56 protein-coding genes (1 of these 56 running past the window's edge) are annotated in these 56,033 nt (G+C 69.1%); 30 read left to right on the top strand and 26 right to left on the bottom strand.

Annotation, left to right across the window (positions count from 1 at the left end; translation table 11 throughout):
* On the top strand, positions 1–370 hold the final stretch of the coding sequence (locus tag BR31_RS0122030; protein ID WP_027502877.1) for a lipid-transfer protein. 800 nt of this gene lie to the left of the window's left edge; the window shows 370 of its 1,170 coding nt (coding positions 801–1,170); its start codon lies off the left edge, out of view; it ends in the stop codon at positions 368–370.
* A gap of 33 nt (positions 371–403) precedes the next feature.
* Here the strand turns inward: BR31_RS0122030 and BR31_RS29695 are convergent, their stop codons facing one another.
* Positions 404–1,021: a TetR/AcrR family transcriptional regulator gene (locus BR31_RS29695; RefSeq protein ID WP_037177744.1), complete on the bottom strand. Its 618-nt coding sequence runs from the start codon at positions 1,019–1,021 to the stop codon at positions 404–406.
* A gap of 55 nt (positions 1,022–1,076) precedes the next feature.
* On the opposite strand from BR31_RS29695, the gene zapE reads away from it, so the two are divergent.
* The gene (gene zapE / locus BR31_RS0122020; protein ID WP_081830631.1) at positions 1,077–2,033 is read left to right on the top strand and encodes a cell division protein ZapE; all 957 of its coding nucleotides are present in this window, start codon (positions 1,077–1,079) and stop codon (positions 2,031–2,033) included.
* Position 2,034: 1 nt separating this feature from the next.
* Here zapE and BR31_RS0122015 read toward each other — a convergent pair whose 3' ends face one another.
* Positions 2,035–2,961 carry a bile acid:sodium symporter family protein gene (locus tag BR31_RS0122015; protein ID WP_027502875.1) on the bottom strand — a complete coding sequence of 309 codons (927 nt, stop codon included), beginning with the start codon at positions 2,959–2,961 and terminating at the stop codon, positions 2,035–2,037.
* A gap of 216 nt (positions 2,962–3,177) precedes the next feature.
* Here BR31_RS0122015 and BR31_RS0122010 point away from each other — a divergent pair, with 216 nt between their 5' ends.
* The 9 genes from BR31_RS0122010 to BR31_RS0121970 all read left to right on the top strand — a co-directional run bounded on the left by BR31_RS0122010 (position 3,178) and on the right by BR31_RS0121970 (position 12,197).
* A complete protein-coding gene (locus BR31_RS0122010) occupies positions 3,178–3,921 on the top strand; it encodes an SCO6745 family protein (protein WP_027502874.1) in 744 nt (247 codons plus the stop codon).
* A gap of 63 nt (positions 3,922–3,984) precedes the next feature.
* The gene (locus BR31_RS0122005; RefSeq protein WP_156042583.1) at positions 3,985–4,908 is read left to right on the top strand and encodes a DUF4129 domain-containing protein; all 924 of its coding nucleotides are present in this window, start codon (positions 3,985–3,987) and stop codon (positions 4,906–4,908) included.
* On the top strand, positions 4,890–5,375 hold the full coding sequence (locus BR31_RS0122000; protein WP_027502872.1) for a hypothetical protein: 486 nt from the start codon (positions 4,890–4,892) through the stop codon (positions 5,373–5,375). Before BR31_RS0122005 ends, BR31_RS0122000 begins: the two co-directional genes overlap by 19 nt.
* On the top strand, positions 5,372–6,331 hold the full coding sequence (locus BR31_RS0121995) for an AAA family ATPase (RefSeq protein WP_027502871.1): 960 nt from the start codon (positions 5,372–5,374) through the stop codon (positions 6,329–6,331). Before BR31_RS0122000 ends, BR31_RS0121995 begins: the two co-directional genes overlap by 4 nt.
* Entirely contained in the window at positions 6,328–7,569 is a 1,242-nt protein-coding gene (locus BR31_RS0121990; RefSeq protein WP_037177741.1) for a DUF58 domain-containing protein, read from the top strand. Before BR31_RS0121995 ends, BR31_RS0121990 begins: the two co-directional genes overlap by 4 nt.
* Positions 7,566–8,051 (top strand): hypothetical protein, encoded by a 486-nt coding sequence (locus tag BR31_RS29690; RefSeq protein ID WP_051637641.1) that lies wholly within the window; start codon positions 7,566–7,568, stop codon positions 8,049–8,051. Before BR31_RS0121990 ends, BR31_RS29690 begins: the two co-directional genes overlap by 4 nt.
* A gap of 124 nt (positions 8,052–8,175) precedes the next feature.
* Positions 8,176–8,940: a hypothetical protein gene (locus BR31_RS0121980; protein ID WP_051637643.1), complete on the top strand. Its 765-nt coding sequence runs from the start codon at positions 8,176–8,178 to the stop codon at positions 8,938–8,940.
* 66 nt (positions 8,941–9,006) lie between these two features.
* Positions 9,007–10,635: an acyl-CoA dehydrogenase family protein gene (locus BR31_RS0121975; RefSeq protein WP_027502868.1), complete on the top strand. Its 1,629-nt coding sequence runs from the start codon at positions 9,007–9,009 to the stop codon at positions 10,633–10,635.
* Positions 10,636–10,682: 47 nt separating this feature from the next.
* A complete protein-coding gene (locus BR31_RS0121970) occupies positions 10,683–12,197 on the top strand; it encodes an acyl-CoA synthetase (RefSeq protein WP_027502867.1) in 1,515 nt (504 codons plus the stop codon).
* A 175-nt stretch (positions 12,198–12,372) separates the two neighbouring features.
* Here BR31_RS0121970 and BR31_RS0121965 read toward each other — a convergent pair whose 3' ends face one another.
* The 3 genes from BR31_RS0121965 to kstD all read right to left on the bottom strand — a co-directional run bounded on the left by BR31_RS0121965 (position 12,373) and on the right by kstD (position 16,869).
* Complete coding sequence (locus BR31_RS0121965; RefSeq protein WP_027502866.1) at positions 12,373–14,151, bottom strand: cholesterol oxidase substrate-binding domain-containing protein; 1,779 nt, start codon at positions 14,149–14,151, stop codon at positions 12,373–12,375.
* 108 nt (positions 14,152–14,259) lie between these two features.
* A complete protein-coding gene (locus BR31_RS0121960; protein WP_027502865.1) occupies positions 14,260–15,120 on the bottom strand; it encodes a MaoC/PaaZ C-terminal domain-containing protein in 861 nt (286 codons plus the stop codon).
* 12 nt (positions 15,121–15,132) lie between these two features.
* Positions 15,133–16,869 carry a 3-oxosteroid 1-dehydrogenase gene (gene kstD / locus BR31_RS29685; RefSeq protein WP_231496659.1) on the bottom strand — a complete coding sequence of 579 codons (1,737 nt, stop codon included), beginning with the start codon at positions 16,867–16,869 and terminating at the stop codon, positions 15,133–15,135.
* Between the two features lie 126 nt (positions 16,870–16,995).
* On the opposite strand from kstD, the gene BR31_RS0121950 reads away from it, so the two are divergent.
* The 4 genes from BR31_RS0121950 to dmpG are packed head-to-tail and all read left to right on the top strand — an operon-like array spanning position 16,996 to position 21,377.
* Complete coding sequence (locus BR31_RS0121950) at positions 16,996–18,591, top strand: FAD-binding protein (RefSeq protein WP_027502864.1); 1,596 nt, start codon at positions 16,996–16,998, stop codon at positions 18,589–18,591.
* 30 nt (positions 18,592–18,621) lie between these two features.
* Positions 18,622–19,407, top strand: coding sequence for a 2-keto-4-pentenoate hydratase (locus BR31_RS0121945; protein WP_027502863.1), 786 nt, complete (start codon positions 18,622–18,624; stop codon positions 19,405–19,407).
* Between the two features lie 9 nt (positions 19,408–19,416).
* Positions 19,417–20,319, top strand: coding sequence for an acetaldehyde dehydrogenase (acetylating) (locus tag BR31_RS0121940; protein ID WP_027502862.1), 903 nt, complete (start codon positions 19,417–19,419; stop codon positions 20,317–20,319).
* 5 nt (positions 20,320–20,324) lie between these two features.
* Entirely contained in the window at positions 20,325–21,377 is a 1,053-nt protein-coding gene (dmpG, locus tag BR31_RS0121935) for a 4-hydroxy-2-oxovalerate aldolase (RefSeq protein WP_037177737.1), read from the top strand.
* 63 nt (positions 21,378–21,440) lie between these two features.
* On the opposite strand, the gene BR31_RS0121930 is transcribed toward dmpG, so the two are convergent.
* Both BR31_RS0121930 and BR31_RS0121925 read right to left on the bottom strand, forming a co-directional pair.
* Positions 21,441–21,773 (bottom strand): hypothetical protein, encoded by a 333-nt coding sequence (locus tag BR31_RS0121930; RefSeq protein ID WP_027502860.1) that lies wholly within the window; start codon positions 21,771–21,773, stop codon positions 21,441–21,443.
* Position 21,774: 1 nt separating this feature from the next.
* Positions 21,775–22,956, bottom strand: a complete 1,182-nt coding sequence (locus BR31_RS0121925) for a 3-ketosteroid-9-alpha-monooxygenase, oxygenase component (RefSeq protein ID WP_027502859.1) — start codon at positions 22,954–22,956, stop codon at positions 21,775–21,777.
* Positions 22,957–23,156: 200 nt separating this feature from the next.
* Here BR31_RS0121925 and hsaA point away from each other — a divergent pair, with 200 nt between their 5' ends.
* The 5 genes from hsaA (at position 23,157) to BR31_RS0121900 (ending at position 27,853) form a co-directional block, all read left to right on the top strand.
* Positions 23,157–24,332 (top strand): 3-hydroxy-9,10-secoandrosta-1,3,5(10)-triene-9,17-dione monooxygenase oxygenase subunit, encoded by a 1,176-nt coding sequence (gene hsaA, locus BR31_RS0121920; protein WP_027502858.1) that lies wholly within the window; start codon positions 23,157–23,159, stop codon positions 24,330–24,332.
* Positions 24,333–24,340: 8 nt separating this feature from the next.
* Entirely contained in the window at positions 24,341–25,222 is an 882-nt protein-coding gene (gene hsaD / locus BR31_RS0121915; protein ID WP_027502857.1) for a 4,5:9,10-diseco-3-hydroxy-5,9,17-trioxoandrosta-1(10),2-diene-4-oate hydrolase, read from the top strand.
* Positions 25,222–26,121, top strand: a complete 900-nt coding sequence (gene hsaC, locus BR31_RS0121910) for an iron-dependent extradiol dioxygenase HsaC (RefSeq protein WP_027502856.1) — start codon at positions 25,222–25,224, stop codon at positions 26,119–26,121. Before hsaD ends, hsaC begins: the two co-directional genes overlap by 1 nt.
* Complete coding sequence (hsaB, locus tag BR31_RS0121905) at positions 26,121–26,702, top strand: 3-hydroxy-9,10-secoandrosta-1,3,5(10)-triene-9,17-dione monooxygenase reductase subunit (RefSeq protein ID WP_027502855.1); 582 nt, start codon at positions 26,121–26,123, stop codon at positions 26,700–26,702. The genes hsaC and hsaB overlap by 1 nt, the downstream gene beginning before the upstream one ends.
* Positions 26,703–26,881: 179 nt before the next feature.
* Positions 26,882–27,853: a hypothetical protein gene (locus BR31_RS0121900; protein ID WP_197023686.1), complete on the top strand. Its 972-nt coding sequence runs from the start codon at positions 26,882–26,884 to the stop codon at positions 27,851–27,853.
* A gap of 70 nt (positions 27,854–27,923) precedes the next feature.
* Here the strand turns inward: BR31_RS0121900 and BR31_RS0121895 are convergent, their stop codons facing one another.
* Entirely contained in the window at positions 27,924–29,981 is a 2,058-nt protein-coding gene (locus tag BR31_RS0121895; protein ID WP_037177733.1) for a neutral/alkaline ceramidase, read from the bottom strand.
* A gap of 151 nt (positions 29,982–30,132) precedes the next feature.
* Positions 30,133–30,639, bottom strand: coding sequence for a MarR family winged helix-turn-helix transcriptional regulator (locus BR31_RS0121890; protein ID WP_027502852.1), 507 nt, complete (start codon positions 30,637–30,639; stop codon positions 30,133–30,135).
* A gap of 157 nt (positions 30,640–30,796) precedes the next feature.
* On the opposite strand from BR31_RS0121890, the gene BR31_RS0121885 reads away from it, so the two are divergent.
* Positions 30,797–32,014, top strand: coding sequence for an MFS transporter (locus BR31_RS0121885; RefSeq protein WP_037177730.1), 1,218 nt, complete (start codon positions 30,797–30,799; stop codon positions 32,012–32,014).
* A gap of 32 nt (positions 32,015–32,046) precedes the next feature.
* Here the strand turns inward: BR31_RS0121885 and BR31_RS0121880 are convergent, their stop codons facing one another.
* Together BR31_RS0121880 and BR31_RS0121875 are read right to left on the bottom strand one after the other, a co-directional pair.
* Positions 32,047–32,742, bottom strand: a complete 696-nt coding sequence (locus BR31_RS0121880) for an acetoacetate decarboxylase family protein (RefSeq protein ID WP_037177758.1) — start codon at positions 32,740–32,742, stop codon at positions 32,047–32,049.
* Between the two features lie 47 nt (positions 32,743–32,789).
* Positions 32,790–33,635: an SDR family oxidoreductase gene (locus tag BR31_RS0121875; RefSeq protein ID WP_037177727.1), complete on the bottom strand. Its 846-nt coding sequence runs from the start codon at positions 33,633–33,635 to the stop codon at positions 32,790–32,792.
* A gap of 135 nt (positions 33,636–33,770) precedes the next feature.
* Here BR31_RS0121875 and BR31_RS0121870 point away from each other — a divergent pair, with 135 nt between their 5' ends.
* Entirely contained in the window at positions 33,771–34,943 is a 1,173-nt protein-coding gene (locus BR31_RS0121870; protein WP_027502848.1) for a cytochrome P450, read from the top strand.
* A 19-nt stretch (positions 34,944–34,962) separates the two neighbouring features.
* Here the strand turns inward: BR31_RS0121870 and BR31_RS0121865 are convergent, their stop codons facing one another.
* The 6 genes from BR31_RS0121865 to BR31_RS0121840 form a co-directional block, all read right to left on the bottom strand.
* Positions 34,963–35,469 (bottom strand): nuclear transport factor 2 family protein, encoded by a 507-nt coding sequence (locus tag BR31_RS0121865; RefSeq protein ID WP_027502847.1) that lies wholly within the window; start codon positions 35,467–35,469, stop codon positions 34,963–34,965.
* A gap of 115 nt (positions 35,470–35,584) precedes the next feature.
* Positions 35,585–36,715, bottom strand: coding sequence for an acyl-CoA dehydrogenase family protein (locus BR31_RS0121860; RefSeq protein WP_027502846.1), 1,131 nt, complete (start codon positions 36,713–36,715; stop codon positions 35,585–35,587).
* Positions 36,712–37,668 carry an acyl-CoA dehydrogenase family protein gene (locus tag BR31_RS0121855; protein ID WP_027502845.1) on the bottom strand — a complete coding sequence of 319 codons (957 nt, stop codon included), beginning with the start codon at positions 37,666–37,668 and terminating at the stop codon, positions 36,712–36,714. The genes BR31_RS0121860 and BR31_RS0121855 overlap by 4 nt, the downstream gene beginning before the upstream one ends.
* Complete coding sequence (locus tag BR31_RS0121850) at positions 37,665–38,828, bottom strand: acyl-CoA dehydrogenase family protein (protein ID WP_027502844.1); 1,164 nt, start codon at positions 38,826–38,828, stop codon at positions 37,665–37,667. The genes BR31_RS0121855 and BR31_RS0121850 overlap by 4 nt, the downstream gene beginning before the upstream one ends.
* Complete coding sequence (locus BR31_RS0121845) at positions 38,828–39,682, bottom strand: enoyl-CoA hydratase (RefSeq protein ID WP_027502843.1); 855 nt, start codon at positions 39,680–39,682, stop codon at positions 38,828–38,830. Before BR31_RS0121845 ends, BR31_RS0121850 begins: the two co-directional genes overlap by 1 nt.
* A complete protein-coding gene (locus BR31_RS0121840) occupies positions 39,679–41,232 on the bottom strand; it encodes a FadD3 family acyl-CoA ligase (RefSeq protein WP_027502842.1) in 1,554 nt (517 codons plus the stop codon). The genes BR31_RS0121845 and BR31_RS0121840 overlap by 4 nt, the downstream gene beginning before the upstream one ends.
* 45 nt (positions 41,233–41,277) lie before the next feature.
* Here BR31_RS0121840 and BR31_RS0121835 point away from each other — a divergent pair, with 45 nt between their 5' ends.
* From BR31_RS0121835 to BR31_RS29680, 3 genes are all read left to right on the top strand, one after another.
* A complete protein-coding gene (locus BR31_RS0121835; RefSeq protein WP_051637639.1) occupies positions 41,278–42,483 on the top strand; it encodes an acyl-CoA dehydrogenase family protein in 1,206 nt (401 codons plus the stop codon).
* The gene (locus tag BR31_RS0121830; protein ID WP_027502840.1) at positions 42,480–43,289 is read left to right on the top strand and encodes an SDR family oxidoreductase; all 810 of its coding nucleotides are present in this window, start codon (positions 42,480–42,482) and stop codon (positions 43,287–43,289) included. Before BR31_RS0121835 ends, BR31_RS0121830 begins: the two co-directional genes overlap by 4 nt.
* Positions 43,290–43,428: 139 nt before the next feature.
* A complete protein-coding gene (locus tag BR31_RS29680) occupies positions 43,429–44,490 on the top strand; it encodes a type IV toxin-antitoxin system AbiEi family antitoxin domain-containing protein (protein WP_442970237.1) in 1,062 nt (353 codons plus the stop codon).
* Here BR31_RS29680 and BR31_RS0121820 read toward each other — a convergent pair.
* Positions 44,487–45,245 carry an SDR family NAD(P)-dependent oxidoreductase gene (locus BR31_RS0121820; protein WP_231496656.1) on the bottom strand — a complete coding sequence of 253 codons (759 nt, stop codon included), beginning with the start codon at positions 45,243–45,245 and terminating at the stop codon, positions 44,487–44,489. The genes BR31_RS29680 and BR31_RS0121820 overlap by 4 nt on opposite strands.
* Before the next feature lie 41 nt (positions 45,246–45,286).
* Between BR31_RS0121820 and BR31_RS0121815 the strand changes: the two genes are divergently transcribed.
* Both BR31_RS0121815 and BR31_RS0121810 read left to right on the top strand, forming a co-directional pair.
* The gene (locus BR31_RS0121815) at positions 45,287–45,919 is read left to right on the top strand and encodes a TetR/AcrR family transcriptional regulator (protein ID WP_027502838.1); all 633 of its coding nucleotides are present in this window, start codon (positions 45,287–45,289) and stop codon (positions 45,917–45,919) included.
* A 9-nt stretch (positions 45,920–45,928) separates the two neighbouring features.
* A complete protein-coding gene (locus tag BR31_RS0121810) occupies positions 45,929–47,080 on the top strand; it encodes an acetyl-CoA C-acetyltransferase (RefSeq protein ID WP_027502837.1) in 1,152 nt (383 codons plus the stop codon).
* Between the two features lie 93 nt (positions 47,081–47,173).
* Here the strand turns inward: BR31_RS0121810 and BR31_RS0121805 are convergent, their stop codons facing one another.
* On the bottom strand, positions 47,174–47,794 hold the full coding sequence (locus BR31_RS0121805; RefSeq protein ID WP_197023685.1) for a TetR/AcrR family transcriptional regulator: 621 nt from the start codon (positions 47,792–47,794) through the stop codon (positions 47,174–47,176).
* A 105-nt stretch (positions 47,795–47,899) separates the two neighbouring features.
* Here BR31_RS0121805 and BR31_RS0121800 point away from each other — a divergent pair, with 105 nt between their 5' ends.
* Positions 47,900–48,178, top strand: a complete 279-nt coding sequence (locus BR31_RS0121800) for a DUF2277 domain-containing protein (RefSeq protein WP_027502835.1) — start codon at positions 47,900–47,902, stop codon at positions 48,176–48,178.
* Between the two features lie 71 nt (positions 48,179–48,249).
* On the opposite strand, the gene BR31_RS0121795 is transcribed toward BR31_RS0121800, so the two are convergent.
* The 4 genes from BR31_RS0121795 to echA20 are packed head-to-tail and all read right to left on the bottom strand — an operon-like array spanning position 48,250 to position 51,723.
* A complete protein-coding gene (locus tag BR31_RS0121795; RefSeq protein WP_027502834.1) occupies positions 48,250–49,314 on the bottom strand; it encodes an NAD(P)H-dependent flavin oxidoreductase in 1,065 nt (354 codons plus the stop codon).
* A complete protein-coding gene (gene ipdB, locus BR31_RS0121790) occupies positions 49,311–50,069 on the bottom strand; it encodes a cholesterol ring-cleaving hydrolase subunit IpdB (protein WP_027502833.1) in 759 nt (252 codons plus the stop codon). The genes BR31_RS0121795 and ipdB overlap by 4 nt, the downstream gene beginning before the upstream one ends.
* On the bottom strand, positions 50,066–50,947 hold the full coding sequence (gene ipdA, locus BR31_RS0121785; RefSeq protein ID WP_027502832.1) for a cholesterol ring-cleaving hydrolase subunit IpdA: 882 nt from the start codon (positions 50,945–50,947) through the stop codon (positions 50,066–50,068). Before ipdA ends, ipdB begins: the two co-directional genes overlap by 4 nt.
* A gap of 14 nt (positions 50,948–50,961) precedes the next feature.
* Positions 50,962–51,723, bottom strand: a complete 762-nt coding sequence (gene echA20 / locus BR31_RS0121780; protein ID WP_027502831.1) for a (7aS)-7a-methyl-1,5-dioxo-2,3,5,6,7,7a-hexahydro-1H-indene-carboxyl-CoA hydrolase — start codon at positions 51,721–51,723, stop codon at positions 50,962–50,964.
* Positions 51,724–51,854: 131 nt separating this feature from the next.
* Between echA20 and BR31_RS0121775 the strand changes: the two genes are divergently transcribed.
* Together BR31_RS0121775 and BR31_RS0121770 are read left to right on the top strand one after the other, a co-directional pair.
* Entirely contained in the window at positions 51,855–52,634 is a 780-nt protein-coding gene (locus BR31_RS0121775) for an SDR family oxidoreductase (RefSeq protein WP_027502830.1), read from the top strand.
* Positions 52,631–53,545, top strand: a complete 915-nt coding sequence (locus BR31_RS0121770) for an SDR family oxidoreductase (protein WP_027502829.1) — start codon at positions 52,631–52,633, stop codon at positions 53,543–53,545. The genes BR31_RS0121775 and BR31_RS0121770 overlap by 4 nt, the downstream gene beginning before the upstream one ends.
* A 68-nt stretch (positions 53,546–53,613) precedes the next feature.
* Here BR31_RS0121770 and BR31_RS0121765 read toward each other — a convergent pair whose 3' ends face one another.
* The 3 genes from BR31_RS0121765 to BR31_RS0121755 all read right to left on the bottom strand — a co-directional run bounded on the left by BR31_RS0121765 (position 53,614) and on the right by BR31_RS0121755 (position 56,031).
* Positions 53,614–54,288, bottom strand: a complete 675-nt coding sequence (locus tag BR31_RS0121765) for a GNAT family N-acetyltransferase (protein WP_027502828.1) — start codon at positions 54,286–54,288, stop codon at positions 53,614–53,616.
* Positions 54,289–54,395: 107 nt separating this feature from the next.
* Positions 54,396–54,860: a nitroreductase family deazaflavin-dependent oxidoreductase gene (locus BR31_RS0121760; protein WP_027502827.1), complete on the bottom strand. Its 465-nt coding sequence runs from the start codon at positions 54,858–54,860 to the stop codon at positions 54,396–54,398.
* A 7-nt stretch (positions 54,861–54,867) separates the two neighbouring features.
* Positions 54,868–56,031, bottom strand: coding sequence for a steroid 3-ketoacyl-CoA thiolase (locus BR31_RS0121755; protein WP_027501314.1), 1,164 nt, complete (start codon positions 56,029–56,031; stop codon positions 54,868–54,870).
* Positions 56,032–56,033 lie beyond the last annotated feature (2 nt).

The raw sequence follows: 56,033 nt of genomic DNA, 5'->3' as shown, positions 1-56,033 counted from the left end.
GCCCGAGATGGGGCTGGTCGGCGATCAGCTGTGGGCCCAGTCGGGTCTGCGTCCGCAGGACATGCAGACCGCGGTGCTCTACGACCACTTCACCCCGTACGTGCTGATGCAGCTCGAGGAGCTCGGCTTCTGCGGCCGCGGCGAGGCCAAGGACTTCATCGCCGACGGCGCCATCGAGCTGGGCGGGCGGCTGCCGCTGAACACCCACGGTGGGCAGTTGGGTGAGGGCTACATCCACGGCATGAACGGCATCGCCGAGGGTGTCCGCCAGATCCGCGGTACCTCGGTGAACCAGGTTCCGGACGTGCAGAACGTCCTCGTGACGGCAGGCACCGGCGTGCCGACCTCGGGGCTGGTCCTCACGGCGTAAGCGCCTTCGGCGCCCGTGCGCGGTTGACGAGTGCTAGGACTCGTCAACCGCGCACGGGCGCGTCAGCGCCTTTGCGATCGGCGCAGCGAGCGCGGCGATGCTCTCGGCCGTGCCGGATTCCCGACCCTCGAGCGCCCTTGCGCCGACGGTCCGGTCGAAGACCAGGCCCTCCAGGAGGGCGATCAGGTCTGCCGCGTCCCGCTCCGGGTCGGCGGTGCCGAGCGTGCGGGTGAGCTCGACCGCACGCTCCCGGGAGAACAAGCTGACGGCAAGCGCGGCCTGGATCTGCTTGTCGTGCACCATCTCCAGCGTGAGTGCATAGCGCGCTCGGATGTCGCGGGCGCGCTCGGAGAGCAGCCCGTCGACGTAGGCGGCGATCCCGTTGGCGATCTCGGCGATACCTGCTCCTGTGTTCGGCGCCTGCGGTTCCTGCTGGGAATCGGCGAAGGCGCGTCGCGACCGGTCGGTGAGGTGGCCGACCGTCGCGACCAGCAGGTCGCGTTTGGTCCTGAAGTAGTAGGACGTCGATCCGGCGGGCAGCCCCAGATGGCGGTCGATCCCGCGATGGGTGAGTGCCCGGATGCCGTCCGTGGCGATGATGTCGAGCGCGGCATCGGCGATGCGCGCGCGCCGGTCTGTCGTTTCCGTCATTGATGTCGCTCCGATCACGTTGACCCATGAAACTCTACATTTGTAGAGTCGCGCTATGAAACCGATTCGAGTGGATGTGTTCGACCGGGCCGCGCACGACGCCGGATTCGTGCTCGACTCCGCGCAGCGGGCAGCCGCCGAGCGCCTGGCCGCGATGGACCCCGCGACCGGTCGCGGGATCTACCTGTGGGGCCCGGTCGGCAGGGGTAAGACCTGGCTGATGGACGTGTTCCGCGAGGGCCTCGGCGGCGTCCCGTCCCGGCGCGTGCACTTCCACGAGTTCTTCCGCCGGCTGCACGAGCTCGTGCACACCGACGGGATCGAACGCGCGATGGACCTGCTGCTCGGACGCTGCAAGGTCCTGTTCTTCGACGAGTTCCACGTGCACGACGTCGGCGACGGTGCGCTGTTGACGAGGCTGTTCGCAGTGCTGCGGAAGCGCCGGGTGACGCTGGTGGTGACCTCGAACTATCCGCCGGACGGGTTGATGCCGAACCCGCTGTTCCACGAGACGTTCGTGCCGACCATCGAGGTGCTCAAGGAACGGATGGAGATCGTCGAGGTGGCGGGCGCCGTCGACTACCGGGAGTCGGGGACCGCTGGGAGGCGATTCGGTGCGGGGCGGTACCTGTCGGACGCGGCCGGCTTGCAGTGGCCAGCGGCAGCCGATCGCGTGACGCTCCGCCCGACCACCCAGCCCATCACGGCGCTCTCGGCGGCGGGCGATCTCGTCTGGTTCGAGTTCGCCGACCTGTGCGAGCGGCCGACCTCGACGCTGGACTACCTGAGCCTGGCGGCGGCCTACCCGCGCTGGGTGCTCAGCGGTGTGCCCCGGATGGCCGACGCGAGTCCCGATGGGGTGCAGCGATTCTGCAATGTCGTCGACATCCTCCACGACCAGGACGCGGAGCTGACCCTGGTCGGCGCGGATTGGCGGGTGTCGGGACCCGAGCCGGTCGCGGGCGGGCTGGACCTGGCACGCACCCGCAGCAGATTGGCGCTGCTGGGGTGAGTTAGCCCGCGGCGGGGTCGAGGTCGCGATCGGTCGACGACCCCGAGGGCGCCGCGGGCCTCTGCTCGTCCCCGCGGCCGCGGGTGATCAGCCAGCCGAAGGCCGTCGCGACGGGGAACATGATGACGCCGTACACCGCCGCGGGGACCGCGATGCGGGTGCTGTCGAGCAGGCTGATCGCGATCGTGATCGCGAGCGTGCTGTTGTGGATGCCGATCTCCATCGAGCTGGCGATCGACTGCCTGCTGGCGATGCCCAGCCTCCGCGGCAGCACGTAACCGATGCTCAGGCTCAGAATGCAGAAGATCAAGGTGATCAGGCCGACGTCCGCCAGGTACCCGGTGACGTTCTCCCGCTCGGCGATCACCGTGCCGACGATGACCAGCGCGAGGACCACCGCCGAGCCGATCCGAACGGGACGGTCCATCCGGTCCGCGAAGGCGGGCCACGCCTGCCGTACCCAGACGCCGATGGCGACCGGGATCAGCACGATCGCGAAGATCTGCACCACCTTGGCGAACTGCAGGCCGAGCGAACCGGTGCCGTCCGATGGTGCGAAATGCCCGAGGGCGAAGTTGGTGATCAGCGGTAGCGACACCACCGCGATCACCGAATTCACTGCCGTGAGTGTGACATTCAGTGCGACATCACCGCGGAACAGATGACTGAACAGGTTTGCCGTTGTCCCGCCGGGGGAGGCGGCCAGCAGCATCATGCCCACCGCAAGGAGCGGCGGCAGGTCGAACAGCAGCACCAGCCCGAACGCGATCGCGGGCAGCAGGATCAACTGGCAGACCAACGCGATCGCGACGGCCTTGGGATGTCTGGCGACCCGCGCGAAGTCCCCGACGGTCAGGGACAGGCCGAGGCCGAACATGATGATCGCCAACGCGAGCGGCAGTGCGACCGTGGACAGCCCGGAATTCATCGCAGATCCCCGTTTCCTGGAAGGCTCGCGACGTGCACGCGTCGCCGACAGATTCTCGGCGCAAAGATACGGGTGTCCACACCGGAATTGGGCATATCGCCCATATTCGTCGTGCCGGAGGGCGCCGCAGTCGCCGCATCGCCGAACCGACCTATCGCTGACTATGACGGGTGGCATAGCCTCGCTGGGACGAGTACCCGGCGAGAGGTGGAATCGATGACGGTCGCACACGAGGTCAAGGATCAGATCCAGCAGATCGGCGGGGGATTCATGTTCTCCCGCGAGGCCAAGGAGTTCGGCCGCAGCACCGGTGTGGACGGCTTCATCGGCCCGTACATGCGCGGCCGCTGTGGCGTCCTCGGCGAGGTCGACGCCGACGTCGTGACGGCCGCCGCCGGGTTCTTCCCCGCCGACAGCGTGCGGGCCGCCTGGGAGTCGGTGGCGATGCCTGCCGCCGAGGCCGCCCGTGGCTACGCGCTCGCCGCGCAGCAGTTCGGCGTCCGCAAGCTCGCCTCGTTCGACGGGGCCGAGCGGCTCGCCGAACTGATGGAGGCCGTCGCGGCCAACGCCGATCCTGCGGGTGTGCCGCTGTTCGCCGGCTGGCGGGCCGTGCCGCTGCCCGCGGATCCGCGGGCCCGGGTCCTCCAGCTCACGCACGTCCTGAGGGAGCTGCGTGGAGGGGTCCACCTCGTCGCCGTCAAGAGCCAGGGCGTCAGCCCGCGGGACGCCGTCCTGATCGCCGGCTCGCCGCTGGCCAGCGGGCCCGACCAGGCCGCGCTCTACGGCTGGCCCGCGCCCTACACGGCGCCCGGCGAGGATGTCCGGGCCCGATGGGCGCGCGCCGAGGAGATCACCGACGAGCTCGCCTCGCAGGCATTCGACGTCCTGGACGAGACCGAGGGCAAGGAACTCGTCACCCTGCTCGCGGACGCCAACGCGGCAGTCTTCCCCGCTCGCTGATCCCGGGGCCACCCCGCCTGCGAATCCATCGATCTCGTGCGGGCACCGTGCGACGATGGAGTGGTGGGCACGGCGGTCGGTCGCACTGCCACGGTTATCGCGTTGATCGTGGTGAGCGTCCTTGCGCTCCGCGGCTACCTGCCCGAGGTCGAGGAGCCGCCTGCGGCGCCGCCGAGGACCGACGGAACGGCCGCGCTGGTCGCGATGCTCGTCATTGCGGCCATCGCGGTCCTCGTGGCCGTGATCGCCCTGGTGGCGGTGCTGGTACTGGGCCCGTCGCGCAGGCCGGTGCGACCGGCACCGACGTGGATCGGCCACCGCCCGTCGCCCGGCCGATGGTGGCAGGGGGTGGCGTGGTTCGGGTTTGCGGGACTGGTGGTGACCGCCGCGCTCGCCCTCGCACCGAGCAGGGACCGGGCGGCCCCCTCCGATCCGAATGGCGGCGCGACCGATCCGAACCTGCCCGCGGTCGGACAGCTCCCCGCTCCCCGCGGCAGTGAGATCTGGCCGGACATCCTGCTGGTGTTGCCGCTGTTGACCGCGCTGCTGTTGGCCGGGGCCGTCGCCCGCGCGCGGCTCCTGGTGCCAGAGACGACCGACTCCAGCGAGGAGGACACGGTCCCCGCTGCCCGGCGAGCGGCCGCCGAATCCTTCAGGCGGGCAGCGGAACTGGTCCTCGCCGAGGTCGCGAACACCGGGGCGGACCCCCGAGCGGCCATCATCGCCTGCTACCTGGCGATGGAACGCGCTCTCGGCGCGGCGCCCGACGCCGCGCCACTGGCATCCGACACCCCATCCGAGGTGCTGGCGCGTGCGGTACGCCACGGCGCGCTGCACAGGGAGAGTGCCACGGCTCTGGTCGGGCTCTTCGAGGAGGCCAGGTTCAGCGGGCACGAGATGACCGAGCGACACCGGAGCACGGCGGCGGAGTTGTTGCGCTCCGTCCTGGCCGAGCTGGAGGAGATGCGATGCGCCGCATCGCCGTGATCGGGATCCTCTTCGTCGCGGCGCTGGACGCGATGGCGCTGCGGGCCGGCGCGCCCGCGGCCGCGCTGATCGCGATCGGAGCGTCGGCCGCCGTCGTGATCTTCGCGATGCGCCGAGCCGTCGACGCGGCACCGGCGGCGGGCGAGGTCGTCGCGCCGTCGAACTCCCAGCAGGAGATGCTGCGGCGCTGGCGTCTTCGCACAGAGACGCTGGTGAGCTGGGCGGACGGTTCGTGCGCGGACTGGGACCGGCACCTGCGGCCGCTGCTCGCCCGCGAGTTCGTGCACGTGAGCGGACCGCATGCTCCCCGGGGCCACGCCGAGATCGAGGCGGCAGGGGCCGCGATGTTCGGCGCCGACCTGTGGCGGTGGGTGGACCCGGCGGGGGCGCGCACGGGCGATCCGGACGGGCCCGGCCCCGGGCGTGGGGCGCTCGAGCGCATCCTGACCCGCCTGGAGCAGCTGTGACCGCCGCGACGCGGGCCACCACGGCCCGAGCCGGGGCGGTGCTCGCCGAGATCGAACGGGCCGTGGTCGGCAAGCGGGACGCGATCACGACGGTGCTGCTGGTGGTCCTCGCCGGTGGGCACGTGCTGATCGAGGACCTGCCGGGGCTGGGCAAGACGCTGATCGCGCGGTCCTTCGCGGCGGCACTCGGGCTGGAGTTCACCCGCGTCCAGTTCACTCCTGACCTGCTGCCAGCCGACCTGCTCGGCTCGACCGTCTACGACATGCAGTCGGGACGCTTCGAGTTCCGTGCCGGACCGGTGTTCACCAACGTCCTCCTCGCCGACGAGATCAACCGAACGCCGCCGAAAACCCAAGCGGCGCTGTTGGAGTCGATGGCAGAGGGGCAGGTCAGCATCGACGGGGTCACCCGCCGGCTGCCGGACCCGTTCATCGTGCTCGCCACCGACAACCCGATCGAGTACGAGGGCACCTATCCGCTCCCGGAGGCGCAGCTCGACAGGTTCATGCTGCGGCTGCGACTCGGATACCTCGGCGCCGCGGACGAGCAGGAGATGCTGCAGCGCCGCCTGGACCGCGGCGCGGGCTCGGTGGACGTCCGGGCGACCGTGACGGCGGACGAACTGCACGCCATGCGCGACAGCGTCGAACAGGTCTCGGTGCACCCGGACGTGCTCCGGTACGTGGTGTCGCTGGCGGCCGCGACCCGCTCGCATCCCCAGGTGGAGGTCGGCGCGAGCCCACGGGCGGAGCTCGACCTCGTCCAGCTCGCCAGGGCGCGGGCACTCCTTGGCGGTCGGGACTACGTCATCCCCGAGGACATCAAGGCGCTGGCCGCGCCCGCGGTGGCGCACCGGATCTCGCTGCGACCGGAGATGTGGGTGCGCCGGATCCACCCCGAGGAGGTGGTCGCCGACATCCTGCGCCGGCTGCCGGTGCCGAGGGCGAGCACGTGAGCGCCATCGAGTGGCGGGCCTCGCCCGCGGCGGCGGCCCTCGCCACGTGCTCGGCCACCGCACTGGTCGTCGCGCTCGTCGGTGGCAGACCGGAGCTGCTGGCCTTCGCCGCCCCGATGCTCGGCGCGCTCGCGGCGCGGGCGCTGTTGCCCCGCCCCGCCGATCGGGTGACCGTGCGCGGCGATCCGACGACGGTCCGGATGTTCGAGGCGGAGTCGGTGCGGCTTGCGGTCGCGGTGGACGCGGCCGGTCTGCGGTCGGCCTGCGGTGTCCGGGCGCTTCCGCAGGAGGGGCTGGAGATCGAGCAGGAGGCGGCGAGCCCGGACGACCGGCGCACGGGCGTGCGGATCACCGCCGGACGGTGGGGGAGCTATCGGCCGCGGGTGGCCGTCGACGTGACCGCGGCGGGTGGGTTGTTGGTGGGTGCGGCGGTGGCCGAGGTGGCCACGGTCGATGTGTTCCCCCTCGTGGATCCGAACCGGCCGGGGATCCCGCCGACGGACCTGCCGGATCGGTTCGGGGCGCATCCAACCGAACGACACGGGCCAGGGGTGGAGTACGCGGACATCCGCGCCTACGTCCCCGGCGACCAACTGCGCGCGGTGAACTGGCCGGTGAGTGCGCGCCGCCGCGCCCTGCACGTCACCGAACGCCGGACGGATCGCGCGGCGGACGTCGTGGTGTTGATCGACGCGCACCCGCAGGCGCCCGGGCCCGCGAGCGAGAGCCTGGATCGTTCGGTGCGCGGCGGCTGCCAGGTCGCGCAGGCGGCGCTCAGGCGTGGTGACCGCACCGCGGTCGTCGTACTCGGTACCCGATCGCGCTGGCTCGCACCGGATCTCGGTCGCCGGCAGTTCTACCGGATCGTCGAGGCCGTGCTCGGCGCGGGCGAGCGCACCCTGCCGCTCGAGGGCACGCTGGTGCCGCGACCAGCCGTGCCGCCCGGCGCCGCGGTGATCGCCTTCACCACGTTGCTGGATACGGACTTCGCGCTGGCCCTCATCGACCTTCGCAAACGGGGCCGCACCGTGGCCGTGGTGGACGTGCTCGCAGGCCCGCCGTTCGTGGACGAGCTCGATCCGACCGTCGCGAGGATGTGGCGGCTCGAACGCAGGAACATGTATCGGGATCTCGGCGTCCTCGGGATCGATGTCGTCGGCTGGCAGGGGGATTCGTCTCTCGAACGCGTGCTGGCCGGGGTCGGCCGCCGAGACAGGCGGGCGGTGGTGCCGCGATGACCACGCTCACCGGATCGAGCGCGATGGCCCTCGGCGCCGGCTGGTCGATGAGTGCCGCCGTCGTTCCCCATGCGCAGGCGCAGGCACTGATCGCGGCGGTGCTCTCCGCCGCGGGGGTGTTCGTCGCGCGGTGGAGCCGGGTGGCGGTGGTCTGTGCCGTGCAGGGCGCGCTGCTCGCGTTGGCGCTGGGCGAGCCGACGCCGGTGCAGGCGGGAGTTGCCGGAGTCGGGGCGACAGTGTTCGTGCTGGCCGCCCATTCCGCGCACATGCCGGGGATCGTGGTCACCGAAGTGGGGCAGGTGCTGGCGGTGGCGGTCGTGACCGCGGCCGCGGCGGTGTCGGTGTTCCTGTTGCCCTTCGAGATCGCCTGGCTGCCACTGGTCGCGCCGATCGCATGCCTGGCGGTGTACGCGTTGGTGCTCGCGCCCTATGCCACGGCGAAACGGGTTGGCCGTGACGATCATCGGCGCCTCGTGGATTGAGCGGCAGGGCCGTGCGATCCCCGGTGGCAACTCTCGGCGCGCGCACCCCGGGGAGGTTTCGGCCTGATCTGGCCCTACGGTGGGCGAAGAACCCACCCACCCCAACAGCAAGGAGTCACCGGACGTGGACGGCACCACCGATTCTTCGGCGTTGGACCTGGAGGCGCATCTACCACGTCTGACGGCGCGCGGCGTGATCCTCAGCCTGCTCGTCAGCAACCATCCCGCGCAGCCGACCCCGGCTCAGGTGGTTCGTGCGGCCGGGGCCTTCGACATCAAGGAGTCCGCTGCCCGGGCCGCGTTGAGCCGGATGGTCTCCGGTGGTGACCTGATCCGGACCGCCGACGGATTCCATCTGAGTTCTGCGCTGCTCGAGCGCCGCCAGCGGGTGCTCCACGAGGTGCGGCAGGAGACCACGGACTGGGACGGGGAATGGGAGATCGTGGTGGTGACCGGGAGCGGGCGAGACCCGGGCGACCGCGCCACCCTGCGCGCCCGGCTGACCCGGCTGCGCCTGGCGGAGTTGCGGGAGGGGGTGTGGCTGCGCCCGGCGAACCTGGTCCGCCCGCTGGGCCTGGTCGGCCAGCCGGTGGAACTGCTGCGGGGGCGACCCGACGGTGACGCCGTCGAGTTGGTCGCCGCGCTGTGGGACCTGTCCGCGTGGGAGAAGGAGTCTCGTCGGCTGCTCGGCCTGATGGACCTTGCGGTCAGCACAGTGGACCGGTTCACGGTGGCCACGGCGATCGTGCGCCACCTGCTCACCGATCCGGTGTTGCCGCCCCAGTTGCAGCCGCACCCGTGGACCGTGGCGAACGTACACACGGCGTGGGCCGCGTACCAGGAAGAGTTCGTCTCGATCCCCGAAGTGGGAGGGGGCGCGGAGGGCTGAATATTACTCATTGACTTCAACTGTTTGAAAAACGTAATGTCCTTCGCATAGTCGAAGGAGGCAGCCATGCAGACGCATGAGGTTTTCAATCAGGCCAACCCGCTCGAGGGCCACAACGTGGCCGACGACCCGACGCTGATGGACGGGCTCGTGCGTGAGGGTGCCGAATGGTCGGTGGGCGAGGTGAACGCGCTCGGCGAGCTGGCCGGCACCGCGGAGGTGCAGGACTGGGGCCGACTGGCCAACGAGAACCCGCCGATTCTGCGGCCCTACGACCGTTTCGGCCATCGGATCGACGACATCGAGTTCCACCCGGCCTGGCACGACCTGCTGACCACCGCCGTGGCCAACGGCCTGCACGGCGCACCGTGGTCGGATGACCGCGCGGGCAGTCACGTCGCCCGCGCTGCGAAGTTCTACGTCTGGTCGAACGTCGAAGCCGGTCACACCTGCCCGATCTCGGCGACGTACGCCGCGATCCCTGCCCTGCGGGACAACCCGGAGTTGGCGGCCACCTATGAGCCGCTGCTGTCCAACGGCTTCTACGAGTCGGGTCTGACGGCGCCCCTCGGCAAGGCCGGGCTGCTTGCCACCATGTCGATGACCGAGAAGCAGGGCGGCTCCGACATCCGGGCGAACACGACCCGCGCGACGGAGCAGCCGGACGGCAGCTACCGGATCGTCGGCCACAAGTGGTTCACCTCCGCCACCATGGCCGATCTCTACCTGGCCCTCGCGCAGACGGATGCAGGCGTGACCTGTTTCCTGGTGCCGCGCGTCCTGCCCGACGGCACTCTCAACGACGTGCGGTTGATGCGGCTCAAGGACAAGCTGGGCAACCGGTCGAATCCGTCGGGGGAGATCGAGTACCAGAACGCGGTCGGCTGGCGGATCGGGGAGGAAGGCCGGGGCGTGCCGACCATCATCAAGATGGTCAACATGACGCGACTGGACTGCCTGATCGGCGCGGCATCGGGCATGCGCCGCGGCGTCACCCAGGCCGCGCATCACGCGACGTACCGTAAGGCGTTCGGCAGCTACCTGATCGATCAGCCCCTGATGCGCAACGTGCTGTCGGATCTGACGGTGGAATCCGAGGCCGCGTCGCTGCTGATGATGCGCCTGGCCGGAGCGCACGATCGATCCACCCGCGGCGACCAGGCGGAAGCGCGGTTCCTGCGGCTGGCGCTGGCGATCGGAAAGTACTGGGTGTGCAAGCGGTGGCCCGCGCACGCGGCGGAGTCACTGGAGTGCTTCGGCGGCAACGGCTTCATCGAGGAGTCGCAGATGCCGCGGCTCTTCCGCGAGTCCCCGCTCAACGGCATCTGGGAAGGAAGCGGCAACGTGGCGGCGCTCGACGTGCTGCGTGCCATGGCCAAGAGCCCGCAGTCGGTGGAGGCGTTCTTCGGTGAGGTCGCCCTCGCGGGCGCCGAGCCCAGTATCCAGCGTGAAGTGGCCGAGATCCGGTCCCAGCTCAACGATCTCGCAGGCGCAGAGGTTCTGGCCCGCCGGGTCATCGAACGGATGGCCCTCGTCCTGCAGGCATCGCTGCTGGTCCGGTTCGGCGACCCGGCCGTCTCCGACGCGTTCATCGCGACCCGCCTCGACGGCGACCGGGGCAGCGTCTACGGCACCCTGCCCGCCGGCGTCGACTTCGCGGCGATCATCGGACGCGTCACCCCGAAGGTCGGCTGAGCGAACACATTTCGAGTCGGACCCATACAACGCAAGGGAGTCGATCAATGCAGGGAATCGGTGAGTGGGCGGTCCAGCGCGCCCGACTGAGCGGGGACAAGGTCGCGTTCGTCTACGACGGGCGGTCCTGGACGTATGGCGAGTTCAACGACCGCACCGACCGACTGGCCAATCAGCTTCGTGATCGGTTCGGGGTCCGGCGCGGGGATCGGGTCGCGGCCGTCGTCGCGTCCTCGGTGGAGTGCCTGGAGATCCTCTTCGCGAGCGCGAAGCTCGGGGCGATCTTCACGCCGATCAACGTGCGGCTGACGGCGCCCGAGATCGGTTACGTGCTGGCCGATCTCGGTGCGGAGCTCCTGTTCGCACACGGGATGTTCACCCAGGTGCCGGACGCGTTGGCGGAGCCCGGCGTCCAGGTACGCGACGTCGTCACCCTGGGCGAGGGTTACGACACGCTGGTGGCGGGCGGGAGCCCGACGCCGGTGCCCTCGCAGGTCGACCGGCACGACGTGGCGGTGATCATGTACACCTCGGGGACCACCGGCCGCCCCAAGGGCGCGATGCTCACGCACGAGAACCTGCGAGCGAACGCCGTCGCCGTCACGTCGGCGTTCGGACTGCGTCGGAGCGATGTCACCGTCACCGCGCTCCCGATGTTCCACATGGGTGGGCTCGGCCTGCACACGCTGCCCTTCATCTACGTGGGCGGCCGCAACGTGATCCTGCCGTCGTTCGACCCGACCACCGTCCTGGAGCTGGTAGCCAAGGAACGGGCGACCCAGCTGCTGCTCGTGCCGACGATGTGGCAGGCCGTGACGGCGGTGCCCGATCTCAAGCGTTACGACCTGTCCTCGCTGGACTGTGCGCTCACCTCCGGGGCGCCTGCGCCGATCGGGGTGCTCGAGTTCTTCGCCGATCTCGGCATCCCGTTCGAGGAGGGCTTCGGGATGACCGAGTGCGCGCCGTCGGTCGCGAAGCTCGATGCCGAGTACATCCGCACCAAGGCCGGGTCCATCGGCCGGTCGCTGTTCGGTATCGAGACCCGGATCGTGGACGACCGGGATCAGGACGTGCCAACCGGCACCGTTGGCGAGCTCCTCGTACGGGGAGACAACGTCTTTGTCGGGTACTGGATGCGCCCCGAGGAGACCGCCGAGGCGTTGCGCGGCGGCTGGTTTCACTCCGGCGACCTGGGCTGGGCCGACGAGGACGGCTTCATCACCCTGGTGGACCGGAGAAAGGACATGCTGATCAGCGGCGGGGAGAACGTCTACACCCGCGAGGTCGAGCTGGCGATCGCGCAGATGCCTCAGGTGCGCGACGTGGCCGTTGTCGGTGCCGCACACGAGAAATGGGGGGAGACGCCGGTGGCGTTCGTGGTCGCCACGGAGGGCGAGATCCTCACGGAGGAGGAGGTCATCGCGTTTGCCCGCCAACGGCTTGCCGGCTTCAAGACGCCGACCAGGGTGTGCTTCCTCCCGGCTCTGCCGACCACCGCGACGGGCAAGATCCAGAAGAACGCTCTGCGTGATCGGCTGTCCGCCGGTATGTCCGACGGATAGCAGGACCGATCACCTGTCACTACGGCCGGCCGTGGCACTGCCACGGCCGGCCGTAGTGATGACAGGGCGGCCACATCCGGCGACGGCGCCCGAAGCCGGGAAGCCCCGCGAACGCGAACGCCGGTGGTGCCCGCTTTCGCGGGCACCACCGGCGTTGGTGAACGTGATCTGTGCGCTACGGCAGCAGCTGATCCATGAAGGAGTTGCTGTAGATCCGGTGCGGGTCGAGCGTGTTGAACGTCGCCCGTGCGGTGTCCCAGTTGTCGCTCGCGGGCACGCCGTCGCGGTAGCTCTGCGGCAGGGCGCCGCTGATGATTCCGCCGTCGGTGTACGGGTTCGCGCCGAACGCCCAGCCCTTCGACCACTCGGGGCGGAAGGTGTAGTCGTTGCCCGTGTAGTGCGAGCGCATCCACTGCTCCATCTCGCGGTAGAACTCGAACATGCCGGGGGTCCCCGGGACGCCGAGCACATTCAGCCAGATGGCGGTGTCCCACTCGGGATGATCCGGGCGCGGACGCATCGCGGAGATGGTCGGAGCGCCTGCCGACGGGACCTTGACGTCAGCGGCCTGGTCGAGGCCGCAGCAGCGGATCTCGACGGGACCGTTGAGCGGGTACTGGCCCTTGGCCTTGTAGAACTCGATGCGCTCGTTGAACCAGTTGGTGAAGTCGTGGATGACCTGACCGATGTTGGCGCGGTTGGTGATGACGGCGCCGCCGCCCTCGGTCAGGCGGAGGGTGGTGGCCTTGATGTAGAACTGGATGTCCTTCGACCAGCCCCAGATGTCGTTGGCGTTGGTCGCGGCGAGTCCCGCGACCGTGGTCGTGTACATCGTCTGGCCGAACAGCGGTGCGATGCCGGGGGCACCCGCATTCATCTGTCCGAGAAGATCGGTGAGCACCTCGGGCAGGTTGTCCGAGAACGGGTAGTTGTACGGGCCGGTGACCTCGCGGGACCCGGCGGGCTTGGTGGGCGCGACCGACCACACCTTGAGCCACGGCTTGTCGGTGAACGGGTACCAGATGGCCTCGACGCCGCCGTTGGAGGCGACGTAGCTCTCGAAGGTGCGGCCCGAGGCGCCCTTTGCCCCGAACATCTCGGTCCACTTGATGTCGGTGTAGCTCTGGCACCGCATCCGGAAGTTCGGGCCCGCCTGCAGGGTCACCGAGGTGAGGAAGGTGCGACCGAGGTTGGTCAGCAGGGGCTTGATCTGAGGATCGTTGCGGGAGTAGGTCTTCTGCGCGTACGCGGAGCCGTCCCAGACCACCGCGGTCAGCGAGGTCACCAGGTTGCTCAGCGAGCCGTAGGTGTGGCCCGGAGCGGTGCCCTGTCCGTTCGCGGGCAGGGCGGCGCCGTGCGCATCCACGGCGAGCGAGCCCGCGATGGTCAGCACGCCGGGAGCGGGGAGGTTGGCGAAGCCGAGGCCCTGTGCCTGCAGCGCGGTGGTGATCGCGTCCAGAGTGGCGCCCGGGCCTGCGGTGACGGTCGCCGGGGAGCCACCCGCGTTGACCGACACGCCGTTGAGGTGCTTGATCGTGTCGACCAGGATGACCTTGTCGACGGGCGCGCCGTTGACGACGGTCAGCGGGGTCCAACCGTGCATGGCGCCACGCGGACGCAGCTTGTACCCGTTGGCGTGCGCCCAGTTAGCCAGCCGGACAACGTCGTCGGCGGACTTGGGGTGACAGGTCCAGACGGAGTCCAGCATGATCTCCTTGGACCAGTTCTGGTACGCCTGCTGCGCGAGTTCGATGCCGTCCGGGAAGCTCGGCGGTGCGGGGAGCGTCGGTCCGCCGCCAAGAGAACCCGAGCCGCCTGCCGAACCCGACGAGCCGAGCGGGATGGCGTAGACGGGCGTCCATGCGCCCGCCGCCGTCGCTGCCAGGGCCCCCGCCCCTGCAGCGAGGAATCCCCGCCTGGATAAGCCGAGACGCTTATCGTTCGATTCCGGCATGCGTTTACTCCAGTCGTGTGTGAGAGAGGGGGAGTTGTGTTCGTCAGTGCTGGGTAGATCGGTCGGCCGTGCTGGGAACGGCCGACCGATCTGTCGTGCTTGCCTGGATCAGGCGAGCGTGAGGACCACGTCTGCCAGGGCCGGCGAGTCGCTGCGCTCGAGAACGCTTGCCGAGATGAGCAACTGGCCGGTTTCTTTCCAGATTCGGATCTTGAGGGTCTCGCCCGGGTAGACCACCCCGGCGAAGCGGGCCTTGTAACCCTTGACCTTCGATGTGTCAGCGTCCAGCGCGGCATCGACAGCGGCCTTGCAGACCATTCCGTACGTGCACAACCCATGCAGGATAGGCGCAGGAAAGCCTGCCGCGCTGGCGAATTGAGGATCTGAGTGCAGCGGGTTCCGGTCGCCGCACATCCGGTACAGCAACGCCTGCTGCGGCAGGATCGGCGCCTCGACCTCGAAGTCGGGGGACCGGTCGGGCAGCGGGGCGGACTCCGACGGGCCGCGCTCGCCGCCGAAGCCGCCCTCTCCGCGCGCGAAGATCGACGACCGTGCGGTCCACAGCGGGTTCCCGTCCAGGTCGGTGGTGGTGGACTCCTGGACGATGACCGCGGCCTTGCCCTTGTCCCACACCTCGGAGATCCGGGTGGTGGTGCGTGCACTGCCCTCGGACGGAATCGGCTGGTGCACGGTCACTTCCTGGCTGCCGTGCACCACCTTGGCGAGGTCGATCTCCACACCGGGGAAGGACACCTTCGGCGCCTCGGTGGCATGGATGTTGGCCACCACGGTGGCGAAGGTCGGCAGCACCTGCGGCTTGCCGTCCTCGAGGTAGCGCAGCTCCTTGGCATCGAGCGGCCGCGCGCCGGCTCCGATGCCGAGGTGGTACAGCTGCACGTCCGAGCTGGTCCAGGAGAACTCCTGGGTGGGCAGCTCGGCGCCGATCGCGATGCTGGGGTCGATGGGCAACGTGACTCCCTGTCAGTTCGAAGTGGCGGGGGCGGTGGCGGACTCGGCGTTCGCGTCGGAAGCCGACTCGGCGCTCGCGCCCGACTTCGCCTTCGCGGCGATGTCCAGGACCGCGAGGTACGCGAAGGTCATCGCGGGTCCGATGGTCGCGCCGGGGCCTGCATAGGTGTGGCCCATCACCGGCGCGCTGACGTTGCCTGCCGCGTACAGACCCTCGATGACGGTGCCGTCCTCGCGCAGCGCGCGGCCGTCGACATCGGTCTGGATGCCGCCCTTGGTGCCGAGGTCGCCCGGCACCATCTTGATCGCGTAGAAGGGGGCCTTGCTGATCTCCGCCAGGCTGGGGTTCTTCAGGCGGGGATCGCCGTAGTAGGCGTCGTATCCGCTGTCACCACGGCCGAAGTCCTCGTCCTTGCCGTTGCGCGCGAAGCCGTTGAACCGCTCGACGGTCTCGGTCAGCGCGTCGACGGGCAGGCCGGTCTTCTCGGCGAGTTCGGCGATGGTGCCCGCCTTCACCACGATTCCGGCCTTGAGCCAGCGGCCGGGGAACGGCGAGCGCGGGGTGATGCCCGCGAAGGTGTACCGGTTGCGGTAGCGCTGATCCAGGATCATCCAGGTCGGGATGTTCTCGCCCGGGCCCTCGCCCTGGCCGTACTTGCCGCCGTACATCATGTGGGTGGCCTCGACGTACGGGGCGGCCTCGTTGCCGAACCGCTTGCCGCTGGTGTTGACCATCATCGAGCCGGGCAGGGTCCGCTCGGAAAGGGCGAACCACGGGCCGCCGGTCAGCGGGATGGACGGACCCCACCAGGCGTCGTCCATGAAGTCCACTGCGGCACCGACCTTCTGGCCGGCCAGGATGCCGTCGCCGGTGTTGGCCTTTGCGCCGACGGTCCACTCGGTGGTGATCGGGGCGCGCTGGTACTGCTTGCGCATCTCCTCGTTGTGCTCGAAGCCGCCCGAGCCGAGCACGACGCCGTGCTTGGCGCGGATGACCTGCTCCTCGCCGTCGACGAGCACCTTCACGCCGCGGACGGCGCCGTCCTCCGTGTACAGCTCGGTCAGCGGGGTGTTCAGCAGGATCGGCACGCCCGCGTCGCGCAGACCGATGCGCATGCCCGCGACCAGGGCCTGCCCGCGGACCAGCAGGTCCTTGCCGGTGGCCTTGGCGGCCAGGAAGCGAATGCCGACCTTCATCGCGCGAATGGGTCCGCGGCGGTTACGCATCAGCAGGTTCAGCCACTTGTAGTCGGCCTGCGTGATGACGAAGTTCTTGGGGGCCTTGACGTAGTCCGGCTCCAGGTTCTTGCGGTCGTCGCCGAGCTGGTTGCCGTCGAAGGGCGACGGCTCCACCGAGCGTCCGCCGAGGCGGCCGCCGGGGGCCTCCGGGTAGTAGTCCGAGTAGCCGGGCACCCACTGCAGCTTCAGCGCGCTGTTCTTCAGCACGAACGAGAGCATTTCCGGCCCGCGGTCGAGGTAGGTGTTGATGCGCTCGGGCGCAACGACATCGCCGATGATGCTGTGCAGGTACTCGCGGGCCGCCTCGCGGGTGTCGGTGACACCGTCGGCCTCGAGCACCTCGTTGTTGGGGATCCAGACGCCGCCACCGGACCTGGCGGTGGAGCCGCCGTAATGGGCGGCCTTCTCGACGATGACGACGCTCAAACCCTGGTGGGCGGCGGTCAGGGCCGCGGTCATGCCCGCCGCGCCGCTACCGACAACGACGATGTCGTATTCCTGCTTGCTCATGTAGAACACGTTATAGAATGAGGTGGCTCTCAGTCCATGCTTTCTGCCAGGAAGTATTGCCGAATTGGGGCTTGACAACCGGAACCAAACGAAAACACGTTGCAGGGTGGCGGAAGGTGGTGCGCGGTGTCCTGGGACCTTTCCGCGGATGTTGTGGTGATCGGGGTCGGCGTCGCGGGTGTCTCCGCTGCCCTCGAGGCAAATTCGGCGGGTGCGGACGTGATCGCGCTCGACCGCTACAGCGGAGGCGGGGCCAGCACCATCTCGGGCGGCATCGTCTATGCCGGTGGCGGGACGTGGGTGCAGAAGCAGGCCGGGGTCGCCGACAGCTCGGACGCGATGTTCGCCTACCTCAGTCGCGAGGTCGGGGACGCCGTCAGCCAGGAGACGCTGCGGAAGTTCTGCGACGAGAGTCCGGCGATGATCGACTGGCTGACCGGGCACGGGGTGCCGTTCGAGGCCTCGCTCTGCCCGTACAAGACGTCGTACCCGAGCAATCGTCATTACCTGTACTACTCGGGTAGCGAGGCGGCGGGCGGCTTCCGCGACGTCGCGAAGCCGGCGCCCCGTGGCCACCGGGCCAAGGGCAAGGGCACCTCGGGCAAGATGCTCTACGGGCCCCTGATCGCCTCCGCGTTGGCGAACGGCGTCCGGTTAGAACAGCAATCCCGTGCGACGGAGCTGATCATGGACGACACTGGGACCGTGGTCGGGGTCCAGTGCCTGAGCCTTCGCGGCGCGCCGAAGCGGGTGCGTGCGCGGTATGCCGCGCTGACCTCCCTCTCCTCCAAGCCGGGTATCTACTACCCGCCTATGCGCAAGATCCTGCAGAAGCAGATCGAGAGGATGGAGGCGCGGTACGCCAAACCGATCCGCATCCAGGCCCGCTCGGGCGTGGTGCTCAGCGCGGGCGGGTTCATCGCGAACCGCGAGCTCGTCGCCGAACACGCGCCGCAGTACCGCGGCGGACTGGCGCTCGGCACGGCGGGCGACGACGGTAGTGGAATCCAGATGGGGACCGCGGTCGGCGCCGCGACCGACAAGCTGTCCAACATCTCCGCCTGGCGTTTCATCGTCCCGCCCAGTGCCTTCCTCAGCTCGGTGCTCGTGAACGAGAAGGGCAACCGGATGGTCGACGAGTCCCGCTACGGGGCCGCGCTTGGCCACGCGATGATCGCCGAGAACTCCGGGCAGGGCTGGCTGCTGGCCGACGCCGACCTGGTGAAGGAGGCGCGCTCGCAGCTCGGCACCCAGACCATGTGGTTCCAGCGCGTCCAGGCCGAGACCCTGCTCCGCACCGACGGCGTCACGGCGAACACCCTTGAAGAAGTGGCGGCCAAGGTCGGGATCGACGCGGCCGGGCTGGCGGCGACGGTCGCGGCGCACAACGACGCGATCGCGGCAGGCGAAGCGGATCCGATGGGCAAGCCGGCGGACTTCGTGCGGCCGGTGCGTACGGCGCCGTTCTCGCTGTTCGACGTGTCGCTGAAGAAGAGCCTGACCAACCCGTTGCCGATGCTGACCCTCGGTGGCCTGGTCGTGGACGAGGGGACCGGTGAGGTCACCTCGACTGCGGGAGCGGCCATCCCGGGTTTGTACGCGGCGGGCCGTACCGCGGTGGGGATCTGCTCGAACTCGTACGTCAGCGGACTCTCGCTCGCCGATTGCATCTTTTCCGGCCGCAGGGCTGGCGCGCATGCCGTACAAAGGGGCTCCGCCTAGTTCTCCAGGTACCGACGAAAGGAATCAATGATGCTCTCGTCCGAGATGCGCACCCAGCTCGCGGATCGTCTCGATACTGCAGAAAAGGGGCGAGCAGCGATCGATCCGTTGTCGGCGCAGTACCCGGACCTGGACGTCGTTGACGCCTACGAGATCCAGCTGATCAACATCCGCCGTCGGGTGGCGGAGGGTGCCCGCGTGGTCGGGCACAAGGTCGGCCTGACCGCAGCCGCGATGCGCGAGATGATGGGCGTCGACGAGCCCGACTACGGCCACCTGTTCGACGACAGGGAACTGCGCGAGGGTGAGCCGGTGGACACCTCGCGCTTCCTGCTGCCGCGAGTGGAGGTCGAGGTCTCCTTCATCCTGGGGGCGGATCTGCCCGGCGCGGGGTGCACCGTCGATGACGTGATCGCCGCGACGGAGTTCGTGGTGCCGTCGATCGAGCTGATCGACACCCGGATCAAGGAGTGGAAGATCGGCATCTGCGACACCATCGCAGACAACGCCTCGTACGCCGGCCACGCGATCGGTGCCCAGCGCGTCCGGCCCGGCGACATCGACCTCACCTCCATCCAGGCCACCCTCCTGCGCAACGACGAGTTGGTCGCGGAGGGCCGCAGCGATGCCGTCCTCGGTAACCCCGCGGCAGGCGTGGCCTGGCTCGCGCAGGAGGTCGAGGGCTTCGGGGTGCAACTGAAGGCGGGCGACATCGTGCTCCCGGGGTCGTGCACCCGGGCTTTCGATGTCCGCCCGGGGGACAGGTTCCACGCCGAGTTCAGCGGGCTCGGTTCCGTTTCTCTACAGTTCAAGTAGGAGACACCCATGACCAAGGCAAGCGTGGCGATCGTCGGGTCGGGAAACATCAGCACCGATCTGCTCTACAAACTGCAGCGCTCCGAGTGGCTCGAACCGCGCTGGATGATCGGCATCGATCCACAGAGCGAGGGTCTGGCGCGGGCCCGCAAGATGGGTCTCGAGACCTCAGCGGAGGGCGTCGACTGGCTCCTCGACCAGGCTGAGAAGCCGGATCTGGTGTTCGAGGCGACCTCGGCCTACGTGCATCGCGACGCCGCGCCGCGGTACGCGGCGGCCGGCATCCGCGCGATCGACCTCACCCCCGCGGCCGTCGGCCCTGCGGTGGTTCCACCCGCCAACCTGCGCGAGCACCTCGACGCGCCGAACGTCAACATGATCACCTGCGGCGGCCAGGCGACCATCCCGATCGTCTACGCGGTCTCCCGCGTGGTCGACGTGCCGTACGCCGAGATCGTCGCGTCGGTTGCGTCGGTCTCCGCCGGACCGGGCACCCGCGCCAACATCGACGAGTTCACCAAGACCACCAGCCGTGGCATCGAGGTCATCGGCGGCGCCCGCAAGGGCAAGGCGATCATCATCCTGAACCCGGCCGACCCGCCGATGATCATGCGCGACACCATCTTCTGTGCCATCCCCGAGGACGCGGACCGGGCTGCGATCACCGACTCCATCCACCGTGTGGTGGCGGACATCCAGGAGTACGTGCCCGGATACCGTCTGCTCAACGAGCCCCAGTTCAACGAGCCGAGCGTGGTGTCGGGCGGTCATGCGACCGTCACGACCTTCGTCGAGGTCGAGGGTGCAGGCGACTTCCTGCCGCCGTACGCGGGCAACCTCGACATCATGACGGCGGCGGCAACCAAGGTGGGCGAGGAGATCGCCCAGAAGCTCCTCACCGTAAGGGCGTGAGCGCAATGGCACTCATCGACGGCACAGTTCATTTCGACCCGGCGTGGGACGTCCGGGTCACCGACACCTCGCTGCGCGACGGCTCGCACCACAAGCGGCACCAGTTCACCGGGGACGAGGTGCGGGCGATCGTCGGCGCGCTCGATGCGTCCGGTGTGCCGGTCATCGAGGTCACCCACGGCGACGGACTCGGCGGGTCCTCGTTCAACTACGGCTTCTCCAAGACCCCCGAGCAGGAACTGATCAAGATCGCGGTGGACACCGCGAAGCGGGCGAAGATCGCCTTCCTGATGCTGCCCGGCCTCGGCATCAAGGAGGACATCATCGAGGCCCAGGGCAACGGGGCCTCGATCTGCCGCATCGCCACGCACTGCACCGAGGCCGACGTCTCGATTCAGCACTTCGGCCTGGCCCGCGAGCGCGGTCTCGAGACCGTCGGCTTCCTGATGATGGCGCACTCGACGCCGCCGGAGAAGCTCGCGCAGCAGGCCCGGATCATGGCCGACGCCGGCTGCCAGTGCGTGTACGTGGTCGACTCCGCGGGCGCGCTCGTGCTGGAGCAGGTATCCGAGCGCATCGAGGCGCTGGTGTCCGAGCTCGGCAACGATGCCCAGGTCGGTTTCCACGGTCACGAGAACCTCGGTCTCGGCGTGGCGAACTCGATCGCCGCGGTGCGCGCGGGCGCCAAGCAGATCGACGGCAGCACCCGCCGCTTCGGTGCGGGCGCGGGCAACGCGCCGGTCGAGGCGTTCGTCGGGGTCTGCGACAAGATCGGCGTCAAGACGGGCATCGACTTCTTCTCGATCGCCGACGCTGCGGAGGACGTGGTGCGCCCGACGATGCCCGCCGAGTGCCTGCTCGACCGGCAGGCCCTGATGATGGGTTACGCGGGGGTCTACTCCAGCTTTCTCAAGCACGCCGAGCGTCAGGCCGAGCGGTACGGCGTCTCCGCCGCCGAGCTGCTGGTGCGCGCGGGCAAGCGGAAGCTGGTCGGCGGTCAGGAAGACCAGCTGATCGACATCGCCCTCGAGCTGCAGCGGGAAGCCGCAGCCGGCTAGACAGATACGAGAAGGGGCGCACATCCGGATGGATGCGCGCCCCTTCTCGTGTTCGGGTGTTCGCTACGCGTCGGTGTCGCGCACCTCGAGGATGCCCTCCATGACGGCGTGGTTGATGCTGTTCAGCAGTCGTGGACAGGTCTGCTGAGACCCGGTTCGCCCTCCGGAGCTGGTGAATTCCGGGCACACCTGCGCCGGGTCGGCCTGCCACTGGATGCTGGTGTGCTTGAAGCTGTTCTTTCGAACGAGGACGCAGGTGCCGCAGGCGCGGCACTCCACCTCCTGCAGGCCGTCCTCGAGGTAGGTCTGCAGGTCGATGGCGGTCTGTGCGCGGACGGCCTCGACCCGGGCCGGGCTGTCGGCGAAGTCAGGGGCCTTGGCCCAGGTCGAGGTCATCTCACACTCCCGTCTTGTTGTCGGCGGCCTGCGCCGCCGCCTTCTCTTCAGCCTGACGGGCCAGGTTCTCGTCGACCTCACGCTGCCAGGCCTCCACGGCCTTGGTGGTGTCGATCTCGAACTCGAAGCGCTGCGTCATCTTGTCCTCGACGTCGGCGACATCGACATAGAACTGCTCGTACCAGCGGCGCAGCTGGTAGACGGGACCGTCCTCCTCGCAGAGCAGCGGGTTGTCGATCTTGCTCTTGCTCTTCCAGATCGCGACGTCCTGCTCGAAGCCCATCGTCACGCCCTCGGTGAACTTGCGCGAGAGCTTGTCGGTGGTGGCTTCGTCCAGGCCCTGGGGCTTCTGCACGCTCACGCCGTACATCAGCACGAACGAGTCCTGCGTGACCGGGTAGTGGCAGTTGATCAGGATGCTCTCTGCCTTGTACCCGCTGTAGTCGTTGTGCAGCCAGTTGATCATGTACGACGGGCCGAAGTACGACGCCTCCGAGTCCAGCACGGACTCGCCGTACTGGGTGCCCATGCTCTGCACGTCCGGTCGGCCGTGGTTCTGCAGGTACTGGGTGGCGACGTGGCCCTCGAAGACGTTCTTGAAGTACTTCGGGAACCCGAAGTGGACGTAGAAGAAGTGCGCCATGTCCACCACGTTGTCGACGATCTCGCGGCAGTTCGAGCCCTCGACGAGGATCCGGTTCCAGCGCCAGTCGGTCCACTCGTCGGTGAACACCTCGGGCAGGCGCGGGATCGTCACGTCATCCGGCGGCGGGTTGCCCTCCGGGTCGTTCCAGATGAACAGCTGCTTGTTCTCCTGCAGCGTGATCCACTTGCGGGTGCGCGCCAACGGCGGGACGCGGCGGGCGTAGGGGATGCCCGTGCACTTGCCGTTACCGCCCCAGCGCCAGTCGTGGAACGGGCAGGCGACGGAATCGCCCTTGATGCTGCCCTGGCTCAGGTCGCCGCCCATGTGCCGGCAGTACGCGTCGAGCACCTGCAGCTTGTTCTGGCTGTCGGCAAAGACGACGAGCTTGGTACCGAACGCTTCGACCGCGTGCGGCTTGCCGTCCAGGAACTCGCTCTCCAGGCCGATGCAATGCCACCCTCGGGCGAATCGCGTCGGGTTGGCACCCACGTCGATCTCGCGAATGCCCTTGCCGGATGCGCCGCTTGTCTGCGTCATCTCTGCCCCTCACATCCCTTCGTTCTTGTACTAGAACACGTTATAGAACTTGTGCCAGTTTTGCTAGATATTCGGGCTAGTAGTCGCAGTCAGGGACTTTCGTCCCAGTGGAACCCATTCTGCTCGACACGAATGGGAACGTGTTCTAGTCTCAGGTGAAAGTGAAGCACCGAGACGCACGACACATGAGGGAGTGACCAGTGGGTGAGCACGACAGCCGCGCGGTGATCGAGAAGCTGAACGAGCTTCTGCCGACCCTGCGCGAGCGCGCACAGGAGACCGAGGATCTGCGGCGCATTCCCGACGACTCGATCAAGGCGCTCCAGGAGGCCGGCTTCTTCCGCCTCCTCCAGCCCGCGCAGTGGGGTGGCTTCGAGGCCGATCCCGTCACCTTCTACACCGCCGTCCGCAACATCGCGAGCGCGTGTGGATCCACCGGTTGGGTCTCCGGCATCATCGGCGTCCACAACTGGCACCTCGCGCTGTTCGACCAGCAGGCGCAGGAGGACGTGTGGGGCCAGGACACCGACGTGCGGATCTCCTCGTCGTACGCGCCGATGGGTGCGGGCGAGGTCGTGGACGGCGGCTACAAGGTCAACGGCGCCTGGGCCTGGTCCTCGGGCTGTGACCACGCCAGCTGGGTCGTCGTCGGCGGACCGGTGATCAAGGACGGCCGCCCGGTCGACTTCGGCAGCTTCCTGATCCCGCGCGAGGACTACGAGATCGACGACGTGTGGAACGTGGTCGGACTGCGTGGCACCGGCAGCAACACCATCGTCGTCAAGGACGTGTTCGTGCCGCGGCACCGCTTCCTCAGCTTCAAGGCGATGAGCGATCTCACCGCCCCCGGCCTCGCGCAGAACACCGCGCCGGTCTACAAGATGCCGTGGGGCACCATCCACCCCACCACCATCTCCACCCCGATCGTCGGCATGGCCTACGGCGCCTACGACGCCCACGTCGAGCACCAGGGCAAGCGGGTGCGCGCCGCGTACGCCGGTGAGAAGGCCAAGGACGACCCGTTCGCCAAGGTCCGGATCGCGGCGGCCTCCAGCGACATCGATGCCGCCTGGCGCCAGCTCTCCGGCAACGTCGCCGACGAGTACGCGCTGCTGCTGGCCGGCGAGGAGGTGCCGATCGAGCTGCGCCTGCGGGCCCGCCGCGACCAGGTGCGCGCCACTGGCCGCGCGATCGCGTCGATCGACCTGCTCTTCGAGAACTCCGGTGCGACGGCTCTCGCGAACGGCACCCCGATCCAGCGCTTCTGGCGCGACGCGCACGCCGGACGGGTGCACGCCGCCAACGACGCCGAGCGCGCCTACGTGATGTTCGGTGGCGCCGAGTTCGGCCTGCCGCTCACGGACACGATGGTCTAGGGGGCACCGTGACGACGACAGAACAGGCCGAGATCACCTACGAGTCGACCTCGAAGTTCGCCCAGGTCCGTCCGGACCTCAAGCTGCACTACCACGAGGCGGGCGTCGGCAACGGCCCGACGATCGTGCTGCTGCACGGCGGCGGACCCGGCGCTTCCTCCTGGTCGAACTTCTCCAAGAACATCCCCGTGCTGGCCCAGAAGTTCCACGTGCTCGCGGTGGACCAGCCGGGCTACGGGCTCTCGGACAAGCCGACCGAGCACCCGCAGTACTTCGTGCACAGCTCGTCCGCGCTCAAGGACCTGCTCGACACCCTCGAGATCACCGAGCGGGTGCACCTGCTGGGCAACTCGCTCGGCGGCGGCGCGGCCGTGCGCTTTGCGCTCGACTTCCCGGACCGCGCGGGCCGGCTGGTGCTGATGGGCCCCGGCGGGCTGAGCGTCAACCTGTTCGCGCCGGACCCGACCGAGGGCGTCAAGAACCTCGGCAAGTTCAGCTTCCAGCCGACGAAGGAAAACCTCGAGGCCTTCCTTCGGATCATGGTGTTCGACCAGTCGCTCATCACCCCCGAGCTGGTCGAGGAGCGGTTCGCCGCGGCGAGCACCCCGGAGTCGCTCGCGGCCGCGAAGGCGATGGGCAAGTCCTTCGCCAGCTCCGACTTCGAGAAGGGCATGCTCTGGCGCGACGCGCACAAGCTGCGCCAGCGCGTGCTGCTGATCTGGGGCCGCGAGGATCGGGTGAACCCCATCGACGGCGCCCTGGTGGCGACGAAGATGATCCCGCGCGTGCAGCTGCACGTGTTCGGTGGCTGCGGCCACTGGGCGCAGCTCGAGAAGTTCGACGAGTTCAACCGTCTGGCAAGTGATTTCCTTCTCGACGGAGGCAACTGATGGGTATTCGTTCGCTCGCGTACATGCGCATCGAGGCCACCGACATGGCGGCCTGGCGTGAGTACGGACTGAAGGTCCTCGGCATGATCGAGGGCAAGGGCACCAATCCCGACGCCCTCTACCTCCGCATGGACGACTTCCCGGCCCGCCTGGTGATCGTGCCGGGTGAGCGCGACCGCCTGATGGTCTCTGGTTGGGAGACGGCCAATGCGGCCGAGCTGCAGGAGATCCGGGACAGCCTGGCCGAGGCCGGCGTGCCGTTCAAGGAGGGCACCGCCGACCAGATCGCGGACCGTCGGGTCGCGGAGCTGATCGTCTTCGAGGACACCTCGGGCAACACGCTCGAGGTCTTCCACGGCGCGGCGCTCGAGCACCGCCGGATCGTGAGCCCGTACGGGCACAAGTTCGTCACCGGCGAGCAGGGTCTGGGGCACGTCGTGCTCACCACGGACGACGACCAGGCCTCGTTGCGGTTCTACCGTGACGTGCTCGGGTTCAAGCTGCGCGACTCGATGCGACTGCCTCCGCAGATGGTCGGGCGGCCCGCAGACGGCGATCCGGCCTGGCTCCGGTTCCTCGGCTGCAACCCGCGCCACCACAGCCTGGCGTTCCTGCCGCTGCCGAACCCGACCGGCATCGTGCACCTGATGGTCGAGGTGGAGAACTCCGACGACGTCGGACTCTGCCTGGATCGCGCGCAGCGCAAGAAGGTCAAGATGTCGGCCAGCCTCGGCAGGCACGTCAACGACCTGATGCTCTCGTTCTACATGAAGACGCCGGGCGGCTTTGACATCGAATTCGGTTGCGAGGGGCTCGAAGTCGAGGATGAAAGCTGGATTGCTCGGGAAAGCACCGCGGTGAGCCTGTGGGGTCACGATTTCACGGTGGGAATGAAGTAGTGACGGCGCCTCAGGAGTCGACGACTGGCGCGGAGATCGATCCGCGTCAGTTCCGTACCGTGCTCGGCCAGTTCTGCACCGGCGTCACGATCATCACCACGGTCGACGACGGCGAGCCGGTCGGCTTCGCGTGCCAGTCGTTCGCGGCGCTGTCGCTGGATCCGCCGTTGGTGCTGTTCTGCCCGACCAAGGCGTCGCGGTCCTGGGCGGCGATCGAGCGCAGTGGCAAGTTCTGCGTCAACGTGCTCGCGGAGGAGCAGCAGTCGGTGTGCGCCCGGTTCGGTTCTCGGGAACCGGACAAGTTCGCCGGAATCGGATGGGAGGCATCGCCTCTCGGATCTCCGATCATCGACAAGTCGCTGGCACACATCGACTGCACGGTGGAGACCGTGCACGACGGTGGTGACCACTTCGTGGTGTTCGGTCGGGTGCACTCGATGAGTGAGATCAAGACCGAGCGTCCACTGCTGTTCTACCGTGGGCAGTACACCGGTATCGAGCCCGACAAGACGGTCCCCGCGCCCTGGCGCGACGACCTCGAGGCGTTCCTCACCGCGACCACCGAGGACACCTGGCTGTAGGGCACAACTGAAAACGACTGAAGGGCACCTCTGAGGGGAGGTGCCCTTCAGTCGTTTTCGGGTTCGGCCGCGCCGCGAGCGTCGACCGGCTCAGACCTGACTTCGTGCGCGGTTCGGCTCCGGTGAATCCGGTGAGTTCGCCGGAATCAGATGGGAGCCTTCACCACTCGGGTCTGTGAATGCCGTTGCTGTTCTATCGTGGACAGCGCACAGCCATCCGGCAGGCGAAGTGGCGGGACGACCGCGAGGCGTTCGGTGACGGAGACCACCGAGGACACCTGGCCGTAGGGGTTCTCACGGCAGAGAGGCGGAACGCGGTGCACGTGTCCCGTGGACGACGACAGGCGTTGGTATGGGGCGCGATGGGTGCGCTCGCCCTTCCCCTGATTCTCGTCGGACCCGCCGCTGCCGATCCGGCCGCAACGGGTGCGACGCATGTCGGGGTCGTGGAGGCACGGTCATGTGCCAACCTGGGTGTCACGATCCCGCTCGACCCGGGGCAGGCCGAGAGGGCGCGGGCGATGCTCCCGGCCGGATTCACCCTCGCCGCGATGCCCACGATGCTCGTGGAGACCTCGACCTGCGCGGGTGCGGACGTGAACGGAACCGAGATCGGCCGATTCCACCTGTCCGAAGCCGCGCTGTCGGTCGAGCCGCCGCGGCCGATCGCGTCGCCGCGCCTGGGTGAGACCGTCGCCGAGAACATCTACATGATCTCGCAGTTGGACACGAACGAGTTGCTGTCCGAATTCAAGTCGAGGCTCGGCTATCGCAGCGAGCTCGTAGACATCACCCTCGACCTCGGCGCGCCCGATCAGCTCGGCAGACTCGCCTCGGCGACGGCAGGCGGTGAACTTGCGCCGACCGCGGCCACCGCACAGTTGACGCCGTCACTGCTTCCCGACGACGTGCGGGTACCGAACCCGGGAGTCGTGTACAAGTTGTGGACGCGGGATGCGCAGGGCCGCTACGTGGTCACCACGAACGCGAACATGACGATCGACCGCCCCGCGGCGGGCGTTGGGACCGTGATTGCTCCGGAGGGCACCGCGGTGCACCGGATTCTCGGCGGGGACAGCGCGACCGGCATCGCCTTCTCCGGTCGCGCGGAGCGCTTCGTCAACGACACCTTCGTCATCCCCGCGGGCTGACCGCGCAGGGTCTGCTGTCCGGCCCGCAGACGCGCTCGCCCGCCTCGGCTTCGAGGCGGGCGAGCGCGTGTCAGACGGTGAACTCCGCGGAGGTGCCGGTGAACTCGGAGATCTTGCCGTCGGGGCTCTTCTGATCGCCGAAGTGCTGGATCCGGTAGCGGCCCGACGGGGTGCCCTCGGGTACGTCCCAGGTGATCCGGGCGACCGAGGCGTTCGAACCCTCGCGGCGCCAGCGGTACTTGGTGGACCAGTCGCCGTCGTCGGCGTGGCGCACCCACCGTCCGCGGTCGAGCCGCTGGACCTCGAAGAAGGTGCCGCGGCGGTGCAGGTTGTTCTTCGGGTGCCCGGTGGAGAACTCCACGGCCACCTCGGTACCCGCCGCCGCGGTGGCGGCCGGCTGGACCAGTACGTCACCGAACTGGCGGCCGGGCATCGGCGCGTCCGCCGGGACGTCAGGCCCGAAGCTCGGTTGGAACCCGGACAGGTCGCGGGGCGCGGGTCCGCGCGGGACCTCGGCGCCGTCGCGCATGGCGATCGCGAGCTGCGCGTAGCCCTGCTGGTAGGCGGGAAGTGTGTTGCGCCCGAACAACGTCGAGCCGCCCTCGTACTGCTGGGAGTCGTACTCCTCAGGCGTGGTGCAGTAGCTCGAGTACGCGTTGGCGTAGCCCTGGAAGATCACCTTCTCGAGCGGCACGCCGAGCTCCTTGGCGACGGTCCGCCGTACCCGCAGTCCCGAGACGATGGTGAACTCCGCGGGTCCGCCGACTACGTAGAGGTCGCCGATCCGGATGATCTGGATCTTGAGGACGTGCGGTACCCACCCGTCCGGTGGGAGCAGCCCCACGGGTACGACCACGAGCTTCGGTGCCTGTGCATCGGCGAGCCACTGGGGAGTCTTGGTGTCGATTCCGCCGAGGGCGTCGATCACCGGGTTACGGGTGCCCTCCGGGAAGATGGGGATGGCGGGGCCGTCCTCGGTGCTGCCCGCGGCCATCGAAGCGCCGACGCAGGCGGGCGAGGTCTTCTGCGGCTTGCCGTCGCTGGTGTAGCGACCGTCGACGAGCTGGTTCGCCATGTCGAGGTACATGATTCGGCTGTCCACGACGGCGGAGGAAATCGTTTCGGCCGACTTGAAGGCGGCGCGGGCGGCGGCCAGCTGTCGCTCACCGATCAGCCGGGTGTTCTCGAACTCGTCGTCCGTCGGGCCCTTTCCTGGCTCGAGGTCGAGGTTCGGCGACATGTCTCCGGTGTTCGTCTGCGGGAAGGAGGCGACAAAGCTGGGCTTGCCGTCGAGATAGCGCACCCCGGCGACGTCGTGCTCCCAGAAGTACGCGGCGGCGCCCTTGTTGTCGCCGGAGATGAGCTTGTTCTCCTCGGTGAGCGAGGCCCCGTGGGTGGGGAACCAGCCGATGGCACCGACGTTGTCGTCGCCCTGGCTGACGCGAAGCACCCGCATGTGGGTGTCGATGCCGAGGGGGTAGTAGTCCTTGTCGCTCTGCGGATTCCGGTCGAACGCGACCCGTGAGCGGTTCACGCTGGCGTCGGTGAGTTCGCTCTGACCCAGTGCGACGGTGCCGGGAGCCAGGTTGTCGTGGGCCGCGCTGATCGCCTCGACAAGGCCGTCGACCTCGGCGTTGAAGACCAGCGGCTGGAAGCCGAGGGTGGCCAGGCTGTAGGCGTAGTCCTGCGAGGCGCCACCGCAGGCGGCGTGCGAGTGCACGGCCGTGAGCATGACGTTGCGCTCGGTGTAGGTGTCGCCGTACTTCTGGCTGAGCCGAACCATGACCGCGTCGTGCACGGCCTGGAAGATCATGCAGGTGTCGGCGCAGACGAAGACGACCCGCGAGTCGTCGGCGCCGGCGAAGATGTAGGCGCGCACGCGGGTGCGCTGATGGAGCCCCTCGGCGCGCTGCTCGAAACTCGAATAGCCCATCATGCCGTTCTCGGCGACGGGCCCGGTCATGTCGGACAGGCCGACGCCGACGCGGAAGCCGCCCTTGCTGGGCGCGGTTCGCGCGTGCTCGGTGGTGCGCGGTGCCGCTGCGGTGGCGCGGCCGGCGCCGAGGGCGGCGAGCGCCGGAGTGGCAGCTGCTCCCGCGAGCACGCTGCGTCGACTGATCGAGACCACTGGGATCCTTTCGGGGAATCGGGCACCGTGTTGGTCAAGTGTCCAGATGACAGCTCACACCACCGCGGCTCCATTGGCAAGAGCTTTCGCGGAGTTGTCTTCCCGGGCCGTCAGTTGGTGTCGGTCTCGGTGCGGCGAGGGTCGATTCAGATCATTCGATCGAGGTGTCGCCGAGCGCCTCGAGGACACGCCGGAGCCCGTCTGCGGTCTCGTCGACGACCTCCCGATCGACGTCGGCCAGCAGTCGCGCGTAGTTCGCGAAGTGGTCGACGATCACCGCGCGCCCCAGTTCCTGTCCGCGCTCGGTGAGTCGGATCTTGACGGTGCGCCGGTCGTCGCCGTCCCGTACGCGTTCGACCAGTCCCTTTGTCTCCATCCGGTCGGTGCGGTTGGTGATCGCGCCGGAGGTCACCATCGAGGCCTTGATGAAGGCGCCCGCCGTGAGCGCGTACGGCGGGCCCGATCGCTGCAGGGTGACGAGGACGTCGAACTCGCCCGCCTCGAGGCCGTGCTGAGCGGCGGTGGCCTTGGCCGACTTGTCCACCAGGCGCGTCAGTCGCTGGGCTCGCGCGAGCAGTTGGACAGGCCAGAACTCGTCGACCAGGTCGGGGCGCTCGGTCGCCCACTGTTCGAGGATCGCGTCCACCGCGTCGCTCATGTCGCTCCCTCCAGAATTTATCTCAACATCAAGATACTTGACGCGAAGAGAGCTGTCTGTTTTTATCTCAACGTTAAGAGAATCAAGGTTGAGTGATATCGCCACGGTCTCGTGGCGACCACCCGAAAGCGCCCGCCCTCGAACCCAGGAGCCGGTCATGGCACAGCTCACCCGCGTACTGCCCGACGAGTCCCGCACCGCTGGGCCGCACCAGATCTCAGCGCTCTGGCTTGCACTGCTGGCGAGTCCGATCGCCCTGAGCGCCAACAGTCCGGTCCTGATCCTTCCGGAGATGGCCGATTCGTTCGGGGTCTCGACGGCGACGGTGACCTGGCTCGTCACCGTCTTCGCCTGGGCGATGGCGGTCGGCACCCCGCTGATGGCCACCCTGCTCCGCCGTCGCGGACCGCGCCTGACGCTCGGGGTGGGTGGCGCCCTGATCGTGGCAGGCACCGCGCTCGTCGCGGTCGCGCCCTGGCTGCCGCTGGCGATGGCGGGCCGCGCGGCTCAGGCGGTCGGTGGCGCGGGGCTGGCGACCGTAGCGATGACCCTCGCGGGCACGGCACGCCGGATGGGGGCGATCACCGCGGGCTTCGGAATCCTCGGGGCGATGGGACCGCTGGTCGGCTCGCTGATCGCGGAGGCGGCATCCTGGCGTGCGGCACTCGCGATCTCGCTCGTCGCGCTGCTTGCTGTCCCGGCGGTGATCCGGTGCAGCCGCGACGCAGTCCCCGCCGCAACCGCGCCGTTCGATGGCCGGGGCGCCGCCCTCCTCGTGTCCGCGGTGTCCGCCCTCGTCCTCGTGCCCCGCTACCCGGCCCCTGCGGTGGTCGCCGCGATCGTGATGGGGGTCGTGCTCGCGGCCCATATCCGCAGGCGCCCAGACGGCTTCGTACCTGCCGCGTTGCTGCGCAGTCGGGTGTTCGTGGGCTCGACTCTCCTCGCGTGCGCAATCGCGACGTCGTACTTCACGCTGCTGTTCACGATCCCGCAGTTGTTGCGGGATCGGACCGAATGGTCAACGGCCGCGATCGGTGCCGGGCAACTCGTGGCCTTGCTGACCGGCTCCGCGTTATCGCTCGTGCTGGCCGCCGCGGCGGTGCGGATCGGTCGTTCCCGGGTCCTCGCCGTGCTGATCGCCGTCGCGGTGCTCGCTCCGCTCGCCGCGGCCCTGACCCCGTGGGCGCCGCTGCTCCTGGTGGCGGCAACCCTGGCGGTCTTTGCCACCACCGCCGGTCAGGCCACGCTGGCGGTCTATGCCACCGCGGCCGCGCCGGAGTCCCAGCGCCCCACCACGATCGGCCTGTTCAATCTCTGCTACCAGCTGGGTGGGGCCTTCGGTCCGGCGATCGCGGCCCTGATCGTCCTGGGCTGATCGGAGTCCGGATGTGTCGGTCGGTTGGCCCTTCACACCATCCGCGCATCCCCGAAGGTCATCCGCAGATCGGGAATCGACGAGGTGATCATGGCGCGGCGCGGGAGGCCGAGCGAGCGCAGCTCGTCGGCGATCGGATGGGTGCCGAGCGTCAGGTCCGCACCCCCGAGTCTGGAGCGGACACCGGACGGGTTCATCTCCCACTGGGTGTGCCTGGTGACGCCGTCGAGATGCGAGTAGGCCTCCACCGCTGCGCCCGCTCCCGAGCCGGGCACCGCGATGCCCGGTTCGATGCGCAGCTCGGCGATGAGCTTGCCGTCCTGACTGACCGAGGCGCGCTTGGCCGGGCTCGCGTGATCGGCGTCGAAGTCGGCAAGGATCTTGGGGAATCCCCAGATTCCGCGGCCGGCGGCCATCGTGAACTCACCGTCGACGGGCAGCCGATGGATCAGCGCGCCCGCGCCGCCCGTCGCCAACGACCTGAGGTCCGAGACCACGGAGGTCCTGCCGGTCTCGCGATGGTTCCGAACCATGAAGCAGACACCGAATTCGTTGTAGGGACCCAGGTCTCCGTCCACGTAGTCGACGAACACCAGCACGCACAGCCCGCGACCGGGGCGATACCGGAGGATCTCCAGTCCGGTGTGATCGATCAGCGCCTGAGCCGGGGCGGTCGGGACCGAGTACATGGCCATGAACGCCGTCGCATGCCGGATCTGCACCGGCATCTCGACCCGCTTGCCGAGGATCTCGTGGGAGGTGGCGCTGTGGGAGGTCACCGCGTCACCACGCCGCGCAGGCCGTCGACGCCGTAGACCTGCTCGAGCATCGAGCTGAAATCGGGCCCCCGCCGGAGCATCTGGCCGCCGTCGACGTTGATGATCTGGCCGGTGATCCAGGTGGACTCGTCGCCGAGCAGGAACCGCGCCAGTGCCGCGATGTCCTCCGGCTCGCCGATCCGGGGCAGCGGGGTGCAGGCCTTGTAATCCTCGAGCAGCGGCCCGCCCTCGGTGATCAGGGCGACCAGATCGGTGCGCGTGAGCCCGGGTCGGATGCAGTTGACCCGGACGTTGCTGGCGCCCAGTTCGTCCGCACCGAGCTGGACGAGGTGGTCGACGCCTGACTTCGAGACGCCGTACGCGCCGAACCAGCGGTGGGTGTTGCTGCTCGCGATGGAGGAGATGGCGACGAACGATCCGCCCCCGCCGCGGACCAGCTCGCGGGCGGCGTGCTTGAGCGTGAGCATCGTGCCGGTGATGTTGAGTTCCACGGTGCGGCGCCACGCGTCTACGTCGATCTGGGTCACCGGCGCGATGGTCTCGTTGCCGCCCGCGCAGGCGACCACGCCGTCGAGGCGACCGGTCACCGCGGCGGCGGCCGCGACCGCGTCGATCACCGCGTCCTCGTCGGTGACGTCGGCGGCGTGGTGGGTGATCGAGCCGTCGTGCGCGGGCGTGACCGATGCGGCGGCGTTGACCAGCTTCTCCTCGGTGCGCCCGCAGATGGTCACGTGGGCGCCGGAACCGGCCAGCAGGGAGGCGACGCCGAGTCCGATCCCGCTGCCGCCGCCCGTCACCAGGATCGACTTGCCTCGCACAGCCCCCGTGTCGTTCGCGTCCACCGCGACTCCCTCCGTTGTGCAACCTGTTCTACCACCGCCGCGGCGAATTGGATATGCAATGCCGCCCGCAGGAATACGCTCGATGGACCCGATGCGAGCAGGTTCGAAGAGCGGCTGAGCGAGGGAGCGGACGGCATGCGACCCGACATCGAACTGGTGGATGGACGGTTCTACGCGGGTGAGCTCGGCGACCCGCGGGAGGCCTATGCCTGGATGCGGGCCAATGAACCGGTCTTCCGGGACCGAGGCGGCACTGCGGGCGCCGCGAGCTATGCCGCGGTGATCGACGCCGAGCGGGACGCGGACCTGTTCTCCAACGCCGGAGGGATCCGGCCGGAGGTCGGACCCCTGCCACACATGATCGACATGGACGACCCGGAGCATCTGCACCGTCGCAAGCTGGTCAACGCCGGCTTCACCCGCAAGCGGGTCGAGGCCAAGATCGACGGCATCGGGCGCATCTGCGACGAGCTGATCGACGCGGTGATCGACAGGGGCGAGTGCGACTTCGTCCGGGATCTCGCCGCGCCGCTTCCGATGGCGGTGATCGGCGACATGCTCGGGGTGCGGCCGCAGGAGCGGGAGATGTTCCTGCGGTGGAGCGACGACCTGGTCGAGGCCCAGGGCAGCAACGCCTCCGAGGAGATGCTGTCGAAGATGATGGCGGCGTATGTGTCCTTCGTCGAGTTCACCATGCGCACGATCGAGCAGCGCCGCCGCGAACCGACCGAGGACCTGACCAGCGTGCTGGTACACGCCGAGATCGACGGCCGCCGGCTCACGGACGAGGACATCGTGGCCGAGACCCTGCTGATCCTGGTCGGCGGCGACGAGACCACCCGGCACGTGCTCAGTGGCGGCATGGAGCAGCTGATGCGCCACCCCGAGCAGCGGGACGAGCTGGTCGCGGACCGAGCCAAGATCCCGCTGGCGCTCGAGGAGATGGTGCGGTGGGCCTCGCCGGTGAAGAACATGTGCCGCACCGTGACCCGCGATGTCGAGTTCCACGGCACCCAGCTGCGCGCGGGCGAGAAGATGCTGCTGCTGTTCGAGTCCGCGAACTTCGACGAGTCGCTGTTCGAGAATCCGGCACGGTTCGACATCTCCCGGAATCCGAATCCGCACGTGGCCTTCGGTTTCGGGTCGCACTTCTGCCTTGGCAACCAACTGGCCCGACTCGAGGGCAGGCTGATGTTCGAGCGGCTGCTCGAGCGGATCCCGGCCATGGAACTGGCGACCGACCGGCCGCTACCGCGCAGGCCCGCGAACTTCGTGACCGGCCTCGAGAAGATGCCGGTCCGCTGGTAATCGGTGAGCGAACCCCGGGTCAGGAACCCGCCGCCGGGGGAGTGGCCCACATGTGTGAGAGGAACGTGAAGCTCGGGACGTCGTCGAGCGAGATGATCGACTCGTAGATCCGTTCGTACGACGTCTCCGCGATCCGCCAGCGTCCGTCGTCGTCGCGGTGGTACCGGTCGGTGTAGTAGCCGGCACCGCGGATCAGTCTGTTGGCGTCGGGCACGATCACCGTGTCCTCGAAGTTCCATGAGCCGGTCGCGTCCGATCCGTCGACCGAGATCTCCGGATGGTTGGCGATGTGCACGGTTGTGATCGCCGGACCGAGCGCGTCGCGCATGAACCCGGCGACGGCGTCACGACCCTGGAAGACGAGCGGTTCGGCGAGCGCGTGCGTGCCGTAGTGCGCGACGATGCCCTCGGCGAGGGTGTCCGCGAACTCGTCCCACCGTTTCAGGTCCAGCGCCCGGAAATACCGGTACTTGAGCTGCCGGAGGTCCTCGAGTGAGCTGAGGTCGTCGAGCGATCGGGGGGTCATTCGCGGAGCTTGTCACAGTCGATCGCGCGCGGTCCGTGATTCGGTCGATCCCGCCCGGACAGGCAGAAGGCCGGACCGGGAATCCGGGCCGGCCTTCGTGCTCAGTGGGACGGGATCAGGCGGGCAGACCCGCGGCCGACTCCAGCGACTTCAGGTACGCCCGCGGCTGGCCGAAGAGCTGGGCACTGCCGTGTGCGCGCTTGAAGTACAGCTGGGCGTCGTGCTCCCAGGTGATCGCGATGCCGCCGTGCAACTGGATGCTGTCCGCCGCGACCGACTGCAGGGCCTCCGAGCAGTACACCTTCGCGACCGCGGCGTCGGTCGCCGCGGTGGCCGCGCCGTCGACGAGCGAGCGGACCGCGCCGTAGGAGGCCGAACGGGCCGCCTCCACCAGGAAGTACAGGTCCGCCATCCGGTGCTTGAGCGCCTGGAAGCTGCCGATCGGACGGCCGAACTGCACGCGGGACTTGCTGTACTCGACGGTGAGGTCCAGCGACTGCGCGGCAGCACCGATCTGCTCCGCGGACAGTGCGACGCAGGCGATCTCGCGCACCCGCTCCAGGGTCGCCGAGCCGTCGACGGTGAGCAGACGCGCCGTGGCGCCGTCGAACTCCACGACGGACAGGGTCCGGGTCGGGTCCATCGTCGGCAGCCTGCGGCGGCTGACCGACTCCTGCGCGGGATCGACCTCGAACAGTGCCACGGCGCCGTCGATCGCGGCGGCGACGACGAGCACGTCCGCGTAGGAGCCGTCCAGCACGAAGTGGCTCGCGCCGGTGAGCGAATGCCCGTCGCCGGACGCCGTGGCCACCACGTCGACAGACTCGGTGTCCCAGCTGCCGTCGGCGCCGGTCCAGCACAGCGCCGCGATGGTGGTGCCCTCCGCGATCCCGGGCAGCAGCCGCTCACAGGCCTCGGTGTCGCCGCTGGCCAGGATCGCCTGCGCGCCGAGCACCACCGAACCGAGCATCGGCGTCGGGGCGAGCGTGCGGCCGAGTTCCTCGAGCACCAGATGGGTTTCGACCGCCGACGCGCCGATGCCGCCGAACTCCTCGGGGATCGCGAGCGCGGCGACGCCGACCTGCTGGCAGAGCATCTCCCACAGCGCGGCGTCGTAGCCCTGCTCGGTCTCCGTGGCGCGGCGGACCGCACCGGGATCGGAGTGCTTGGCGAGCAGCGCCCGCACGGTCTTGCGGAGCTCGAGCTGCTCCTCGTCGAATGCGCCTACCGCGGCCACCTGGCTCACAGCGCCTCCATCACTCGGGCGCGGTGCACCGACGGGGTGCCCCACGCGGTCAGCAGGGCTCGGGTCTTGGTCAGCCACAGGGACAGGTCGTGTTCCTGGGTGTACCCGATGGCGCCGTGTACCTGCAGCGCGATCCGCGATGCGCGGTACGCGGCGTCGCCACACGCGACCTTGGCCGCGGAGATGTCGCGCCGGGCGTCGGCCGAGCCGTCCCGGACCGACAGCGCGGCGCCGTGCAGCAGCGGGCGCGCCATTTCCAGGCCGATGGCGACACCGGCGAGGTGGTGCTTGATCGACTGCTGGCTGCCGATGGCCTTGCCGAACTGCTTGCGCTGCTTGGCGTATTCGGTGCTGATCTCGAGCATGGTGCGGCCGAGGCCGAGCAGCTGGGCGGCGGTGGCGAGTGCGCCCATGTCGAAGGCGCGCTCGGTGTCCGCGTCGCCGAGGGTCTCGGCGGCGGTGACGGAGAACAGCTTCCGTGCCTGGTCGACGGAGCCGTGCTGCTCGCCGACGGTGGCGGTGGACACCGAGCCGCCCTGCACGAGCAGGGCCAGCTCGACGGCGTTCGCGTCGACCGCGAACGGCACCCGCGGCGGCGCCGCGACGGTGGCCAGCGCGCCCTCGGCGAGCGCGGACAGCCGGTCCGGAGCCGCGCCTGCGAGCAGCACCGGTGCGACGGCGATGGTCTCGGCGACCGGGCCGGGCACCGCGTGCCTGCCCAGCTGCTCGACCGCCACGACCAGGTCGATGGCGTCGGCGCCGAGGCCGTCGTGTGCCTCGTCGATGATCAGGCCGTTGACGCCGGTCTCCGCCAGGCGCTGCCACACCTTGAGGCCGGGTGCGGTGTCGCCTGCGTTCCAGGACCGGATCACGGCGGGCATGTCGGACTTGGCCAGCAGCGAGTCGATGCTGTCCGCGAAGTCGGTGTGCGAGGAGTCGAGTGCGAATCTCATCGGTCCGCCTTAGGTAGGCCGAGCAGCCGCTCGGCGATGACATTCTTCTGGATCTCGTTGGTGCCGGCGTAGATCGGGCCGGAGAGGGAGAACAGGTAGCCGTCCATCCACCCGGTGTCGGCGAGCTCGGACTCGGGTCCGAGCAGGTCGAGCGCGGTCTCGTGGGTGGCCACGTCCCACTCGGACCAGAACACCTTGTTGATGGAGGACTCGGCGCCGAGCTGGCCGCCGTCGGCGAGCCGGGTGACGGTGCCCCACGTGCTCAGTTCGTAGGCGCGCGAGCCGATCCACGCGTCGACGACCCGGTCGCGCAGCGCGGTGTCCGACTGGTCGCCGTTCGCCTTCCACAGCTGCAGGAGCCGGTCGGTGGCGGCGAGGAAGCGGCCGGGGGAGCGCAGCGACAGGCCGCGCTCGTTGCTCGCGGTGCTCATCGCGACCCGCCAGCCCTCGTTGACGGCGCCGATCACGCCGGACTCCGCCGGGTTGGCCGGGTCGTCGGGCACGAAGACGTCCTCGAGGAACACCTCGGCGAAGCCGGGCAGGCCGTCGAGCTGGTCGATCGGGCGCACTGTGACGCCCTTCGACCGCAGGTCGAACATGTAGTACGTGATGCCCTTGTGGCGCTGGGCCTCCGGGTCGGAGCGGAACAGGCCGAATCCCCAGTCCGCGAAGGCGGCGCGGGAGCTCCAGGTCTTCTGACCGTTGAGCAGCCAGCCGCCGTCGACCTTGGTGGCGGTGGCGCGCAGGCTGGCCAGGTCGGAGCCGGACTCGGGCTCGGACCAGGCCTGGGCCCAGATGTCGTCGGCGCGGGCCATGCGCGGCATGATCCGCGCCAGCTGCTCGGGCTTGGCATGCTCGAAGAGCGTGGGTGCCAACAGGAAGATGCCGTTCTGGCTGACCCGTCCGGGTGCACCGGAGCGGTAGTACTCCTCCTCGAAGATGACCCACTGCTCGAGGGTGGCGTCGCGTCCGCCGTACTCGGCGGGCCAGGACACCACCGACAGGCGCGCGTCCGCGAGGGTGCGCTCCCACTGTCGATGTGCCTCGAAGCCCTCCGCCGTGTCCATGTGCGGCAGCGGCTCGGCGGGGACGTTTGCCTTGAGGAACGCGCGCACTTCGTCGCGGAATGCGACTGTGGCGTCGTCGAATTCGAGATCCACTACTTCTCTCCAGCCTTCTTCATTGATTTGGCGTCCATGCCGCCCAGGGGGCCGGAGCCGACCTCGGCATTGTGTGCGTGCGCGAAATGATGCAGCCCGAACACGGAATCCATGCCCGCGCGGATTCCCATCAGGTCCTCACACTGGTTGACTGCCCTCTTGGTCAGGGCCAGCCCGAACTGCGGCATCGCGGCGATCTTGTCCGCCATCTCCATCGCGGTCGTCTCGAGGTCGGCGCGGGGGACCACCCGGCTGACCATGCCCCACTCGTACGCGCGCTGGGCTGAGAAGCGGTCGCCGGTGTACAGGATCTCCTTGGCGCCGCGAGTGCCGAGCACCCACGGGTGCGCGAAGTACTCGACGCCGGGAATGCCCATCCGGACAACGGGATCGGCGAAGAAGGCGTCGTCGGAGGCGACGATCAGGTCGCAGACCCAGGACAGCATCAGCCCACCGGCGATGCAGGCGCCCTGGACCATCGCGATGGTCGGCTTCGGCAGCTCGCGCCACCGACGGCACATCCCGAGGTAGACCTCCATCTCGCGGGCGTACCGCTGGTCACCGCCGGGCTTGTCCACGTGGTCCCACCACATGACGGCCTTGTTCTCGTAGGACACGTGGTGGTCGCGGCCGGGGGTACCGATGTCGTGGCCGGCGCTGAAGTGGTCCCCGTTGCCCGCCAACACGATCGCGCCCACCTCGGGGTCCTCGACGGCCCGCAGGAAGGCGGCGTCGAGGGCGTAGGTCATCACCGAGTTCTGGGCGTTGCGGTAGCCGGGGCGGTTCATGGTCACGATCGCGACCCGTCCGCGCACCTCGTAGGTGACGACGTCACCCTCGTCGGGCACGCTCATGACCTGCCCTCCCGGAGATCGTTCTTGAGGACCTTGCCGGACGGGTTGCGGGGCAGCGATCCGACGACGACGACCGAGCGCGGGATCTTGAAGTTGGCCAGGTGCTCCTTGCAGAACGCGAGCACCTCCTCGGCCGTGATGGTGCGGCCGGGCTTGGCGACGACATAGGCGCGGCCGACCTCGCCCATCCGCTCGTCGGGCACCCCGATGACGGCCGACTCGGCGAGCGCGTCGATCCGGGCGAGGGTGTTCTCGATCTCGGCGGGATAGACGTTGAAGCCGCCCGAGATGTACATGTCCTTGAGCCGGTCGGTGATGTCGATGTAGCCGCGCTCGTCCATGACGCCGACGTCGCCGGTGTGCAGCCAGCCGTCCTTGTCGATCGTCGCCGCGGTGGCCTCGGGGTCATCGAGGTATCCCAGCATGACGTTCTCGCCGCGGACCAGGATCTCGCCGTGGTCGCCGATCCGGACCTCCATGCCGGGGATGGCGCGCCCGGAGGTGGTCGAGACGGTGACCGGGTCGTCGTCGGTGCGGCACATGGTGACCACGACGGCCTCGGTCTGCCCGTAGGCGGTGAGCACGGCGTCGAAGCCCAGCTCGGACTGCATCCGTTCGACAAGGCGGACCGGGACCGCGGCGGCGCCGGTGATGGCGATCCGCAGGCTCGACAGGTCGTATTCGTCGCGGGTGGGCAGGTCGAGGATCGACTGGTGAATGGTCGGGGCGCCCGGCAGGACGCTGACCCTGGCCTCCGCGATCTTCGCGGCGACCTTGGGCACGTCGAACACCGCCATCGGGACGATCGTGGCGCCGCGCACGACACACACCATGATCCCGGCCTTGTAGCCGAAGGTGTGGAAGAAGGGGTTGATGAGCAACTCGCTGTCGGCGCTGGTGACCTCGGCGCAGGTTGCCCATGCCTCCGCGATGCCGACCGTCTGCCGGTGCGCGCTCAGCACGCCCTTGCTCTTGCCGGTGGTGCCCGAGGTGAACAGGATGTCGGCGATGTCGTCCGGATCGACGGCCTCGGCGCGGGCGTCCGCCTGTTCGACCGGCACCGGCGCGGCGATGTCGTCCAGCTGCTGCCACTCGATGACGCCCTCGGTCGGCGCCGCCTCGTCGAAGGGGATCCGGATGACGGTGTCGAGCGCGTCGAGGTCGCCGGGCGCGGCGGCGCGGGACAGGTCGGCCCAGCGGTCGGCCTTGAGGAACGGGCCGACGACGAACAGGGCCCTCGCCTTCGTCCGGACCACCAGGTCCAGCGCCTCGGAGCCGGTGTAGCGGGTGTTGATCGGGACCAGCACGGCGCCTGCGTAGTGCGTGGCGAGGGCGGCGATGACCCAGTGGTAGGTGTTCGGGGCCCAGAGCGCGATGCGGTCGCCGGGCTCGATCCCGCGCGCGATCAACGCCCGCGCCACCGTGCGCACGCGGTCGAGGAGGTCGGAGTAGCTGAGATGGGTGTCACCGTCGGCGATGGCCTCGGCGTCACCGAACTCGCGAGCCGCCCTCGCGAGGGCCGCGGGGGTGGTATTCACATCACTGGTCACTGGACTCCTCTACAAAGCAAGTGCTTGGTAGGTTATCCTACCGGGGTGGATGTAAGCCAGGGGCTGGGGACAGCCAAAGACGACGAGCAGTTCGCCGCGACCGTTCGGGAGTGGTTGGCCGACAATCTCACCGGTGAGTTCGCCGGTCTGCGAGGGCTCGGCGGGCCCGGACGTGAGCACGAGGCCTTCGAGGAGCGGCTCGCGTGGGACCGCCATCTGGCGGCCGCCGGGTGGACCTGCCTGGGCTGGCCGACCGAGTACGGCGGCAAGGGTGCGACGCTGAGCCAGCAGGTGATCTTCCATGAGGAGTACGCCCGCTCGGGCGCACCCGCGCGGGTGAGCCACCTCGGCGAGGAGCTGCTCGGGCCGACGCTGATCGCGTTCGGCACCGAGGAGCAGAAGCGTCGCTTCCTGCCCGGCATCAACACGGTCTCCGAGCTGTGGTGCCAGGGCTACTCCGAGCCTGGCGCGGGCTCCGACCTCGCGGCGGTCTCCACCTCGGCGCGCCTGGACGGCGACCAGTGGCGGATCAACGGCCAGAAGGTGTGGACCTCGCTCGCGCACGTCGCGCAGTGGTGCTTCGTGGTCGCGCGGACCGAGCCCGGCTCGCAGCGGCACAAGGGCCTGTCCTACCTGCTGGTGCCGATGGACCAGCCGGGCATCGAGGTCCGCCCGATCCTGCAGCTCACCGGCACCTCCGAGTTCAACGAGGTGTTCTTCGACGACGCCCGCACCGACGCGGACCTGGTGGTCGGCGAGGTCGGTCAGGGCTGGGGCGTGGCGATGGGCACCCTCACCTTCGAACGCGGCATCTCCACGCTCGGCCAGCAGGTCGGCTTCGCCAAGGAACTGTCGGAGATCGTCGAGCTCGCCGAGCGCAACGGCGCGGCGTCCGATCCGGTCATCAAGGACAAGCTCACCCGCGCCTGGATGGGCCTGCAGGTGATGCGCGCGCACGCCATGCGCACCCTGTCCGCGGTCGACGCGAGCGCCCAGGGCGGCGAGGCCTCGGTGGCCAAGCTGTTGTGGGCCAACTGGCACCGCGGTCTCGGTGAGCTCGCGATGGAGGTCGCGGGCGCGGACTCGCTGCGGGCGGGCGACGGACCGTTCGGTGCGGACGCAGACCTGAGCGACCAGCAGCGGCTGTTCCTGTTCAGCCGGGCCGACACCATCTACGGCGGCTCGAACGAAATCCAACGAAACATCATCGCCGAGCGGGTGCTCGGACTTCCCCGAGAGGCTCGACCGTGACCACTTCCCTCAAGTCCCCCCTGGCAGTCGCCCCCGCCGAGATCGAGGGCCACAACCTGCTCAAGGGCAAGAAGGTCGTCGTGACCGCGGCCGCAGGCACCGGGATCGGCTTCGCCACCGCGCGCCGGGCGCTGCTCGAGGGTGCGGACGTGCTGGTCTCGGACTTCCACGAGCGTCGCCTCGGCGAGACCGTGGAGAAGCTGTCCGCCGAGTTCGGTGGCCAGCAGGTCGAGTCGTTCGTCTGCGACGTCTCGAGCACCGAGCAGGTCGACGCGCTGATCGCCGGCTCCGCCGAGAAGCTCGGCCGCATCGACGTCCTGGTCAACAACGCGGGACTCGGAGGCGAGACGCCGGTCGTCGACATGACCGACGAGCAGTGGGACCGCGTCCTCGACATCACCCTCACCAGCACCTTCCGCGCCACCCGCGCGGCGCTGCGGTACTTCAAGTCGGTCGAGCACAACGGCGTCCTGGTCAACAACGCCTCCGTGCTCGGCTGGCGCGCGCAGCACTCGCAGGCGCACTACGCCGCGGCGAAGGCCGGCGTCATGGCGCTGACCCGCTGCAGCGCGATCGAGGCCGCCGAGTACGGCGTCCGCATCAACGCCGTCGCGCCGTCCATCGCCCGCCACGCGTTCCTGGCGAAGGTGACCAGCGAGGAGCTGCTCGACAAGCTGGCCGAGGGTGAGGCCTTCGGCCGCGCCGCCGAGGTGTGGGAGATCGCCGCGACCATCGCGATGCTCGCCAGCGACTACACGACCTACCTCACCGGCGAGATCGTCTCCATCTCCAGCCAGCGCGCCTAGGCGGCTCCGCCGCCTGTGAGTCCTTCCGGCCCGGATCTGGGCCAGAAGGACTCACAGGCGTGTGCCTGTGGATAACTCCCGCAGAGCTCCGTTTTACGTCGGACCACCCGGTGACGATCCGTCCATGTCACCTTCGGAGATGCCTCGTGATCTTCAACTGCTGCTCGACGCCCAGTTCGGTCTGGCCACGCAGGCGCAGCTGACTGCGCTCGGCTTTCCACGCACCCGGGTGCGGAACCGACTCGACGCCGGACGCTGGCAGCGCGTGCTGCACGGCGTCTACTGCGTGACCACCGGTTCGCTCGACCGGTCCATGACACTCATGGCCGCCCTGATCTATGGCGGTGGTCCTGCCCTGCTGAGCCATCGAACGGCAGCAGAGGAATGGGGCATCGTTTCGATCGATCCTTCGTCGCCCGTGCACGTCACCGTGCCGTACCGGCTGTCGGCGAAGAGTCAGCCTGCGACATTCATCCGGTCGGGGCCCAGCGGTTTTCCGGTACCCGCTGTGGGCGACGTCCTGCATCCAGGGGTCATGGTGCATCGATCGCGTGCACACGACCACATCGGCCTCGGCGGGGCGATGCCGAAGACGAACTTGGCTGACACGGCAATCGACCTCGCGGTCGCGGAGCCGACCGCACATGCCGCTTATCTGAGTCTGATCGCGTCGGTGACCAATCGCGGTATCCGGTTGGCGGACGTCCGCCGGCGGATGGCGGAACGAACCCCGCGTCGCTACCGGAAGGCGCTCGAGGCGGCCGTCCGGCTGCTGGCCGAGGGTGTCCAGTCGATGCTCGAGTACCGCTTCGCCGTCGAGGTGGAGCAGGCCCACGGACTTCCCGCGGCCCGCAGGCAGGGGCCGGTGGTGGTCGACGGTCGGACCCTCTGGGAGGACTGCGACTACACCGAACACGGTGTCCCGCTGATCGTGCGTCTCGACGGCCGCCGGTCGCACGCCATGCGCGAGGTGGCGTTCCGGGACCGTCGCCGCGACAACGCCGCCGAACTCGCTGATCGGCCACGGCTGGTGTTCGGCTACGAGGAGGTCGTCAGTGCACCGTGCGGTGTCGCCCAAGATGTCGAGAGGGTCCTTCGCCGCGAGGGCTGGATCAGGCGCGGCGAAAACCCGTGCCGCGCCTGTGAGTCTTTCTGGTCCGACAGGGGGCCAGAAAGACTCACAGGCGGCGGAGCCGCCTAGACCGTGTAGCCGCCATCGACGTTGAGTTTCTGGCCGGTGATGAAGCCTGCCTTGTCGCTCGCGAGGAAGCAGACCGCCTCGGCGATGTCGACCGCGGAGCCGAAGCGCTGCAGGGGGATCCGGCTCATCGCGACCGCTTGTGCGCGCTCGTCGAGGTCGGCATTGCCCATCAGGCGTTCGGCCATGCCGTCGGTGAGCATGCCGGGCCCGACCGAGTTGAAGCGGACGCCGAAGCGGCCCTCCTCGGCGGCGAACGCCCGGACCAGCGCCTCGACGGCGCCCTTCGTCCCGGACGAGAGGCCGTCCCGGACCGGGAAGCGGTCGGTGGCCGCGGTGGTCACCGCGACGACCGAGCCGTGCGCAGCGCGTAGCCCGGGGAGCATGGCGTGCACGAGCGCGAAGAACGCGGTGGCCTCGGCGCCGAGATGCTCGGAGAAGGTGTCGGGGGAGACCTTGGACAGGTGCACCATCGGGATGTGCGGGCCCGCCGCGTGCACCAGCACCGACGGATCGCCGAGCTCGGCGCCGATCTCCTGGGCCCACTGTGCGACCCGGTCGCGGTCGGTCAGGTCGACGGAGTCGGCGCGGGCCCGCCCGCCCGCCGCGGTGATCTCCTCGACAAGGGCGGCGGCGCGGTCGGCGCCGGAACGGTAGGTGAAGGCGACGGGGAGCCCCTGCGCGACGAGCCGCCGGGTGATCTCGATCCCGATGCCACCCGATCCGCCGGTGATCACGGCGCAAGTGTTTTGCTGCACCCCGATACCCTAACAAGCGCTTGGTTGATACTCTGTGGGGTGTGACCCCTCCGCCCAGAGCTGCCGAAGAGTCTGCCAGCAAGTCCGGCCGCCGCGCCGAGCTCCTCGCGCTGGCCGCCTCCCTGTTCGCCGAGCGCGGTCTGCGCGCCACCACGGTGCGCGACATCGCCGACTCGGCCGGGATCCTGTCCGGCAGTCTGTACCACCACTTCGACTCCAAGGAGTCGATGGTCGACGAGATCCTCAAGGGCTTCCTGGACGAGCTGTTCGGCCGGTACCGCGACATCGTCGCGGCCGGGCTCGGATCGCGCGCCACCCTCGAGGCGATGGTGGTCGCGTCCTTCGAGGCGATCGACGGTTCGCATGCCGCGGTCGCGATCTATCAGGACGAGGCCAAGCACCTGGTCGGCAACGAGCGCTTCGAGTACATCACCGAGCGCAACAAGGAGTTCCGCGGCCTGTGGGTCTCGGTCCTGGAGGCCGGCATCGCAGACGGCAGCTTCCGTCCCGACATCGACGTGGAGCTGGTGTACCGCTTCATGCGCGACACCGTCTGGGTTCCGGTGCGCTGGTACCGGCCCGGAGGCCCGATGACCGCGGAAACGGTCGCCAAGCAGTATCTCGCCATTGTGCTCGACGGGCTCTCCAGCCCACAGTCACGGTCCGATTCGTAGGGAGTTTCCATGCCTGAGGCATACATTGTTGACGCCATCCGCACCGCGGTCGGTAAGAAGGGCGGCGCCCTCTCCGCGGTCCACCCCGCGGACCTTGGCGCCGGGGTGATCAAGCAGCTCCTCGAGCGCAACCAGGTCGACCCGAGCGAGATCGACGACGTCGTGTTCGGCTGTGTCGACGCGATCGGTCCGCAGGCAGGCAACATCGCGCGCACCGCGTGGCTGGCCGCCGGCTACCCGGAGGATGTCCCCGGGGTCACCGTCGACCGCCAGTGTGGATCCAGCCAGCAGGCCGTGCACTTTGCGGCGCAGGCGATCCTGAGTGGGACCGCGGACCTGATGGTGGCCGGCGGCGTGCAGAACATGAGCATGATCCCGATCGCCTCGGCGATGGTCGTCGGCGAGCAGTTCGGGTTCGAGACCCCGTTCAAGGGTTCGACGGGCTGGGAGCACCGCTACGGCGACGAAGAGGTCTCGCAGTTCCACGGCGCCGAGCTGATCGCCGAGAAGTGGGACATCAGCCGCGAGGAGATGGAGCGCTGGGCGCTGCAGAGCCACGAGCGCGCGCGTAAGGCCATCGCCGAGGGCCGCTTCGACAACGAGATCGTGCCGGTCGGCGAGTTCAGCATCGACGAGGGCCCGCGCGAGACCAGCCTGGAGAAGATGGCCGGGCTCAAGACCCTGACCGACGGCGGGCGCCTGACCGCCGCCCTGGCGAGCCAGATCTCCGACGGCGCCAGCGCGACGCTGCTCGCCTCCGAGGCCGCCGTGAAGGCACACGGGCTCAAGCCCCGCGCCCGGATCCACCACATCAGCGCCCGTGGTGCCTCGCCGATCTTCATGCTCAGCGCGCCGATCCCCGCGACCAAGTACGCGCTGGAGAAGACCGGCCTGACCATCGACGACATCGACGTCATCGAGATCAACGAGGCGTTCGCCCCCGTCGTGCTGTCCTGGATCAAGGAGATCGGCGCCGACCCGGCGAAGGTCAACGTCAACGGCGGCGCGATCGCGAACGGGCACCCGCTCGGCGCGACCGGCACCAAGCTGTTCGCGACCATGCTCAACGAGCTCGAGCGCACCGGTGGGCGCTACGGCCTGCAGACCATCTGCGAGGGCGGCGGCACCGCGAACGTGACGATCATCGAGCGCCTGGGCTAGAAACCCCTCCGCGCAAGCAGATTCGGCCCCGCGTCCCTCCAACAGGAGGGACGCGGGGCCGAATTCGTCGGAGGGCCGGGCGGATGGCGTCCGTCAGTCGATGGTGCCGATCAGCGCGAACAGCGCGTCGGCGATGCGCTCGCACCACGCGTCCGCGTCCTCGTACCCGCGAGAGACGCCGCGGAGAATGGTGGCCGACACCAGCAGGTCGAAGATGGTGTCCGCGGTGGACGAGGCGGCGGACGGCTCCGCGTCCGGCACCGCCAACATGATCCGGTCGAACAGCGCCTTGCGGGTGGGGACCTCGGCCCGCTGCACGAGACGCTCGTAGACGCCCTCGTTGTGATTCCAGGTGGACATCAGCCCCGGTATCGCGGAGCGGGCGGCCGGGTGCGCGGCGCGCTCGAGGAAACTGCGCGTCCAGGCCAGCATGTCGGCGTGCAGGTCGTCGGTGCTCGGGGGCAGCGGCACGTCGCCCATGGACTCGAGGCCGAAGATGGCGTCCTCGATGATCATCTCGCGGGTGGCCCAGCGGCGGTAGATCGCGGGCGCGCTGACCTTGGCCCGTCGGGCGATGGCCTGAATGGTGGTCTTCTGGTAGCCCGACTCGACGAGCAGCGCGATGGTCGCATCGAGGACCGACCGGTCGACCTGGGGATCTCGGGGCCGGCCTGGGCCGGCTGGTTCGACTGGGTGATCTCCGGATCCATTCACATCGCCGGACAATACCGGAGCGTTATACGCCCGGAGCGATAATAGTTACAGGGTGACACGGAACTCATCGCCGCACGGGATGCGGCCCGGGGTTATCGTCGGGGCATGTGCCGAAACATCACCGAGCTCCGCGGCCTCGAGCCGGCCGCCACCGCGGAGGAGATCGAAGCGGCCGCCCGCCAGTACGTGCGGAAGGTGAGCGGCGTGCAGAAGCTGTCCGACGCCACCAGGGAGCCCTTCGAGCGGGCGGTTGCCGAGGTCACGGCGACCACGATGCGGCTGCTCGGGGTGTTGCCCGCCCGCAAGCAGCCACCGGCGACCGTGCCGCCGCTGCGCAGGCCCGAGGTCCGCGCGCGGATGGCCGCGGCCGCAGCGAACGACTGAAGGGCACCGCCGGCCGGTTCACACGGCCGATGGTGCCCTTCAATGTGGGGGAGTGCGCCCGGAGATACCGGTCAGGCGCGCAGCGCGCCCAGCGCGTCGATCCGCTTCGCGGCGTCCGCCACGATCCGGTCGATCAGCTCCTGGCAGCTCGGCAGGTCGTCGATCATGCCGACCACCTGGCCGGAGGCCAGCACGCCCGCCTCGGTGTCGCCGTCGACCAGGCCGGCCTTGAGCAGCATCGGGGTGTTGGCGTTCATGATGACCTGCAGCCAGGTCTTGTCTGTGGTCTTGTGCATCGCCAGTCCCTCCTTGAGGAGGGTCGGCCACGACGTGCCGGTCATCTTCCTGACCTTCGGCGCGTTCTTGGCCGCTGAGACGAGTCCCCGGATGTAGCTGGACTTCTCGAGGCTGTTGACCAGGTCGGTGTTGAGCACCCGGTGCGGCATGCCGTCCACCTTCACCGACACGGTGGTGTCCTGCAGGCTGCGCTTGAGGTACTCCTGCTTGACCGAGTCCGGCACCGCGGAGTCGCTGGTGAGCAGGAAGCGGGTGCCCATCGCGACGCCCGCTGCGCCGTAGGACAGCGCCGCCGCCAGACCGCGGCCATCGAAGAAGCCGCCGCCTGCGATCACCGGGATGTCGACCGCGTCGAGCACGGACGGCAGCAGCAGCGTCGTCGCGACACCACCGGTGTGGCCGCCGCCCTCGCCGCCCTGCACGACCACCGCGTCGGCGCCCCAGGAGGCGACCTTGACGGCGTGCTTGGCGGCACCGATCGACGGGACCACGACGATGCCGTTGTCCTTGAGCTTGGCGATCAGGTCCTTCTTCGGCGCGAGCGCGAAGGAGGCGACCTTGACGCCCTCACGGATCAGCAGGTCGCACCGCTGCCCGGCATCCGACGCGTCCGCGCGCATGTTGACGCCGAACGGCTTGTCGGTGAGCTGCTTGGTCTTCTTGATCGCCGCCTCGAGCTCCTCGTAGGTCATCGTCGCCGAGGCGAGGATGCCGAGGCCGCCCGCGTTGCAGGTGGCGGCAGTCAGGCGCGGGCCGGAGACCCAGCCCATGCCGGTCTGCACGATCGGGTGCTCGATGCCGACCAGCTCGGTCAGCGCCGTGCGAAGCACGGCGGTCATGCCTGGACCTCGCGCTCACGCAGTCCGCGCGGGTCGATGACCTCGCGGATCAGCCGCAGCTCCTCGGCGGTGGGCTCGCGGGTCACGCCCGCCTCGGCCAGCCCGGCGACCTCGAAGGAGGTGTTCTCGGCGACCTCGTCCGCGGTGACGCCCGGGTGCAGGCTCAGCGCGCGCAGGGTGTGGTCCGGTCCGCCGAAGTCGAAGACCCCGAGGTTGCTCACCACGCGGTGCAGGTGCAGGTACTTGAACGCGGGGTTCGCGGGATCGACCTTGTCGTAGCCGATGCCGGAGACGACGTCCACCTTGTCCACGAACACGCGCGAGGTGTGCTTGGGGACGAAGTAGCTGGTGGCGTGGTTGATGGTGTTGCCGGGGGCGCCGCGGACGCCGAACATCTGCCGGGTCGGCTGCTGCAGCGGGCCGAACGCGGACAGGTTCTGGTTGCCGAAGCGGTCGAGCTGGTTGGCGCCCATGACCACGTGGCGACGGCCGGAGGCCACGACGTCGAACACCTTGCGGAAGGGCATCCAGCCCTCGATCGGGGCCTTCGCGCCGACCGCGGGGGTGTCGCTGAAGATCAGCGCCTCGCCGTCGGTGATGAGAAGGTCGGGCTCGGTGGTGAGGCGGGCCAGGCGCGCGCCGATGGTCGCCAGCGTCGACATCGGGCTGGCCATGATCTCGCCTGCGCCCGAGAAGATCTCGGCGCACGCGATCGCGCAGTACTCCGCGCGGGTGATGGTCTCGGTGGAGGTCATGCCTGCTCCTCTGCGAACTTCTTGACGGCGGCCTGGTAGTCGTCCTCGCTGCCGGACAGGTAGGTGTCGACGAAGACCTGCCACGACTCGGGGGTCTTGGCGGCCTCCGCGTAGTGACGCTGGAACTTCTCGTCGCGGCCGTAGCTCTCGCCTGCGAGGGTGAAGTGGGCGCCGTTCGGGGCCTCCACGACGCCGTCGACCATCATGCGGTTGAGCAGAAGCGACTGCAGCGGAACGGCCTTCACCAGTTCCTCGGTCTCGACGATGCGCTCGACGGAGACGTAACGCTTCTCGGCGGCCATGCAGTACAGGTCGTCGAAGTACGGGTCGACGCCGTTGTAGGCGGCGTTGCCGTGCTTGTCACCCAGGTTCAGGTGCACGAACGACGCGTCCAGGTTCAGCGCGGGCATCGCGATGAGGGTCTCGGCCTGGCCGGACTCGTCCGCGTACGGCGAGGTGACGGTCTTGAGCTCGTCGCCCCAGAAGTTCTGGACGTCCGAGCCGAGGCCGGCGCGGATCGGCAGGAAGGGCAGGCGGGCCGCGGCGGCCTCGAGGCCGCACTTGACCATGCCCTCGTCCATCTCGCGGACCTCGATGGCGCCGGTGGTGCGGGCCTTGGCGAACCAGGGGTCGTAGAACGGCGCGGAGTCGAGCGAGACGAATCCGTAGTACGCCTTCTTGACCTTGCCGGCCGAGCACAGCAGGCCGAGGTCGGGTCCGCCGTAGGTGACGACGGTCAGGTCCTTGATGTCAGAGCGCAGAATCGCGCGCACGAACGCCATCGGCTTGCGGCGCGAGCCCCAGCCGCCGAGGCCGATCGTCATGCCACTGCGCAGTTCGCCGACGACCTCGTCGAGCGACATCCTCTTGTCACGCATTGTCTTTCAACTCCCTACTTGTTCGCGCGGGGCTTGCCGGTGGCGACGAACTCGTCGCGGTGCTCGTCGGCGACGCCGGCGAGGTTCAGCTCGAACGTGAAGCCCTGCTCGATCCGGTAGCTGGTGTGCACGTCCATCACGTCGATGCGGTTGATCGCTTCCTTGGCGCGCCGGATGACCCGGGTGTCCTTGGCGGCGATCTCGCCGGCGATCTTGAGTGCACACGCGTCGAGCTCGGCGCGCGGGACGACGTCGTAGACAGAGCCGAAGTGCTTGAGCGTCTGGGCGTCGACGTTCTTGGCCGTGTAGTAGAGCGTGCGCATCATGTGCTGGGGGACCAGTCGGGCCAGGTGCGTGGCCGCGCCGAGTGCGCCGCGGTCGACCTCGGGCAGGCCGAAGACCGCGTCGTCGGACGCGACGATGACGTCCGCGTTGCCGACGAGGCCGATGCCGCCACCGACGCAGAAGCCGTTGACGGCGACCACGACGGGAACCTCGCAGTCGTAGACCGCGGAGAACGCCGCCGCGCAGCCGCGGTTCGCGTCGATCAGGGCGCCGTGGCCCTCGGTGGCCTGCATCTCCTTGATGTCGACGCCTGCGTTGAAGCCGCGCCCCTCGGCTCGCAGGATCACCACGTGGGTGCTCGGATCCTTGCCCGCCGCGAGGACGGCGTCGGCCAGTTCGAACCATCCCTTAGACGGGATGGCGTTCACCGGCGGGTAGTCGACGGTGACCGTGGTGATGCCGGCCCCATCGGATTTGGAAGTGATTCCCATCGTGATTCCTTAGGTAGGTCGCCAAACCAAGCGATTGCTTGGTAAGTTAGCACACCTGCGGGTCGGGCTGGAGTTCGCTTTTGCCCGGATGACCCCCGACCCGCAGAGAATCCCTGACAGTGGAGGTACTGGTGGAGCTAGGTCTTGACGGCAGCGTGGTGCTGGTCACCGGCGGTGTGCGCGGCGTTGGTGCGGGTATCAGCCGCGCCTTCCTGCGCGCAGGCGCGACGGTGGTGACCTGCGCGCGACGGCCGGCCGACGAGCCGATCGAGGTGGACGGCCGCGGAGTGGAGTTCATCTCCTGCGACCTTCGCGATGCCGAGCAGGTGCAGTCGATGATCGATTCGATCGTGGCCACCCACGGCCGGCTCGACGCCGTCGTGAACAACGCGGGTGGGGCGCCGTATGCCCTGGCCGCGGATGCCAGCCCCCGCTTCCACTCGAAGATCGTCGAGCTGAACCTGCTCGCGCCGCTCCTGATCTCGCAGATCGCGAACGCCGTCATGCAGAAGCAGGACACCGGCGGCTCGATCGTGATGATCAGCAGCGTCAGCGGCAGCCGCCCGTCGCCTGGCACCGCCGCCTACGGCGCCGCCAAGGCCGGCATCGACAGCCTGGCGGCCAGCCTCGCGGTGGAGTGGGCGCCGAAGGTCCGGGTGAACTCGATCGTCGTCGGCCTCGTCGAGACCGAGCAGAGCCACCTGCACTACGGCGGGGCCGACGGCCTCGCCGCGGTGAGCGAGACCGTCCCGCTGGGTCGGATGGCGCGGCCCGAGGACATCGGGAACTGTGCGACCTTCCTGGCATCGCCGCTGGCGTCCTACGTCAGCGGTTCGACACTGACCGTGCACGGCGGCGGCGAGCGCCCCGCCTTCCTGGCGGCATCAACAGCAGAGGAGACCAAGAAGTGAGCGGACTTGTAGACGGTCGCGTCGTCATCGTGACGGGCGCGGGCCGCGGTATCGGACGGGCGCACGCGCTGGCGTTCGCGGCCGAGGGTGCGAAGGTCGTCGTCAACGACATCGGTGTCGGCGGCGACGGCACCGCGACCGGTGAGAGCCCCGGCGAGCAGGTCGTCGCGGAGATCATCGCGGCGGGCGGGCAGGCCGTGGCGAACGGCGACGACGTCGCGGACTGGGACGGCGCGCAGAACCTGATCAAGACCGCCATCGACAACTTCGGCGGCCTCGACGTACTGGTCAACAACGCCGGCTTCCTGCGCGACCGGATGTTGGTCGGCATGAGCGAGCAGGAGTGGGACTCGGTCATCCGGGTGCACCTCAAGGGCCACTTCGCCCCGCTGCGGCACGCGGCCGCGTACTGGCGCGCCGAGTCCAAGGCCGGACATCCGGTGGACGCGCGGATCATCAACACCAGCTCGGGCGCCGGCCTGCAGGGCAGCATCGGTCAGGGCAACTACGCGGCCGCCAAGGCGGGCATCGCCGAGATGACCATTCAGGCCGCCGCCGAGCTGAAGAACTACGGCGTCTCCGTCAACGCGATCGCCCCCGCGGCGCGCACCCGGATGACGGTGGGCGCCGGTGGCGCGATGGCCGAGGCGATGGCCGCTCCCGAGGAGGGCTTCGACGCGATGGCGCCGGAGAACATCTCCCCGCTCGTGGTCTGGCTGGGCAGCGCCGAGTCGAAGGCCGTCAGTGGCCGCGTGTTCGAGGTCGAGGGCGGCAAGATCACCGTCGCCGAGGGCTGGCGGCACGGCCCCAGCCAGGACAAGGGCGAGCGCTGGGATCCGAAGGAGATCGGCCCCGTCGTGGCCGATCTGCTCGAGAAGGCGGAGACCCCCACCCCGGTCTACGGGGCGTAAGCGGCTCCGCCGCCCGTGAGTCCTTTTGGTCCCTATGCGGGCCAGAAGGACTCACGGGCGCGAAGCGCCTAGGCGGGGGAGCGGACGATGACCGTCGTGCCGGGGAAGTAGGCGGCGAGCTCGGGCCGCGACAGCTTGATCATGGCGGTGCCGTAGCCCTGCTTGCGCGCCTCGGGCGCGACCCACACCGCGAGGTCCACCTCGCCACCTTCGTGTAGTTCACCGAACACGAGCCCGACGCATTCCGACCGGTCGCCGCTGGTGTTCTCCGCGACGAACCACGCCGCGGTCTCTTCGTCGACCCGGTTCAGGCCGGCGCGACGCTCCTCCTCGATGCGATCCGAAGGCCACGGCTTGCCGTCGGCGTCGAACTGCTCGGCCGAGCGTCGCCGGTAGAGCTCCACGTCCTCGTCGTCCTGGGTGAACGGACGCAGCCGGACGTTCGTCCCCGTGCTGAACGGGCGCTGTTCCGGCAGCCACTTCAGCGTCGCGTCCAGGTTGGTCACCTCGTCGCGGAGGTGGTCGCGCTCGAGCTTGGTCAGGCGGCCGAGCTGCAGACCCAGCACCGCGTTCGCGTTGTCCTCAGTCGTCTCGAGGAGCGCGCTGACACTGCGGACGGCGGCTGCATGGTCGTCACTGTCGACGATGGCATCGAGGACCTCGTGCCGCAGATCGAGCGCCCGCAGGAGCGCCGAGGCGAGCTCACGTCGGTCCAGGATCTGATCTTGGGGGCCAGCCGTCATGACGAAATCTCCCTATCCGTTGAGTTGCAACAGCGCGGAGCACGCACCTGCCGGATGGGCAATCCTGCGGGCTCCACCCAGATTGTCTGTCAACGGGCCCGCAATTGCTACGAACAGACGACGACGGGGATCTCGCGTTCGACCCAGGACTGGTAATCGTCGAACTCGGGGTACATCGCGACCAGACGGGGCCACAGCTCCGCGCGCTCGGCGTCGTCGGCGACCTTCGCGACCAGATGGCGCACGTCGGAACGGATCTGGACCTTCACGTTGGGGTCGGCCTTCAGGTTCAGGTACCACATGGGGTTCTTGGGCTGGCCGCCCTGCGAGGCGACCAGCACCACCCGGTCGCCGTCCTCGAGGAACAGCAGCGGGCTCACCCGCGGCTCGCCGGATTTGCGGCCGGTGGTGGTGAGCAGGCAGATCGGCAGGCCGCTCTTCGCGGCGCTGCCGACCCGCCACTTGCCGCCGAGACGCCCACCGGTCGCCCGGTACGCGATCACGTTCGTCTTCGACATCCACTTGATGACGACCCGGGTGAACTGCGTATCGAGCAGCGGTGGGCGATTCATGGCCGGATCAGATCCGCTCGATGATGGTGCCGGTGGCGAGCGCGCCGCCCGCGCACATCGAGATCAGCGCGGTCGAGGCGTCGCGGCGCTCGAGCTCGTGCAGGGCGGTGGTGATCAGGCGCGAACCGGTGCTGCCGACGGGATGGCCGAGCGCGAGCGCGCCGCCGTTGACGTTGACCTTGTCCATGTCCGGTCCGTGCACCTGGGCCCAGGACAGCGCGACGGAGGCGAAGGCCTCGTTGACCTCGAACAGGTCGAGGTCGCCGATCTTCATGCCGGCCTTCTCGAGCACCTTGGCGGTCGCCTGGACCGGGCCGTCGAGGTGGAACTCGGGCTCGGCGCCGACCAGCACCTGGGAGACGATCCGGGCGCGGGGCTTGAGGCCGAGGGCCTTGGCACGGTCGGAGTCCATCAGCAGCACCGCGGCGGCGCCGTCGGAGATCTGCGACGAGGTGCCCGCGGTGTGGATGCCGCCCTCGATGACCGGCTTGAGCTTGGCGAGGGACTCCGCGGTGGTGTCGCGCAGGCCCTGGTCGCGGGAGACGACCGTGGTCTCGGAGGTCGGCAGCTTGTCCTCGCCGATGACCGGCGCGGTCACGGGCAGCACCTCGCGGTCGAAGCGGCCCTCGGCCCACGCCTGCTTGGCCAGCGCCTGCGACCGGACGCCGAGCGCCTCGATGTCCTCGCGGGTCAGGCCGCGACGCTTCGCGATCCGCTCCGCCGCCTCGAACTGGGCGGGCAGGTCGATGTCCCACGACGCCGGGCGCCGCGGGCCGGCCTCGGTGCCGACGTTGGCGCCGAGCGGGACCTGGCTCATCTGCTCGACGCCGCAGGCGATGCCGACGTCGATGGCACCGGTCGCGATGAGTCCGGCGATCAGATGGTTGGCCTGCTGCGCGGAGCCGCACTGGCAGTCGATGGTGGTGGCGCCGACCTGCCACGGCAGACCCGCCGCCAGCCAGGCGGTGCGGGTGACGTTGTTGGACTGCGCGCCGGCCTGGGTGACGCAGCCGCCGATGACCTGCTCGACGATGGCGGGGTCGACGCCCGCCCGCTCGAGGATTCCGACCTGGACCGCACCGAGGGTCTCCGCCGCATGCAGGCCGGACAGCCATCCGCCTCGCTTGCCGATCGGGGTACGGACTGCCTCGACGATAACTGGTGTGCCCACGG

Source organism: Rhodococcus sp. UNC363MFTsu5.1, from assembly GCF_000686785.1.
Classification (GTDB): domain Bacteria; phylum Actinomycetota; class Actinomycetes; order Mycobacteriales; family Mycobacteriaceae; genus Rhodococcus_G; species Rhodococcus_G maanshanensis.
The sequence above is the reverse complement of the archived record's forward strand: the minus strand, read 5'-3'. Positions and strand labels throughout refer to the sequence as shown.

What these genes read in the sequence shown, in the direction of transcription:
- BR31_RS29695 (WP_037177744.1), bottom strand. Translation starts at nt 1,021, where the DNA reads ATGACGGAAACGACAGACCGGCGCGCGCGCATCGCCGATGCCGCGCTC.
- zapE (WP_081830631.1), top strand. Translation starts at nt 1,077, where the DNA reads ATGAAACCGATTCGAGTGGATGTGTTCGACCGGGCCGCGCACGACGCC.
- BR31_RS0122015 (WP_027502875.1), bottom strand. Translation starts at nt 2,961, where the DNA reads ATGAATTCCGGGCTGTCCACGGTCGCACTGCCGCTCGCGTTGGCGATC.
- BR31_RS0122010 (WP_027502874.1), top strand. Translation starts at nt 3,178, where the DNA reads ATGACGGTCGCACACGAGGTCAAGGATCAGATCCAGCAGATCGGCGGG.
- BR31_RS0122000 (WP_027502872.1), top strand. Translation starts at nt 4,890, where the DNA reads ATGCGCCGCATCGCCGTGATCGGGATCCTCTTCGTCGCGGCGCTGGAC.
- BR31_RS29690 (WP_051637641.1), top strand. Translation starts at nt 7,566, where the DNA reads ATGACCACGCTCACCGGATCGAGCGCGATGGCCCTCGGCGCCGGCTGG.
- BR31_RS0121975 (WP_027502868.1), top strand. Translation starts at nt 9,007, where the DNA reads ATGCAGACGCATGAGGTTTTCAATCAGGCCAACCCGCTCGAGGGCCAC.
- BR31_RS0121970 (WP_027502867.1), top strand. Translation starts at nt 10,683, where the DNA reads ATGCAGGGAATCGGTGAGTGGGCGGTCCAGCGCGCCCGACTGAGCGGG.
- BR31_RS0121965 (WP_027502866.1), bottom strand. Translation starts at nt 14,151, where the DNA reads ATGCCGGAATCGAACGATAAGCGTCTCGGCTTATCCAGGCGGGGATTC.
- kstD (WP_231496659.1), bottom strand. Translation starts at nt 16,869, where the DNA reads ATGAGCAAGCAGGAATACGACATCGTCGTTGTCGGTAGCGGCGCGGCG.
- BR31_RS0121945 (WP_027502863.1), top strand. Translation starts at nt 18,622, where the DNA reads ATGCTCTCGTCCGAGATGCGCACCCAGCTCGCGGATCGTCTCGATACT.
- BR31_RS0121940 (WP_027502862.1), top strand. Translation starts at nt 19,417, where the DNA reads ATGACCAAGGCAAGCGTGGCGATCGTCGGGTCGGGAAACATCAGCACC.
- dmpG (WP_037177737.1), top strand. Translation starts at nt 20,325, where the DNA reads ATGGCACTCATCGACGGCACAGTTCATTTCGACCCGGCGTGGGACGTC.
- BR31_RS0121930 (WP_027502860.1), bottom strand. Translation starts at nt 21,773, where the DNA reads ATGACCTCGACCTGGGCCAAGGCCCCTGACTTCGCCGACAGCCCGGCC.
- BR31_RS0121925 (WP_027502859.1), bottom strand. Translation starts at nt 22,956, where the DNA reads ATGACGCAGACAAGCGGCGCATCCGGCAAGGGCATTCGCGAGATCGAC.
- hsaC (WP_027502856.1), top strand. Translation starts at nt 25,222, where the DNA reads ATGGGTATTCGTTCGCTCGCGTACATGCGCATCGAGGCCACCGACATG.
- BR31_RS0121900 (WP_197023686.1), top strand. Translation starts at nt 26,882, where the DNA reads ATGCCGTTGCTGTTCTATCGTGGACAGCGCACAGCCATCCGGCAGGCG.
- BR31_RS0121890 (WP_027502852.1), bottom strand. Translation starts at nt 30,639, where the DNA reads ATGAGCGACGCGGTGGACGCGATCCTCGAACAGTGGGCGACCGAGCGC.
- BR31_RS0121885 (WP_037177730.1), top strand. Translation starts at nt 30,797, where the DNA reads ATGGCACAGCTCACCCGCGTACTGCCCGACGAGTCCCGCACCGCTGGG.
- BR31_RS0121880 (WP_037177758.1), bottom strand. Translation starts at nt 32,742, where the DNA reads ATGCCGGTGCAGATCCGGCATGCGACGGCGTTCATGGCCATGTACTCG.
- BR31_RS0121870 (WP_027502848.1), top strand. Translation starts at nt 33,771, where the DNA reads ATGCGACCCGACATCGAACTGGTGGATGGACGGTTCTACGCGGGTGAG.
- BR31_RS0121865 (WP_027502847.1), bottom strand. Translation starts at nt 35,469, where the DNA reads ATGACCCCCCGATCGCTCGACGACCTCAGCTCACTCGAGGACCTCCGG.
- BR31_RS0121855 (WP_027502845.1), bottom strand. Translation starts at nt 37,668, where the DNA reads ATGAGATTCGCACTCGACTCCTCGCACACCGACTTCGCGGACAGCATC.
- BR31_RS0121845 (WP_027502843.1), bottom strand. Translation starts at nt 39,682, where the DNA reads ATGAGCGTGCCCGACGAGGGTGACGTCGTCACCTACGAGGTGCGCGGA.
- BR31_RS29680 (WP_442970237.1), top strand. Translation starts at nt 43,429, where the DNA reads ATGCCTCGTGATCTTCAACTGCTGCTCGACGCCCAGTTCGGTCTGGCC.
- BR31_RS0121810 (WP_027502837.1), top strand. Translation starts at nt 45,929, where the DNA reads ATGCCTGAGGCATACATTGTTGACGCCATCCGCACCGCGGTCGGTAAG.
- BR31_RS0121800 (WP_027502835.1), top strand. Translation starts at nt 47,900, where the DNA reads ATGTGCCGAAACATCACCGAGCTCCGCGGCCTCGAGCCGGCCGCCACC.
- BR31_RS0121795 (WP_027502834.1), bottom strand. Translation starts at nt 49,314, where the DNA reads ATGACCGCCGTGCTTCGCACGGCGCTGACCGAGCTGGTCGGCATCGAG.
- ipdB (WP_027502833.1), bottom strand. Translation starts at nt 50,069, where the DNA reads ATGACCTCCACCGAGACCATCACCCGCGCGGAGTACTGCGCGATCGCG.
- ipdA (WP_027502832.1), bottom strand. Translation starts at nt 50,947, where the DNA reads ATGCGTGACAAGAGGATGTCGCTCGACGAGGTCGTCGGCGAACTGCGC.
- echA20 (WP_027502831.1), bottom strand. Translation starts at nt 51,723, where the DNA reads ATGGGAATCACTTCCAAATCCGATGGGGCCGGCATCACCACGGTCACC.
- BR31_RS0121765 (WP_027502828.1), bottom strand. Translation starts at nt 54,288, where the DNA reads ATGACGGCTGGCCCCCAAGATCAGATCCTGGACCGACGTGAGCTCGCC.
- BR31_RS0121760 (WP_027502827.1), bottom strand. Translation starts at nt 54,860, where the DNA reads ATGAATCGCCCACCGCTGCTCGATACGCAGTTCACCCGGGTCGTCATC.